Source organism: Mycolicibacter senuensis, assembly GCF_002101885.1.
Taxonomy (GTDB): domain Bacteria; phylum Actinomycetota; class Actinomycetes; order Mycobacteriales; family Mycobacteriaceae; genus Mycobacterium; species Mycobacterium senuense.
The window spans coordinates 115,343-171,526 of the sequence record NZ_LQPS01000039.1; the positions used below are offsets into that span (position 1 = coordinate 115,343).

52 protein-coding genes and 4 tRNA genes (2 of these 56 only partly in view) are annotated in these 56,184 nt (G+C 70.1%); 27 read left to right on the top strand and 29 right to left on the bottom strand.

Annotated features, from left to right (window positions below; all coding sequences use genetic code 11):
* Together AWC24_RS12715 and AWC24_RS22500 are read left to right on the top strand one after the other, a co-directional pair.
* Positions 1-949, top strand: partial view of a hypothetical protein gene (locus AWC24_RS12715; protein ID WP_085085400.1) — the 3' end only. It extends 1,460 nt beyond the left edge of the window; only the last 949 of its 2,409 coding nucleotides appear in the window; its start codon lies beyond the left edge, outside the window; its stop codon occupies positions 947-949.
* A 161-nt stretch (positions 950-1,110) separates the two neighbouring features.
* Positions 1,111-11,034, top strand: a complete 9,924-nt coding sequence (locus tag AWC24_RS22500; protein WP_207568321.1) for a PGRS repeat-containing protein — start codon at positions 1,111-1,113, stop codon at positions 11,032-11,034.
* 26 nt (positions 11,035-11,060) lie between these two features.
* Here AWC24_RS22500 and AWC24_RS12740 read toward each other — a convergent pair whose 3' ends face one another.
* Positions 11,061-11,840 carry a GNAT family N-acetyltransferase gene (locus AWC24_RS12740; protein ID WP_234807357.1) on the bottom strand — a complete coding sequence of 260 codons (780 nt, stop codon included), beginning with the start codon at positions 11,838-11,840 and terminating at the stop codon, positions 11,061-11,063.
* Positions 11,841-11,962: 122 nt separating this feature from the next.
* Here AWC24_RS12740 and AWC24_RS23365 point away from each other — a divergent pair, with 122 nt between their 5' ends.
* On the top strand, positions 11,963-21,001 hold the full coding sequence (locus AWC24_RS23365) for a PGRS repeat-containing protein (RefSeq protein ID WP_165757738.1): 9,039 nt from the start codon (positions 11,963-11,965) through the stop codon (positions 20,999-21,001).
* A 162-nt stretch (positions 21,002-21,163) separates the two neighbouring features.
* Here the strand turns inward: AWC24_RS23365 and AWC24_RS12765 are convergent, their stop codons facing one another.
* Positions 21,164-21,958: a GNAT family N-acetyltransferase gene (locus AWC24_RS12765; protein ID WP_234807358.1), complete on the bottom strand. Its 795-nt coding sequence runs from the start codon at positions 21,956-21,958 to the stop codon at positions 21,164-21,166.
* Positions 21,959-22,136: 178 nt separating this feature from the next.
* On the opposite strand from AWC24_RS12765, the gene AWC24_RS23510 reads away from it, so the two are divergent.
* On the top strand, positions 22,137-23,171 hold the full coding sequence (locus AWC24_RS23510) for an ATP-binding protein (protein ID WP_526022676.1): 1,035 nt from the start codon (positions 22,137-22,139) through the stop codon (positions 23,169-23,171).
* Positions 23,172-23,186: 15 nt separating this feature from the next.
* Here the strand turns inward: AWC24_RS23510 and AWC24_RS12775 are convergent, their stop codons facing one another.
* Positions 23,187-24,155: an NAD(P)H-quinone oxidoreductase gene (locus AWC24_RS12775; RefSeq protein WP_207568324.1), complete on the bottom strand. Its 969-nt coding sequence runs from the start codon at positions 24,153-24,155 to the stop codon at positions 23,187-23,189.
* Between the two features lie 72 nt (positions 24,156-24,227).
* Between AWC24_RS12775 and AWC24_RS12780 the strand changes: the two genes are divergently transcribed.
* From AWC24_RS12780 to AWC24_RS12790, 3 genes are all read left to right on the top strand, one after another.
* Positions 24,228-24,467: a type II toxin-antitoxin system Phd/YefM family antitoxin gene (locus tag AWC24_RS12780; protein ID WP_085085406.1), complete on the top strand. Its 240-nt coding sequence runs from the start codon at positions 24,228-24,230 to the stop codon at positions 24,465-24,467.
* Complete coding sequence (locus AWC24_RS12785) at positions 24,464-24,835, top strand: type II toxin-antitoxin system VapC family toxin (RefSeq protein WP_085085408.1); 372 nt, start codon at positions 24,464-24,466, stop codon at positions 24,833-24,835. The genes AWC24_RS12780 and AWC24_RS12785 overlap by 4 nt, the downstream gene beginning before the upstream one ends.
* A 35-nt stretch (positions 24,836-24,870) precedes the next feature.
* Positions 24,871-24,957: transfer RNA gene (locus AWC24_RS12790), tRNA-Ser, on the top strand.
* A 76-nt stretch (positions 24,958-25,033) separates the two neighbouring features.
* On the opposite strand, the gene AWC24_RS23370 is transcribed toward AWC24_RS12790, so the two are convergent.
* From AWC24_RS23370 to cynR, 5 genes are all read right to left on the bottom strand, one after another.
* Positions 25,034-25,156: a hypothetical protein gene (locus AWC24_RS23370; RefSeq protein WP_272937715.1), complete on the bottom strand. Its 123-nt coding sequence runs from the start codon at positions 25,154-25,156 to the stop codon at positions 25,034-25,036.
* Positions 25,153-25,458 (bottom strand): helix-turn-helix domain-containing protein, encoded by a 306-nt coding sequence (locus tag AWC24_RS12795; RefSeq protein WP_085085410.1) that lies wholly within the window; start codon positions 25,456-25,458, stop codon positions 25,153-25,155. Before AWC24_RS12795 ends, AWC24_RS23370 begins: the two co-directional genes overlap by 4 nt.
* Entirely contained in the window at positions 25,455-25,802 is a 348-nt protein-coding gene (locus AWC24_RS12800) for a type II toxin-antitoxin system RelE/ParE family toxin (RefSeq protein WP_207568325.1), read from the bottom strand. The genes AWC24_RS12795 and AWC24_RS12800 overlap by 4 nt, the downstream gene beginning before the upstream one ends.
* Before the next feature lie 183 nt (positions 25,803-25,985).
* Entirely contained in the window at positions 25,986-26,414 is a 429-nt protein-coding gene (locus AWC24_RS12805) for a hypothetical protein (protein WP_085085414.1), read from the bottom strand.
* Positions 26,415-26,548: 134 nt separating this feature from the next.
* A complete protein-coding gene (cynR, locus tag AWC24_RS12810; protein WP_085085416.1) occupies positions 26,549-27,454 on the bottom strand; it encodes a transcriptional regulator CynR in 906 nt (301 codons plus the stop codon).
* Between the two features lie 74 nt (positions 27,455-27,528).
* On the opposite strand from cynR, the gene AWC24_RS12815 reads away from it, so the two are divergent.
* Positions 27,529-28,392, top strand: a complete 864-nt coding sequence (locus AWC24_RS12815) for an alpha/beta fold hydrolase (protein ID WP_085085418.1) — start codon at positions 27,529-27,531, stop codon at positions 28,390-28,392.
* Between the two features lie 81 nt (positions 28,393-28,473).
* Here the strand turns inward: AWC24_RS12815 and lipE are convergent, their stop codons facing one another.
* From lipE to AWC24_RS12835, 4 genes are read right to left on the bottom strand one after another with little or no spacing between them, the layout of a single operon-like run.
* The gene (gene lipE, locus AWC24_RS12820; RefSeq protein WP_085085739.1) at positions 28,474-29,712 is read right to left on the bottom strand and encodes a lipase LipE; all 1,239 of its coding nucleotides are present in this window, start codon (positions 29,710-29,712) and stop codon (positions 28,474-28,476) included.
* A 53-nt stretch (positions 29,713-29,765) separates the two neighbouring features.
* Positions 29,766-30,644, bottom strand: coding sequence for an acyl-CoA thioesterase (locus AWC24_RS12825; protein ID WP_085085420.1), 879 nt, complete (start codon positions 30,642-30,644; stop codon positions 29,766-29,768).
* The gene (locus tag AWC24_RS12830; protein WP_085085741.1) at positions 30,641-30,964 is read right to left on the bottom strand and encodes a DMT family transporter; all 324 of its coding nucleotides are present in this window, start codon (positions 30,962-30,964) and stop codon (positions 30,641-30,643) included. Before AWC24_RS12830 ends, AWC24_RS12825 begins: the two co-directional genes overlap by 4 nt.
* A complete protein-coding gene (locus AWC24_RS12835) occupies positions 30,964-31,788 on the bottom strand; it encodes a crotonase/enoyl-CoA hydratase family protein (protein WP_085085422.1) in 825 nt (274 codons plus the stop codon). Before AWC24_RS12835 ends, AWC24_RS12830 begins: the two co-directional genes overlap by 1 nt.
* 116 nt (positions 31,789-31,904) lie before the next feature.
* Here AWC24_RS12835 and AWC24_RS12840 point away from each other — a divergent pair, with 116 nt between their 5' ends.
* Entirely contained in the window at positions 31,905-32,888 is a 984-nt protein-coding gene (locus tag AWC24_RS12840; RefSeq protein WP_085085424.1) for a TerC family protein, read from the top strand.
* A 24-nt stretch (positions 32,889-32,912) separates the two neighbouring features.
* Here the strand turns inward: AWC24_RS12840 and AWC24_RS12845 are convergent, their stop codons facing one another.
* From AWC24_RS12845 to hisC, 4 genes are read right to left on the bottom strand one after another with little or no spacing between them, the layout of a single operon-like run.
* Entirely contained in the window at positions 32,913-33,101 is a 189-nt protein-coding gene (locus tag AWC24_RS12845; RefSeq protein WP_085085426.1) for a hypothetical protein, read from the bottom strand.
* A gap of 41 nt (positions 33,102-33,142) precedes the next feature.
* On the bottom strand, positions 33,143-33,610 hold the full coding sequence (locus AWC24_RS12850) for a DUF4334 domain-containing protein (RefSeq protein ID WP_085085428.1): 468 nt from the start codon (positions 33,608-33,610) through the stop codon (positions 33,143-33,145).
* 11 nt (positions 33,611-33,621) lie between these two features.
* Positions 33,622-34,035 carry an SRPBCC family protein gene (locus AWC24_RS12855; protein WP_085085430.1) on the bottom strand — a complete coding sequence of 138 codons (414 nt, stop codon included), beginning with the start codon at positions 34,033-34,035 and terminating at the stop codon, positions 33,622-33,624.
* An 11-nt stretch (positions 34,036-34,046) separates the two neighbouring features.
* Entirely contained in the window at positions 34,047-35,093 is a 1,047-nt protein-coding gene (gene hisC / locus AWC24_RS12860) for a histidinol-phosphate transaminase (protein WP_085085743.1), read from the bottom strand.
* Between the two features lie 120 nt (positions 35,094-35,213).
* Between hisC and AWC24_RS12865 the strand changes: the two genes are divergently transcribed.
* The 7 genes from AWC24_RS12865 (at position 35,214) to AWC24_RS23430 (ending at position 37,596) form a co-directional block, all read left to right on the top strand.
* Positions 35,214-35,305, top strand: a tRNA-Ser gene (locus AWC24_RS12865).
* A 34-nt stretch (positions 35,306-35,339) separates the two neighbouring features.
* Positions 35,340-35,415 (top strand) — tRNA-Arg (locus AWC24_RS12870).
* Positions 35,416-35,628: 213 nt separating this feature from the next.
* A complete protein-coding gene (locus tag AWC24_RS12875) occupies positions 35,629-35,790 on the top strand; it encodes a DUF4236 domain-containing protein (protein ID WP_085085432.1) in 162 nt (53 codons plus the stop codon).
* A complete protein-coding gene (locus AWC24_RS22215) occupies positions 35,778-36,263 on the top strand; it encodes a hypothetical protein (protein ID WP_133055723.1) in 486 nt (161 codons plus the stop codon). The genes AWC24_RS12875 and AWC24_RS22215 overlap by 13 nt, the downstream gene beginning before the upstream one ends.
* A gap of 143 nt (positions 36,264-36,406) precedes the next feature.
* Positions 36,407-36,679, top strand: a complete 273-nt coding sequence (locus AWC24_RS12885; RefSeq protein ID WP_085085436.1) for a transposase — start codon at positions 36,407-36,409, stop codon at positions 36,677-36,679.
* 3 nt (positions 36,680-36,682) lie between these two features.
* Positions 36,683-37,078: a hypothetical protein gene (locus AWC24_RS23100; RefSeq protein ID WP_234807359.1), complete on the top strand. Its 396-nt coding sequence runs from the start codon at positions 36,683-36,685 to the stop codon at positions 37,076-37,078.
* A gap of 191 nt (positions 37,079-37,269) precedes the next feature.
* Positions 37,270-37,596, top strand: a complete 327-nt coding sequence (locus tag AWC24_RS23430) for a hypothetical protein (protein WP_085085438.1) — start codon at positions 37,270-37,272, stop codon at positions 37,594-37,596.
* On the opposite strand, the gene AWC24_RS12900 is transcribed toward AWC24_RS23430, so the two are convergent.
* The 7 genes from AWC24_RS12900 to AWC24_RS12930 form a co-directional block, all read right to left on the bottom strand.
* Positions 37,521-38,255 carry a hypothetical protein gene (locus AWC24_RS12900; protein WP_085085440.1) on the bottom strand — a complete coding sequence of 245 codons (735 nt, stop codon included), beginning with the start codon at positions 38,253-38,255 and terminating at the stop codon, positions 37,521-37,523. The two genes, AWC24_RS23430 and AWC24_RS12900, sit on opposite strands and share 76 nt — an antisense overlap.
* Positions 38,252-38,989, bottom strand: a complete 738-nt coding sequence (locus AWC24_RS12905) for a hypothetical protein (RefSeq protein WP_085085442.1) — start codon at positions 38,987-38,989, stop codon at positions 38,252-38,254. Before AWC24_RS12905 ends, AWC24_RS12900 begins: the two co-directional genes overlap by 4 nt.
* A 9-nt stretch (positions 38,990-38,998) precedes the next feature.
* Entirely contained in the window at positions 38,999-39,754 is a 756-nt protein-coding gene (locus AWC24_RS12910; protein ID WP_085085444.1) for a hypothetical protein, read from the bottom strand.
* Positions 39,755-39,782: 28 nt separating this feature from the next.
* Positions 39,783-40,091 carry a hypothetical protein gene (locus tag AWC24_RS12915; RefSeq protein WP_013830967.1) on the bottom strand — a complete coding sequence of 103 codons (309 nt, stop codon included), beginning with the start codon at positions 40,089-40,091 and terminating at the stop codon, positions 39,783-39,785.
* A 77-nt stretch (positions 40,092-40,168) separates the two neighbouring features.
* Entirely contained in the window at positions 40,169-41,407 is a 1,239-nt protein-coding gene (locus AWC24_RS12920; protein ID WP_085085446.1) for an amidohydrolase, read from the bottom strand.
* Positions 41,404-42,429, bottom strand: a complete 1,026-nt coding sequence (locus AWC24_RS12925; RefSeq protein WP_085085448.1) for a phosphotransferase family protein — start codon at positions 42,427-42,429, stop codon at positions 41,404-41,406. Before AWC24_RS12925 ends, AWC24_RS12920 begins: the two co-directional genes overlap by 4 nt.
* Before the next feature lie 7 nt (positions 42,430-42,436).
* Complete coding sequence (locus tag AWC24_RS12930) at positions 42,437-42,781, bottom strand: nuclear transport factor 2 family protein (protein ID WP_085085450.1); 345 nt, start codon at positions 42,779-42,781, stop codon at positions 42,437-42,439.
* A 115-nt stretch (positions 42,782-42,896) separates the two neighbouring features.
* On the opposite strand from AWC24_RS12930, the gene AWC24_RS12935 reads away from it, so the two are divergent.
* The 4 genes from AWC24_RS12935 (at position 42,897) to AWC24_RS12945 (ending at position 46,185) form a co-directional block, all read left to right on the top strand.
* Positions 42,897-43,601 (top strand): response regulator transcription factor, encoded by a 705-nt coding sequence (locus AWC24_RS12935; RefSeq protein WP_041319080.1) that lies wholly within the window; start codon positions 42,897-42,899, stop codon positions 43,599-43,601.
* Positions 43,579-45,111, top strand: a complete 1,533-nt coding sequence (locus tag AWC24_RS12940; RefSeq protein WP_085085452.1) for a sensor histidine kinase — start codon at positions 43,579-43,581, stop codon at positions 45,109-45,111. Before AWC24_RS12935 ends, AWC24_RS12940 begins: the two co-directional genes overlap by 23 nt.
* Before the next feature lie 67 nt (positions 45,112-45,178).
* Positions 45,179-45,343, top strand: coding sequence for a hypothetical protein (locus tag AWC24_RS22510; protein WP_013830961.1), 165 nt, complete (start codon positions 45,179-45,181; stop codon positions 45,341-45,343).
* Positions 45,344-45,546: 203 nt separating this feature from the next.
* Positions 45,547-46,185: a histidine phosphatase family protein gene (locus tag AWC24_RS12945; protein ID WP_085085454.1), complete on the top strand. Its 639-nt coding sequence runs from the start codon at positions 45,547-45,549 to the stop codon at positions 46,183-46,185.
* Between the two features lie 7 nt (positions 46,186-46,192).
* Here the strand turns inward: AWC24_RS12945 and AWC24_RS12950 are convergent, their stop codons facing one another.
* Positions 46,193-46,522, bottom strand: coding sequence for a LapA family protein (locus AWC24_RS12950; protein ID WP_085085456.1), 330 nt, complete (start codon positions 46,520-46,522; stop codon positions 46,193-46,195).
* 101 nt (positions 46,523-46,623) lie between these two features.
* Here AWC24_RS12950 and AWC24_RS12955 point away from each other — a divergent pair, with 101 nt between their 5' ends.
* Positions 46,624-47,214 carry a putative glycolipid-binding domain-containing protein gene (locus tag AWC24_RS12955; protein ID WP_085085458.1) on the top strand — a complete coding sequence of 197 codons (591 nt, stop codon included), beginning with the start codon at positions 46,624-46,626 and terminating at the stop codon, positions 47,212-47,214.
* Here AWC24_RS12955 and AWC24_RS12960 read toward each other — a convergent pair.
* Positions 47,180-48,121 (bottom strand): prephenate dehydrogenase, encoded by a 942-nt coding sequence (locus AWC24_RS12960; protein WP_234807371.1) that lies wholly within the window; start codon positions 48,119-48,121, stop codon positions 47,180-47,182. The genes AWC24_RS12955 and AWC24_RS12960 overlap by 35 nt on opposite strands.
* 84 nt (positions 48,122-48,205) lie before the next feature.
* On the opposite strand from AWC24_RS12960, the gene AWC24_RS12965 reads away from it, so the two are divergent.
* The 3 genes from AWC24_RS12965 (at position 48,206) to AWC24_RS12975 (ending at position 49,311) form a co-directional block, all read left to right on the top strand.
* On the top strand, positions 48,206-48,727 hold the full coding sequence (locus AWC24_RS12965) for a tRNA adenosine deaminase-associated protein (protein ID WP_085085462.1): 522 nt from the start codon (positions 48,206-48,208) through the stop codon (positions 48,725-48,727).
* The gene (locus tag AWC24_RS12970; protein ID WP_085085464.1) at positions 48,724-49,191 is read left to right on the top strand and encodes a nucleoside deaminase; all 468 of its coding nucleotides are present in this window, start codon (positions 48,724-48,726) and stop codon (positions 49,189-49,191) included. Before AWC24_RS12965 ends, AWC24_RS12970 begins: the two co-directional genes overlap by 4 nt.
* Before the next feature lie 29 nt (positions 49,192-49,220).
* Positions 49,221-49,311 (top strand) — tRNA-Ser (locus AWC24_RS12975).
* An 80-nt stretch (positions 49,312-49,391) separates the two neighbouring features.
* Here AWC24_RS12975 and AWC24_RS12980 read toward each other — a convergent pair.
* The 3 genes from AWC24_RS12980 to AWC24_RS12990 form a co-directional block, all read right to left on the bottom strand.
* Positions 49,392-49,715 carry a DUF4333 domain-containing protein gene (locus AWC24_RS12980; RefSeq protein WP_085085466.1) on the bottom strand — a complete coding sequence of 108 codons (324 nt, stop codon included), beginning with the start codon at positions 49,713-49,715 and terminating at the stop codon, positions 49,392-49,394.
* A 305-nt stretch (positions 49,716-50,020) separates the two neighbouring features.
* Positions 50,021-51,421: a neutral zinc metallopeptidase gene (locus tag AWC24_RS12985; RefSeq protein WP_165757745.1), complete on the bottom strand. Its 1,401-nt coding sequence runs from the start codon at positions 51,419-51,421 to the stop codon at positions 50,021-50,023.
* Between the two features lie 105 nt (positions 51,422-51,526).
* A complete protein-coding gene (locus AWC24_RS12990; protein ID WP_085085471.1) occupies positions 51,527-52,096 on the bottom strand; it encodes a TetR/AcrR family transcriptional regulator in 570 nt (189 codons plus the stop codon).
* A gap of 125 nt (positions 52,097-52,221) precedes the next feature.
* On the opposite strand from AWC24_RS12990, the gene AWC24_RS12995 reads away from it, so the two are divergent.
* On the top strand, positions 52,222-53,961 hold the full coding sequence (locus AWC24_RS12995; RefSeq protein ID WP_234807361.1) for a phytoene desaturase family protein: 1,740 nt from the start codon (positions 52,222-52,224) through the stop codon (positions 53,959-53,961).
* Between the two features lie 26 nt (positions 53,962-53,987).
* Here AWC24_RS12995 and AWC24_RS13000 read toward each other — a convergent pair whose 3' ends face one another.
* Positions 53,988-54,719, bottom strand: coding sequence for an Rv3717 family N-acetylmuramoyl-L-alanine amidase (locus AWC24_RS13000; RefSeq protein ID WP_085085475.1), 732 nt, complete (start codon positions 54,717-54,719; stop codon positions 53,988-53,990).
* A 53-nt stretch (positions 54,720-54,772) separates the two neighbouring features.
* Here AWC24_RS13000 and AWC24_RS13005 point away from each other — a divergent pair, with 53 nt between their 5' ends.
* A complete protein-coding gene (locus AWC24_RS13005) occupies positions 54,773-56,131 on the top strand; it encodes a WS/DGAT/MGAT family O-acyltransferase (protein WP_085085477.1) in 1,359 nt (452 codons plus the stop codon).
* A gap of 3 nt (positions 56,132-56,134) precedes the next feature.
* Positions 56,135-56,184, top strand: the beginning of a protein-coding gene (locus AWC24_RS13010; protein ID WP_085085479.1) for an NUDIX hydrolase. It continues 421 nt past the right edge of the window; only the first 50 of its 471 coding nucleotides appear in the window; its start codon is at positions 56,135-56,137; its stop codon lies beyond the right edge, outside the window.

The following is a 56,184-nucleotide window of genomic DNA, read 5'->3' on the forward strand; positions in this document are numbered from 1 at the left end:
AGAACCGGGCTACCCGAACCTGGCCGAAACGCCGCTGGGTGTTCTCGCCCCCGATCAGGCCAGCCTTCTCGAGAAGGCCGGCAACCCGACGCTGGGCGCGGTGATGGGTCCCAACACCGTCGGCGAAGTCGTGCAGAACATGGGCCTCTACGACGTCAACGTGTTCACCCTGCTCGGCGCCATGAACCTCGACGACTACGAGCTGGCGACGCTGTTCGAGGGCCTGGGCGACCTGACCGGCAATGTCACCGTGGAGGAGTTCTTAACCGCCTGGGACTTCAACCCGACGTTGACCGACCTCATGACGAACGTCTTCGACGGGCTCGGCTTGACCGACACCACCCTGTTGTCGCTGTTCTCGGACTGGGGGATGGACAGCGTCAGTCTGGGCGGCCTTATCGACAGCCTCGGCTTGAACGATCTCTACATCCAGGCGATGCTCAACAACCTCGGCCTGAACAACATCGACCTCGATATGTTCATCGACCGAATCGGGTTGAGCGACATCTATATTGCCAGCCTGCTCAACGGCTTGGGTATGGGCGACCAGCACCTCGACGACTTCATCAATGAACTGCTCGGCAGTACGTCGATCGGCAGCATGCTGGGCGGCCTCGGTCTCGACGAGGTCTATCTCGACAGCTTCATCACCGACGTGATGACCAGTGTGCTCGGCGACCCGACACTGAGCACATTCCTGGGCTGGATAGGCCTGGACAACTACGACCTGGACACCATCGTCGGCAACCTCGGCCTCGACGGTGTGACGATCAACTCGCTGCTCACCGACCTCGGGCTGGGCAGCCTCGACATCAACGGTCTGATCGATGGCATGGGTCTTTCCGACCTCGGCATCCTCAACTTCGACAGCGACTTCTTCGGAATGCTTCCGCTGTGGATGAACGACATTCCGCAACAGATAGCCGAAGCGTTGGGCTTCTACGGCTGACCCGAGACAACCAATCCCGATATCCCAGAACCGAATAGACAACCCGAGCCAGGACAACTGTGGGCCGCACAGACACAGATAGGAAATCCCCAATGACTGACAAGCAGCACCGCGCAGGGCGTCGTGGTTTGACTGGCGTGGTTCGCCGCGGGGGTGGCCGGGTGGCGGCTGCCGGTAGTGCGGTGGGGGCGTTTTTGGCGTTTGGGATGGCGCCGTTGGCGGCTGCGCCGGTGGCCAAGGCTGATGATCTGGATTGGGTTGTTGACCTGGTTGGTGCGGATTTGGTTGGGGCGTTTGGGGATTTGGGTCAGGGGGCGTCGTGGGAGACGTTGTTTGATCTGGATGCTTGGGGGCCGTTGCTGTCCAATGTGGGGTTGAGTTTTGATGCCTCGGTGGCGGATGTGCCGGGTTCGGCTGCGGCTGATGACTGGTTTGGGTCGTTGTTCTATGAGCCGTTCCATGAGTTGGGGCAGGCCTGGATTCTGAGTCCGTTCGGGTCGGCGGTCAATGACTTCATCAATATTTTCGGTTTCGGTCAGATTCTGATCGGTAATGGTGCTGATGGTGTTGATGGCGGCACGCTGGCTGAGGCTGCTGGTGGTGCTGGTGGGTTGTGGTTCGGTGATGGTGGTGCCGGCGGGACGTCGCTTGATGGCATCGGTGGTGCCGGTGGCGCCGCGGGGATGTTCGGTGATGGTGGCGCCGGCGGTGCGGGCCTGTCCGGTGGTTCTGGTGGCGCCGGTGGTGCTGGTGGCTGGTGGATGGGTGTTGGTGGTGACGGCGGCGCCGGTGGTGAGTTGGGTGGCCATGGTGGTGCCGGCGGTAACGCCCTCGGGTTTATGTACGGCGTTGGTGGTGCCGGTGGTGATGGCGGTGATGGCCTGGCGGGTCTGGCCGGGGCGGCCGGGGCGGCCGGTATGGCCGGAATTGCTGGTGACAATGGTGGTGCCGGCGGTAATGGTGGTGCCGGTGGTAAGGGTTCGTGGTTCATCGGTTCTGGTGGCGCTGGCGGCAATGGTGGTGTCGGCGGTAATGGTGGTGCCGGTGGTGACGGTGGCGACGGTGTGGATGCCACGACCGCTGGTGGTGCTGGTGGCGATGCTGGTGATGGTGGCAATGGTGGTGCCGGCGGTGCGGCCGGTAAAGCGGGTGTCGGGGGCTCGGGTGGCTTGATCGGTAGCTCCGGTGCCACGGGCACTGGTGGTGCTGCTGGTGTTGGTGGTGACGCCGGTGCCGGTGGCAATGGTGGTGCCGGCGCTGATGGTGATGCCACGACTATCGATGGTGGCGCTGGTGGTGCTGGTGGTAACGCGGGTGTGGCCGGTGCCGGTGGTGCGGCGGCGACCAGTGGCGGTAATGGTGGTGCTGGTGGTGACGGGTTCAGCGCGATCATCGCTGGTGAGTCCGGTGGTGCTGGTGGTGCCGGTGGTGATGCCGGCAACCTGGGCAATGGTGGCGCTGGTGGCGCGGGTGGTGACGGTGCGGCTGGCCTGGCTGGTTCCACGGATGTCGATGGTGAGGGCATCACGGGTCAGGCCGGTGGCAATGGTGGTGCTGGTGGTGCTGGTGGTGCTGCCGGTTCGGATGCCGGTGATGGTGGCGCCGGTGGTGCCGGCGGTAATGCCGGTTCTGGTGGTGCCGGTGGTGTTGGCGCGAATGGCGCCACGGGTGCCGATGCTGCCGCTGGTAGTGGTGAAGACGGTGCTGCCGGTGGTGACGCGAGCAGTAATGGTGGTGCCGGTGGTGCCGGTGGTGTCGGCGGCGATGGTGGTGTCGGTGGTGCGTCGACGCACGGCAACGCCGGTGCGCATGGTGTCGGTGGTCTCGGTGGTGACGGCGGCGCTGGTGGTGCGGCGGGCAATGGTGGCGATGGTGGTGCCGGTGCCGGTGGTGGCACCGAAGCCGCGGCCGGTGCCGGTGGTAAGGGCGGTGCCTCTGATGGTGCCGGTGGTGCCGGTGGTGCTGCTGGTGCCGGTGGCTCCAGTGGCGGATCGCAGGCCGCGTCGGGTCAGGCGGGTGCCGATGGTGCCGCGGGCAATGGCGGTAATGGTGGTACCGGTGGGCATGGCGAGGTGCTCGGTGATGGCACGGTGCAGGCCGGTGGTGTCGGTGGCGACGGTGGTGATGCCGGCGAGGTCGGTAACGGTGGTAACGGTGGTACCGGCGGCCAGGGCGCGACCGGTGAGCATGGCGTTACCGACGGCAATGGCGATGGCACCGCTGGTGGTACCGGTGGCGTCGGTGGCGCCGGTGGTACCGGTGGTGCCGGTGGCACCATCTCGGGCACCGGCGGCGCCGGCGGCGCTGGCGGCGTAGGCGGCACCGGCGGAAACGGTGGCGCGGCGGATGACGCGGTGGTGGCCGGAGGCACCGGTGGTACCGGTGGCGACGCCGGGGCCGGCGGCCTCGGCGGTGACGGCGGGGCCGGCGGCGCCTCGGCTATCGGTGCCGGTGGGGCCGGCGGTGCGGCAGGTAACGGTGGCGCGGCCGGACAGGCGGCAGCCGGCGGGATGGGCCTCGGCGGTGGTGACTTCGACGCAGCCGGCGCGGGTGGCCAGGGCGGTAACGGTGCGGTCGGCGGTGTGGCTGGTAACGCGGGCGTCGGCACCGACGGTGGTGCTGCCGGCGCGGCGGGCGAGGTCGGCGCCGGAAGCAACGGTGGCGCCGGCGGTGCCGGCGGTGACGGTGTCGGGTTGGCCAGCGATGGCGTGACCGGTCAGGCCGGTGGCGTGGGCGGCCAGGGCGGCAACGCCGCCACCGACGGCAACGGCGGCGCCGGCGGCGCGGGCGGTAACGGCGCTGACGGCACCGATGGCGTGACGGACGGCAACGGTGACGGCACCGCTGGTGGCGCCGCGGGTGCCGGTGGTGCCGGTGGCACCGGTGGCGCCGCAGGTAGCAACTCCGGTGACGGTGGTGTCGGTGGCGCCGGCGGTCAAGGCGGTGTCGGCGGCGACGGTGGTGCGGCCGAAGACGCGACGGTAGACGGCGCGGACGGTGGTGACGGTGGCAACGCCGGTGCCGGTGGCGCCGGTGGTGCCGGTGGTACCGGCGGCACCTCGGCCAACGGCAACGGTGGCGCCGGTGGTGACGCCGGTGACGGTGGCGCGGCCGGGCTTGCGGCTGTAGGTGGCCAGGGGCTGGGCGGTGGTGGAACCGACGCGGCCGGCAGCGGTGGACGCGGCGGTAACGGCGCCGACGGTGGTGCGGCAGGTGCCGGCGGCATCGGCGGGGCCGGGGTCGATGCGGACGCCGACGGTGCCGAAGGCGCTGCCGGTGAGGACGGTCTGAGCAGCGACGGCGCGGCCGGCGGTAACGGTGGCGCGGGTGTCGGGCTGGCCAGTGATGGCTTGACCGGTCAGGCCGGTGGCGTCGGTGGTGCCGGCGGCGACGCCGCCGCGAACGGCACCGGTGGCGCCGGCGGAAATGGTGGTGCGGGTTCGGCTGGCGCGGATGGTGTTACCGACGGCAACGGCGACGGCACGACCGGTGGCGTCGGTGGTGCCGGTGGTGCCGGTGGTGTCGGCGGCAGCGGCGGCAGCGACTCCGGTAACGGTGGTGCGGGTGGCGCTGGCGGTGTCGGCGGTACCGGCGGTGCCGGTGGCGAGGCAGCCGATGCGACGGTGGCCGGCGAGGCCGGTGGCAACGGCGGTAGTGCCGGTGCCGGTGGTGTCGGTGGCGCCGGTGGTACCGGCGGTACTTCAACGACCGGCAATGGTGGTGCCGGCGGCGATGCCGGCAATGGCGGTGCGGCCGGTGAGGCAGCCGCCGGTGGCCAGGGCCTCGGCGGTGGCGGTCTCGACGCGGCCGGTAACGGTGGTGTCGGCGGTAACGGCGCAGACGGTGGCGCGGCAGGGGTTGCCGGTGCCGGTGGTACCGGCGTCGAGGCGAATGCCAACGGCGCCGACGGCGGCGCGGGCGAGGCCGGGCTGAGCAGTGACGGTGCAGTCGGCGGTAACGGTGGCGCGGGTGTCGGGCTGGCCAGTGATGGGGTGACCGGTCAGGCCGGTGGCGTCGGTGGAGCCGGCGGTAACGCGGCGGCGGTCGGAACCGGTGGCAACGGCGGTGCCGGTGGTGTCGGTGCGACGGTCGACGGCATCACGGACATCGACGGCAACGGGACTGCCGGGTTCCTCGGCGGCACGGGCGGCAACGGCGGCACCGGTGGTGCCGGCGGTACCACCTCCGGTAACGGCGGCGCGGGCGGTAACGCCGGTAACGGCGGTAACGGTGGTAACGGCGGAGCGGGCGCCGATGCGACCGTCGCCGACACCGATGGCGGTAATGGCGGCAACGCCGGTAATGGCGGTCAGGGTGGCACCGGTGGCACCGGTGGTGTGGCCACCAACGGCGCCGGCGGTGTCGGTGGTAACGCCGGTCAAGGTGGTGACGCCGGTCTGGCGGGTACCGGCGGTATCGGCCTCGGCGGCGGTGGCGGCGCCAACGCCGGCGCGGGTGGTGCCGGCGGCGACGGTGCTGACGGCGGTGCCGCGGGTACTGCGGGCGTCGGCGGTGTCGGTACCGATGCCGGTGCCGACGGCGAATCGGGCAACGATGGTGCGGGTAGCGACGGCGGTGCCGGCGGTCAGGGTGGTGCGGGCGCGAGCCTCATCTCCGGCACCAACACCGGTCAAGGTGGTGGCGCAGGTGGCGCCGGTGGTAGTGCGGCGTCGGTGGGCACCGGCGGTGCCGGTGGTAACGGTGGCGCCGGCGCGACGGTCGACGGCATCACCGACACCGACGGCAACGGCACCGACGGCGCCGACGGCGGCACCGGTGGCGTGGGCGGCACCGGTGGTGCCGGCGGTACCACTTCCGGTAACGGTGGCGCCGGCGGTCAAGGCGGCGCGGCTGGCCACGGCGGTAACGGTGGCGACGGTGCGGATGGCACTGCCGGGATCGACGCCGGCGCGGGCAGCGGCAACGACGGAACCGCCGGTGGCGACGCCGGCGACGGTGGCGTCGGCGGTAACGGTGGCCAGGGCGGTGACGGCGGCCTGGGTGGCGCCGCGACCAACGGTCTGGCCGGTGTCGACGGGCTCGGTGGTGCCGGCGGCAACGCCGGTGACGCGGGCAACGCCGGCAACGGCGGCAACGGTGGACACGGTGCCGGTGGAGGCGCCGGGGTCAAGGCCGGTGCCGGTGGTGCCGGTGGTCAGGGCGGCGTTCGGGGCGAGACCGGTGGGACTGCTGGTGAGGGCGGCTGGAATGCCGACCACACCGAGCAGGCCGCCAGCGGCGCGGCGGGAGCCGCGGCTACCGGCGGCAACGGCGGTGCGGGCGGTAACGGTGGCGCGGGCCTGGTGCTGGGCGACGGATCGCCCCAGGCCGGTGGCGACGGCGGTCACGGTGGCGCAGCCGGTCCGGTCGGTACCGGTGGTGCGGGTGGTAACGGTGGAATCGGCTCGACCGGCGTGGGCGGTGTCGACGGTGCCGGTGTCGACGGTGCCGGCAACGGCGGCAGCGGCACCGACGGCGGCGACGGCGGCGAGGGCGGCAAGGGCGGTAACGGCGGCGCCGGCGGTAGCGAGTCCGGTGACGCCGGTGCCGGTGGCGCCGGTGGCGCCGGCGGCGCGGGCGGCCGCGGCGGCCACGGTGTCAACGGGGCCAATGGGGTTACGGCGGCCTTCGGTAGCGGTCTCGCCGGCGGTGCCGGCGGCGATGGCGGCGATGGCGGTTCGGGTGGCCTCGGCGGTAACGGTGGCCAGGGCGGCGTCGGCGGCGTGGCGACCCTGGGCAACGACGGCGCTGTCGGTGTCGGCGGCGTCGGTGGCCAAGGCGGCGCGGCCGGCAACGCGGGTAACGGTGGTACCGGTGCCAACGGCGCCGGCGGCGGATCGAACGCGGTGGCCGGCAACGGCGGTGCCGGCGGTGACGGTGGCGACCGGGGCGACTTCGGCCTCGGTGGCAAGGGTGGCCTGAGCGGCGACGGCCAGCAAGCCGTCAACGGCGGCAACGGCGGTGCCGCTACCGGCGGCAACGGTGGCGCCGGTGGCCGCGGCGGCAACGGTGTGGTGCTGGCTGGCGGTAACCCGCAGAGTGGCGGCATCGGTGGTGCCGGCGGCGACGCGGGAACCTACGGCAATGGTGGTGCCGGTGGTGCGGGCGGTGCCGGCAGCATCGGCGGCAACGGAGCCAACGGCACGACGCTCGGGCAGGTCCACGGTCAGGACGGTCAGTCCGGTGGATCGGGCGGCGACGGCGGCGCGGGCGGCGCGGGCGGCTCGATCGCCGGTAACGGTGGCGCGGGCGGCGGCGCCGGCGCGGCGGGCACCGGCGGTAACGGCGGCAACGGCGCCCTGGGCAAGGCCGGCCTCGACGCAATGGCCGGCACCGGAGGCGTCGGCAGCAACGGTGGCGCCGGCGGTAACGGTGGTCATGGCGGTAACGGTGGCAACGGCGGCAACGGCGGTGTCGGTGGAACCGCGACCAACGGCAACGCCGGCAGCAACGGTCTGGGCACGTCCGGTGGCCGCGGCGGAAACGCCGGAACCGGTGCCGATGGTGGCCGCGGTGGCCACGGCGCCGGCGGTGGCGTCAACCCCATCGCCGGCTCCGGTGGCAACGGTGGCGCCGGCGGCAATATCGGCCATGCCGGAACCGGTGGCACCGGCGGCTTCAACGGTGACGGAACCCAGCGGGCCGACGGCATCGACGGCACGGACGCCGCCCACGGCGGCAACGGCGGTAACGGCGGCAACGGCGGCAATGCGACAGGCGCACAGGCCGGCGGCAATGCCGGCCACGGTGGTGCCGGCGGCGACGTCGGAAACGGTGGTCACGGCGGCAACGGCGGCCACGGTGCCGTCGGCGCCAACGGTGTGACCGGTGGCGACGGCCACGGGACCGACGGCGGTGCGGGCACGGCCGCAGGCAAGGGCGGCAACGGCGGGGCCGGGGGCGCCGTCTCCGGTGACGCCGGTAACGGTGGTCACGGCGGCAACGGCGGTAATGCTGGTAACGGCGGCAATGGCATCGCGGGCGTCAACGGAGCGGCCGGCGGTAACGGCGGCGACGGTGGCGATGCCGGGGCCGGCGCGGCCGGCGGCCAGGGCGGCAGCGCTGCCAACGGCGCGGCGGGTGCCGGCGGCAATGGCGGCAACGCGGGCAATGCGGGCAACGGCGGTACCGGTGCCAACGGTTCGGGTGGTGGCGTGAACGCCATCGCCGGTGCGGGAGGCAACGGCGGAAACGGCGGCGACCAGGCCGCCGCGGGCGGCGGCGCCGCCGGCGGCACCGGGCTGGACGGCCCGGGTGCATCCGGCACCGGCGGTGACATCGGCACCGGCGGTAACGGCGGTAACGCCGGCCACGGCGGCACCGGCCAACTCCTCGCCGACGGTTCCTCGCAGGCCGGTGGTAACGGCGGCGCGGGTGGTTCAGCCGGAACGATCGGCAACGGCGGCGTCGGTGGCAACGGTGGCACCGGCTCGGTGGGCGCCAACGGCATCATCGACGGCGCCGGTGACGGCACCGACGGGGCCACGGGCGGCTCGGGCGGAAACGGTGGGGTCGGCGGCGCCGGCGGCAGCATCTCCGGTAACGGCGGTGCCGGCGGCCGCGGCGGTGTGGGCGGTACCGGTGGTATCGGTGGTGTCGCCCAGGGCGCCGACGGACAGAACGCGACGGCCGGCAGCGGCGACGACGGCGGCACCGGTGGTGACGCGGGCGTCAGCGGCAATGGCGGCACCGGTGGTCACGGTGGCGCCGGTGCGCTCGGCGGCGCGGCGACCAACGGAACCCAGGGCGCCGCAGGCGTTGGCGGTGTCGGCGGCGTCGGTGGTGCCGGTGGTGACGCCGGGCGCGGCGGTAACGGCGGCGACGGTGCCGGCGGCGGCAGCGACCTCGTCGCCGGTGTCGGTGGTGACGGTGGCAGCGGCGGTTACGCCGGCATCGGCGGTGCGGGCGGCAACGGCGGCGTCGGCGGTAACAACACCATCGCGGCCGACGGCAAGGCCGGCGCGGCCGGCGACATGGCCACCGGTCACGGCGGTCACGGCGGTAAGGGCGGCAGTGGTGTCCTGATCGGCGGTGTCGCGCAGGCCGGCGGCGCCGGTGGTAGCGGCGGCGACGCCGGCACGATCGGTAACGGCGGCGCCGGCGGCGCCGGCGGTGCGGGTGCCACCGGCACTAGCGGAACCGCTGATGGTTCCGGTAACGGCACCGACGGCATCAGCGGCGCCTACGGCGGCCAGGGCGGCGACGGTGGAGACGGCGGTACGCAATCGGGTAACGCCGGTGTCGGTGGTGCCGGTGGCAGCGGTGGCAGCGGTGGCAACGGTGGCAACGGTGTCACCGGTACCGGAGGTGCTGGCGGTGGTCACGGCGGCTCGGGCGGCGACGCCGGTGCCGGTGGTGCCGGTGGTGCCGGTGGCAGCGCCACCGGTGGTGCCGCCGGTCAAGGCGGTGCCGGCGGCAATGCCGGCAATGCGGGCAACGGTGGTACCGGTGCGGCTGGTTCCGGCGGCGGGGTCGACCACACGGCCGGGGCCGGCGGAAACGGCGGTGACGGTGGTGACCGCGCCGAAGCCGGGACCGGTGGTGAAGGCGGTACGGGCCAGGGTGGGCCGGCGGCCGACGGCAACGACGGAGCTCTCGGGATCGGCGGTAACGGCGGTGCCGCGGGTAAGGGCGGTACCGGCCAGATGCTCGCCGACGGGTTCGCCCAGACCGGTGGCAACGGTGGCCAGGGTGGCGCGGCCGGAACGATCGGCCAGGGCGGTGCAGGTGGCGACGGCGGCGCCGGCGCGGCGGGCACCCACGGGATCACCGAGGGATCCGGTGACGGCACCAATGGCGTGGGTGGCGGCGACGGTGGCGCCGGCGGAAACGGCGGTGCCGGCGGCACCCAGTCCGGCAATGGTGGCAACGCCGGTATCGGCGGTGCCGGCGGTGCCGGCGGTAACGGCGGCGACGCGGCCGACGGCACGGCGGGTATCGACGCGGCTGTGGGCAGCGGCGGCGACGGCACCGACGGTGGCGACGCCGCAGGCACGGCCGGTGACGGTGCGGACGGCGGTACCGGCGGCAACGGTGGCGTCGGCGGTGCGGCGACCAACGGCATAGCGGGTGTCGACGGGGTCGGCGGCACGGGCGGTAACGGTGGCTCCGCGGGTAACGCCGGTGACGGCGGCCGCGGCGGCCACGGTGCCGCCGGTGGCGGCGGTGCCGTGGCCGGGTCCGGCGGTGACGGCGGCGACAGCTCCAGCGTCGCCGGTAACGCCGGTACCGGCGGGGCCGGCGGCTGGAACGCCGACAACACCGTGCAGGCCGACGGCGGAAACGCGGGCGCAGCCGGTAGCACCGGCAACGGTGGCGCCGGCGGTAACGGCGCCACGGGCAGCAACGCCACCAGTGGGGCGGCCGCCCAGGCCGGTGGCGACGGTGGCGCCGGCGGCGACGCGGCACTCAACGGCAACGGCGGTGCGGGAGGCAAGGGCGGCGCCGGCGGCAACGGTTTGATCGGTACCGCAGGCAACACCGGTTCCACCGGTGGCTCGAAAGCTACCGGCGGCGTGGGCGGCAATGGCGGTGCCGGGACGGCCGGCGCGGCCGGCGGCCAGGGCGGCGCCGGCGGTGCCAGTGGCACCGAGTCCGGCAACTCCGGCGCCGGCGGTACCGGCGGCGCCGGCGGCACCGGCGGCAACGGCGGCAACGGCGGCACCGGCGGTACGGGCGGTAGCGGCTCGAAGGGCAACACCGCCGGGAACGGCGGGCTCGGCGGCAACGGCGGCACCGGTGGTACCGGTGGGGTCTCCGGCAGCGGCGGGGCCGGCGGTGATCTCCGTAACGGCACCGGTGTCGCGGGCGGCAACGGGGCCGATGGGGCCGACGGTGCCGGCGGCAAGGGTGGCACCGGCGGTAAGGGTGGCATCGGCGGCAACGGCAGCACCGGTAAGAACGGCTGGTCGGCAGGTGCCGGCGGCCAGGGCGGCACCGGTGGTGCCGGCGGGGCCAGTGGTTCGGGCGAGTCCGGTCTGTCCGGTTCTGGCGGTGCGGCGGGCGGCAAGGCCAGCGGTACCGACAGTGCTACCCCCGGCCAGGGCGGCGCAGGCGGTGCAGGCGGCAAGGGCGGCGGATCATGATGATCCGCCGCCCCCGGCGACCGGCGTCAGGCCTCTGCGCTGTAGATCGGAACGTCCTCGGGTGTTCTCGGCCAGGCGAACAGCGCGATCCGCTGGTTCCACTTCGGTACGAAGTGTTCGCCGAGGAACGCCCCGTTCCGCCGCTCCCAGGCGCGGCGTCCGAGGGAATTCACGTCGGCGTGGGTGTCTCCGATGATCCGTCGGCACTGCGGTTCGACATCGAATACGCCGTCGACAAGCGCGCGGAAGAGGATGATCCCGTGCCCGCGCTTGAGCATGTCGAACTCACCGAAGGCGATATGCAACCCCACGTCGTAGGGATCGGCGTCATAAAGGGTGGAGACGTCATCCTGGGCGGCCCGGAACAGCTCCATGTAGGCCATCGGCTGGCCGTCGATGCTGATGACGTACGGCCGGGAGTAGTTGCCCTGGAACTGAATTCCCAGGTGTTGGCGCCACTGATCGGCCGGGTAGTCGTAGTGCCACGTCTCGGCCAGATGCGGGCGGTTCATCCAGTCGGAGATCAGCTCCGCGTCGGCGTTCGGGTCTGCGAAACGCACGCTGTACGGGTCCGGGAATACCGGCAGCGGCGGCGCCGGAACCGCGCGAACCTCGGCGGACACGTTAGCCAGTTGCCGCGCCATCAGCGCACTCATGGCGCACCCGAACCCGTTATCGCTGAAGCGGTTTCGGTAATCATTAGAGGTTCCTCCTGGGGTTCCGTTGACGGCAACGCCGTCGTCAATGGGCTTGCCAATGATGCCACGTGCACTTGCGGGTGTCAGCGTCGAAATGCCGAACGACACGGCCCGAGCACCCGTCCGAATTTCCCCAGCGGTGCTGAGACGTCAGCACCGTTAAACAACTCAAAAACTTGATCCGAGAAGACATCACCGACATGGGTTCGTCGCAGAATAGGGAGTCCCGCATGACTGACAAGCAGCACCGCGCAGGGCGTCGTGGTTTGACTGGCGTGGTTCGCCGCGGGGGTGGCCGGGTGGCGGCTGCCGGTAGTGCGGTGGGGGCGTTTTTGGCGTTTGGGATGGCGCCGTTGGCGGCTGCGCCGGTGGCCAAGGCTGATGATCTGGATTGGGTTGTTGACCTGGTTGGTGCGGATTTGGTTGGGGCGTTTGGGGATTTGGGTCAGGGGGCGTCGTGGGAGACGTTGTTTGATCTGGATGCTTGGGGGCCGTTGCTGTCCAATGTGGGGTTGAGTTTTGATGCCTCGGTGGCGGATGTGCCGGGTTCGGCTGCGGCTGATGACTGGTTTGGGTCGTTGTTCTATGAGCCGTTCCATGAGTTGGGGCAGGCCTGGATTCTGAGTCCGTTCGGGTCGGCGGTCAATGACTTCATCAATATTTTCGGTTTCGGTCAGATTCTGATCGGTAATGGTGCTGATGGTGTTGATGGCGGCACGCTGGCTGAGGCTGCTGGTGGTGCTGGTGGGTTGTGGTTCGGTGATGGTGGTGCCGGCGGGACGTCGCTTGATGGCATCGGTGGTGCCGGTGGCGCCGCGGGGATGTTCGGTGATGGTGGCGCCGGCGGTGCGGGCCTGTCCGGTGGTTCTGGTGGCGCCGGTGGTGCTGGTGGCTGGTGGATGGGTGTTGGTGGTGACGGCGGCGCCGGTGGTGAGTTGGGTGGCCATGGTGGTGCCGGCGGTAACGCCCTCGGGTTTATGTACGGCGTTGGTGGTGCCGGTGGTGATGGCGGTGATGGCCTGGCGGGTCTGGCCGGGGCGGCCGGGGCGGCCGGTATGGCCGGAATTGCTGGTGACAATGGTGGTGCCGGCGGTAATGGTGGTGCCGGTGGTAAGGGTTCGTGGTTCATCGGTTCTGGTGGCGCTGGCGGCAATGGTGGTGTCGGCGGTAATGGTGGTGCCGGTGGTGACGGTGGCGACGGTGTGGATGCCACGACCGCTGGTGGTGCTGGTGGCGATGCTGGTGATGGTGGCAATGGTGGTGCCGGCGGTGCGGCCGGTAAAGCGGGTGTCGGGGGCTCGGGTGGCTTGATCGGTAGCTCCGGTGCCACGGGCACTGGTGGTGCTGCTGGTGTTGGTGGTGACGCCGGTGCCGGTGGCAATGGTGGTGCCGGCGCTGATGGTGATGCCACGACTATCGATGGTGGCGCTGGTGGTGCTGGTGGTAACGCGGGTGTGGCCGGTGCCGGTGGTGCGGCGGCGACCAGTGGCGGTAATGGTGGTGCTGGTGGTGACGGGTTCAGCGCGATCATCGCTGGTGAGTCCGGTGGTGCTGGTGGTGCCGGTGGTGATGCCGGCAACCTGGGCAATGGTGGCGCTGGTGGCGCGGGTGGTGACGGTGCGGCTGGCCTGGCTGGTTCCACGGATGTCGATGGTGAGGGCATCACGGGTCAGGCCGGTGGCAATGGTGGTGCTGGTGGTGCTGGTGGTGCTGCCGGTTCGGATGCCGGTGATGGTGGCGCCGGTGGTGCCGGCGGTAATGCCGGTTCTGGTGGTGCCGGTGGTGTTGGCGCGAATGGCGCCACGGGTGCCGATGCTGCCGCTGGTAGTGGTGAAGACGGTGCTGCCGGTGGTGACGCGAGCAGTAATGGTGGTGCCGGTGGTGCCGGTGGTGTCGGCGGCGATGGTGGTGTCGGTGGTGCGTCGACGCACGGCAACGCCGGTGCGCATGGTGTCGGTGGTCTCGGTGGTGACGGCGGCGCTGGTGGTGCGGCGGGCAATGGTGGCGATGGTGGTGCCGGTGCCGGTGGTGGCACCGAAGCCGCGGCCGGTGCCGGTGGTAAGGGCGGTGCCTCTGATGGTGCCGGTGGTGCCGGGGGTGCTGCTGGTGCCGGTGGCTCCAGTGGCGGATCGCAGGCCGCGTCGGGTCAGGCGGGTGCCGATGGTGCCGCGGGCAATGGCGGTAATGGTGGTACCGGTGGGCATGGCGAGGTGCTCGGTGATGGCACGGTGCAGGCCGGTGGTGTCGGTGGCGACGGTGGTGATGCCGGCGAGGTCGGTAACGGTGGTAACGGTGGTACCGGCGGCCAGGGCGCGACCGGTGCCGCCGGCACGACAAACATCAGTGGTGACGGCACGACGGGCGACACGGGTGGCGCCGGTGGTGCCGGTGGTACCGGTGGTGCCGGTGGCACCATCTCGGGCAACGGCGGCGCCGGCGGCGCTGGCGGCGTAGGCGGCACCGGCGGTGCCGGTGGAACCGGCTTCGACGGCCAGGCCGGACTCGACGCCACCGAGGGCAGCGGCGACAGCGGCACCGCCGGTATCGATGGTGGACACGGTGGCGACGGTGGCGCTGGCGGCGTCGGCGGCCAGGGTGGTGCCGGAGGTACTGCGACCGCGGGTGACGCCGGTGTGCAGGGCGAGGGCGGCCAGGGCGGCGTCGGCGGTGCGGCCGGCAGCGCCGGCAACGGCGGCCGCGGCGGTGACGGCGCGGGCGGCGGCAATAACGCCACCGCCGGATCCGGCGGCGAGGGCGGCAGCGGTGGTAACCGCGGCACGGCCGGCGCCGGTGGCGCCGGTGGCTGGAACGCAGACAGCACCACGCAGGCTGGCCAGGGCGAGTCCGGAGCCGAGGGTGGCGGCGGCAACGGCGGTGCGGGCGGCCGCGGCGGCGACGGTGAGCTGCTCGCCGGCGACATCGCTCAGGCCGGTGGCGCCGGCGGCAACGGTGGCGCGGCGGGCAGCGACGGCGACGGTGGCGTCGGTGGTGACGGCGGTAGCGGCGCTTCGGCTGTCGACGGGACCACCGTCGGTATCGACGGCACCACCGGTGGGTCCGGTGCGGCCGGCGGTAACGGCGGCGTGGGCGGTGCCGGTGGTACGAACTCCGGTAACGGTGGCGATGGTGGCGCCGGCGGCCAGGGCGGTGCCGGTGGTGACGGTGGCGCGGCAGACGATGCCCCCTTCCTTGACAGCGCGGGCGGCAACGGTGGCGGTGCGGGCGCCGGCGGCGCGGGCGGCAACGGCGGGTCCGGCGGTGCGGCCGCTGCTGGGACCGGTGGCAACGGTGGTGCCGCCGGCAACGGCGGCGATGCCGGCATCGCGGCAGTAGGCGGCCAGGGCGGTGGTGGTGGTGGCGGCACCAACGCCGGTAACGGCGGTAATGGTGGCGACGGCGCCGTCGGTGGCGCGGCAGGTGACTTCGGGATCGGTGGACTCGGCGTCGATGCGGATGCCGATGGTGCCGATGGTGCCGATGGCACAGCGGGCACCCACGCCGACGGCGCCGACGGTGGTCGTGCCGGTGACGGATACGGCTTGATCGCCGGGACCAACACCGGCCAGGGCGGCGGCACCGGTGGTAACGGCGGCAATGCGGGCGCGGTCGGCAACGGCGGCTTCGGCGGCACCGGTGGCCAGGGTGCGACAGTGGATGGCATCACCGACACCGACGGCAACGGCACCCATGGTGCCGAAGGCGGCCTAGGCGGCGATGGCGGCCAGGGTGGTGCCGGCGGCACCATCTCCGGCCACGGCGGCCACGGCGGCTTCGGCGGTGTCGGCGGTCACGGTGGCGCCGGCGGAGCGGGTGCGGACGCCACGATCGCAGACACCGACGGCGGTCACGGCGGCAACGCCGGTGCCGGTGGTAACGGCGGTAACGGCGGCCAGGGCGGCACGGCCACCAATGGCACCGGCGGTGTCGGCGGCACTGCCGGGTGGGGCGGCAACGGCGGGGTCGCCGGCAACGGCGGCCAGGGCCTCGGCGGCGGCACCGGTGCCACCGCCGGCAACGGCGGAAATGGTGGTAACGGCGCCGATGGTGGCCTGATGGGCAACGTCGGCACCGGTGGAACCGGCACCACCGACGGCGCCGACGGCAGCCTCGGCCTCGACGGAATCGCCAGCGACGGTGGCACCGGAGGCAACGGTGGTGCGGGCGAGGGCCTGATCACCGGAACCGAAATCGGTCAGGGTGGCGGTAACGGCGGCACCGGTGGCAACGCGGCAACGTTCGGCAACGGTGGTGCCGGTGGCACCGGTGGTCTCGGCGCGACGGTAAACGGCATCACCGGCGGTGATGGCAACGGCACCGACGGTGCGCTCGGTGGTGCCGGCGGTAACGGTGGAACCGGTGGTCTCGGTGGCACCACGTCCGGTAACGGTGGCGTTGGCGGCAACGCCGGGCGCGGCGGCAACGGCGGTGACGGCGGAGCGGGCGCCGACGCAACGGCCGCCGACACCGATGGCGGCAACGGCGGTAACGCCGGGGCCGGCGGCGTCGGCGGTAACGGCGGTAAGGGCGGTGCGGCCACCGACGGCACCGGTGGCAACGGCGGTAACGCCGGCGACGGCGGCGATGCCGGCACGGCAGGCGCCGGCGGTACCGGTCTCGGCGGCGGCGGCGGTGCCAATGCGGGCGCGGGCGGTACCGGTGGCAATGGTGCCGACGGAGGCCTGGCGGGCCTCGTCGGGCTCCCCGGATACGGCAGTGCCGAAGGCGCGGCCGGCGCCGCCGGTATTGACGGTGCCGGCAGCGACGGTGGTGCCGGCGGCAATGGTGGTGTCGGCGCAGGGCTGATCGCCGGCACCGACACCGCCCAGGCCGGCGGTAGCGGCGGCCTGGGCGGTAACGCCGCATCGGTCGGCACCGGCGGCGCCGGCGGTAACGGCGGCGCGGGCGCGGCCGGCGATGACGGGATCACCGACCTCGACGGCCATGGCACCAATGGCACCAACGGCGGCGCGGGCGGCGTCGGCGGCGTGGGCGGCGAGGGCGGCTCGATCTCCGGCGACGGCGGCGCGGGCGGTCTGGGCGGCGCGGGCGGCGCCGGCGGTAACGCCGGCCACGGCGCCAACGGCATCAACGGCACCCCGGTCACTTCGGGCAGCGGTGCATCCGGTGCCCACGGAACGGACGGCGGTAACGGCGGCGTCGGCGGTAACGGCGGCGTCGGCGGTACCGGCGGCGTCGGCGGCGGTGCCACCAACGGAAACACCGGCGCCGAAGGATCCGGTGGCCTCGGTGGCAACGCCGGTAACGCCGGTAATGCCGGCAACGGCGGGCGCGGCGCCGATGGCAGCGGCGGCGGCAGCAACGCCGTGGCGGGCTCCGGTGGTAACGGTGGCCACGGCGGTGAGCGCGGCACTGCGGGCACGGCCGGCGAAGGCGGCTGGAATGCCGGCAACACCACCCAGGCAGCTAGCGGGGCCGCCGGAACCGCGGCCATCGGCGGCAACGGCGGCGCGGGCGGCAAGGGCGGCACCGGTGCGCTGCTCGCCGATGGCACAGCGCAGGTCGGCGGCGCCGGCGGTGACGGCGGTGACGCCGGGTCGGTCGGCCACGGCGGCGCCGGGGGTAACGGTGGTGCCGGTGCGGCCGGCGCTACCGGATCGACGGCGCTGGCCAACGGCGGAGCCGGTGGAGACGGTGCGGCCGGTGGCAACGCGGGCAGCGGCGGCAAGGGCGGCTCGATCTCCGGCAACGGCGGCCTCGGCGGCGTCGGCGGCGCAGGCGGTAACGGCGGCACCGGCGGTGCGGGCGTGGAAGGTCTCGCGGGCGCCGACGCGGCAGCCGGCAGTGGCGGCAATGGTGGCGACGGCACCGATGGTGGTAACGGAGGCGCCGGTGGTTCCGGTGGTGACGGTGGTAACGGTGGCCAGGGCGGCAGCGCGACCAACGGCACCGCGGGCCTCGACGGCGCCGGCGGCATCGGTGGAAACGGTGGTGCGGCCGGCGCCGCGGGCGACGGCGGCCGCGGTGGTCACGGCGCCGGTGGCGGTGCCGACGACACCGCCGGGCACGGCGGCAATGGTGGCGCCGGTGGCGATCGCTCCACCGGGGGCGCCGCAGGCCAGGGCGGCCTGAACGGTGACGGTGTCACCTACCGGGCCGACGGTGTGGCCGGCGGAGACGGCGGCGGCGGCGATGGTGGCGCCGGCGGCAACGGTGGTAGCGGCGGGCTGCTGGCTGACGGTGTGACCGGTCAGGCCGGCGGCTATGGCGGCAACGGCGGTGCGGCCGGCGCGATCGGTACCGGTGGCGCTGGTGGTGCCGGCGGCGACGGTGGCAGCGGCGTGGCCGGTATGACCGACATCGACGGCAACGGAACCGCCGGCGGCAGTGGTGGTCTCGGCGGCCATGGCGGCAACGGTGGTACCGGCGGTACCACCTCGGGCGTTGGTGGCGTCGGCGGTGCCGGCGGCACCGGCGGTAGCGGCGGCAACGGCGGCGACGGTGTCTTGGGCACCGCGGGAAGCACCGGTGGTAACGGCGGCCTGGGCGGCAACGCGGCCGCCGGTGGCGCCGGCGGGCTCGGTGGCGATTCCGCCAACGATGCCGGCGGCGTCGGTGGCGCGGGCGGTAACGCCGGCGTTGCCGGTAACGGTGGTGCCGGCGGCCACGGCGGCGACGGCGGCCTTGACGCCGCTGCCGGTAACGGCGGTGTCGGCGGTGGCGGCGGTAACCGCGACCTCGGCGGTGCCGGCGGTGCCGGTGGCGTCGGTGCGGGCGGCCAGGCCGCTACCGGTCAGGACGGCACCGACGGATCCGGTGGCGACGGTGGCGCCGGCGGTAACGGTGGTGCCGGACAGACCTTGTTGGATGGCTCCACGCAAGACGGTGGTACCGGCGGTAAGGGCGGTGCTGCCGGGTCGATCGGCACCGGCGGTGTCGGCGGTAACGGTGGGGCCGGCTCGCTGGGTGTCGACGGAACCACCGACGGCACCGGCGACGGCACCCACGGCACCAGCGGCGGCAACGGCGGCAACGCCGGTCAGGGCGGCGCCGGCGGCTACCTGTCGGGTAACGGCGGTAACGGCGGCATCGGCGGGGTCGGCGGCGCCGGCGGCGACGGCGGCGCCGGCGTCAACGGCACCGACGGTTCCGACGCAGCGGCCAACAGCGGCGGCGACGGCGGCAACGGTGGTGACGCCACCAGCATCAACGGCAACGGTGGGGCCGGCGGCAGTGGCGGTCAAGGCGGCATCGGCGGTGACGCCATCAACGGCGACGTCGGTGCTACCGGGGCCGGTGGACAAGGCGGTGCCGGTGGTAACACCGGCGACGGCGCCAACGGCGGCAACGGCGGCGCCGGGGCCGGGGGCGGCGGCAACGCCAGCGCCGGGGCCGGCGGCAACGGCGGTCAAGGCGGCATAGCCGGTACGGCGGGCGCCGGCGGTGCCGGCGGTCTCGGCGGCGACGGGGTTGCGGCTGCCGACGGCCAGGAGGGCGTGATCCTCGGCGGTAACGGCGGTGACGGTGGCACCGGCGGTAACGCCGAGCTCGGCCAGATCGGCGGCAACGGCGGCGCCGGTGGCGCGGCCGGAACAGTCGGAACCGGCGGCGACGGCGGTGACGGCGGTGCCGGCGCGAACGGTTTGGCCGGAACCACCAGCGGTGTCGATGGCACCGACGGCGAAGCAGGCACGGCCGGCGGTAACGGCGGCCAGGGCGGCGCCGGTGGCAGCATCTCCGGCGACGGCGGCGCCGGCGGCCACGGTGGCATCGGTGGCGACGGTGGTGCCGGCGGCAACGCCGCCAACGGCACCGCGGGAGCCCACGCCGCGGCCGGCAGCGGCGCCAACGGCGGTACCGGTGGCGACGCCACCGGCGCGGCCGGGGCCGGCGGGGCCGGTGGCGCTGGTGGCAGCGGCGGTGCCGGCGGTGTCGCGAACGACGGAACCAATGGTGCCGACGGTGACGGCGCTGTGGGTGGCGACGGCGGCGCGGGCGGCAACGCCGGCGCGGGCGGCACCGGTGGTAACGGCGCGGGCGGCGGAACCAACGCCGTTGCCGGCACCGGCGGCGCGGGCGGCAACAGCAGCAGCACCGCCGGCGCGGGCGGCGCGGCAGGCGCCGGTGGTATCGGCGGCGACGGCGAGACCCAGGCCGACAGTGGCGCCGACGGCGAAGGCGGCGCGATCGCCGTTGGCGGTACCGGCGGCAACGGCGGCAACGGCGCGACGTTGGGCAGCGGCCTGGCGCAGGCCGGCGGCCACGGCGGCACCGGCGGTAACGCCACCGGCGAGTTCGGCAACGGCGGTACCGGCGGTCACGGCGGTACCGGCGCCAACGGCACCAACGGAACCAGCGCTGCCAACGGCGCCGGCGCAGCCGGCGGCAACGGCGGCAACGGTGGTTCGGCCGGACAGCACGGCACCGGCGGCACCGGCGGCACCGCCGGTGACGGTGGCAAGGCCGGCAACAACACCTCGGTTGCCGCGAACGGCAGCACCGGCAACCAGCCCAAGGACCCGAACGGCAACGCCATGGCCGGTGGGACCGGCGGCGACGGCGCCAAGGGCGCCACCGGGTTTACCGGTGGAGCGGGCGGTGTCGGCGGCGTCGGCGGTGCCGGTGGCACCATCTCCGGTGACGGCGGTGAGGGCGGCCTCGGCGGCAACGGCGGTATCGGCGGCGGTGGCGGCACCGGCGGTAACGGCGGTACCGGCGGCGCCGGTGGTGCCGGCGGTCTCGGCTTGCCCGGGCGTACCGGCGGTACCGGCGGCGAAGGCGGCCAGGGCGGCGACGGCGGTACGGGCGGGGCGGCCGGTCTGGGCGGCGCCGGTGGCGTCGCGTTGGGCGACGGCAACGCCGGTGCACACGGTGACGCCGGTGAAGGCGGCCAGGGCGGTGCGGGCGGTAAGGCAGGTGCCGGCGGCCTGGGTGGTGCCGGCGGCGCCGGCTACAACGGTCTTCTCGGTCAGGGCACCGGCGGTGGCGGTACCGGCGGCAGCGGCGGCGCGGGCGGAACTGGTGGCACCGGTGGTCAGGGCGGTGCCAACGCCGACGGCACCACCGCGCAGGGCGGTGCCGGCGGCGATGGCGGCAAGGGCGGCAACGGCGTCAACGGTGCCTCCAAGCCCAGCAAGTCCAACTTCGCCGGCGGCGGTGGTAGCGGTGGTAAGGGCGGCGCTGGTGGTACGAATGGCGACGGTGTCGCCGGTTCGGCGGGCACGCCCGGTGCCGCCGGCAAAGCCCCCAGTAGCAGCGTTGGCACGGGCGGCGCTGGTGGCGCCGGCGGTAAGGGCGCACCGGCCCCGTAGGGACCCGCGCACGCTTCGCTCGCGCGAGCAACCCCTTGGCTCGCGCGGGCGTGCGTGTCCCCGGTCGAAACACCGGGCAGAATCCCGGGTTTGCGCACGCTCGATGGTGGCACCAACGGCAAGGGCGGTGACGGATAGTGCTCCGTCACCGCCCTTTCCGCGTTATAGCGACTGGCTGTAGATAGGGATATCGTCGGGCGTTCGGGGCCAGGCGAACAGTGCGATCCGCTGATCCCACTTGGCCATGTAGTGCTCGCCGAGGAACACCCCGCCGCGGCGCTCCCAGAACCGGCGCCCGTGCGACCCGGCGGCATGGGCGTCCCCGATGATCCGTCGGCACTGCGGTTCGGCCTCGAAGATGCTGGAGACCAAGGGGCCGAAAATGTTCTTCCCGTGCCCCTTTTCGACCATGTCGGGGTCGGCCATGGCCCCGTGCAAGCCGACATCGTATGGAAGAGCGTTGTAAATAGTGGCGAGGTCATCTTGTGCTACCCGGAACAACTCCATGTATCCGAGGGGCTCGCCATGGACGTTGTAGACGTAGGGCCGCGAGTAGCCGCCCGAGAACTGGACATCCAGGTGGCGCTGCCACTGATCGGCCGGGTATGCGTAGTCCCAGGTTGCCGCGAGGTGCGGCCGGTTCATCCACTCGGAGATCATTGCGGCGTCGCCGGGCTGGTCTGCGAATCGAATGCTGTACGGTTCGGCGAGTATCGGCAGCGGCGGCGGCGGAACCATCAGAATCTCGTCCGGCAAGTCAACCCGCTGGCGCGGCATGCGGGTACTCATGGCGCAGCCGAATCCGTTGTAGCCGACGTGGTTTCGGTCGCCATTACACATGCCTCCTGGGGGTCCGTTGACGGCAGCGCCGCCGCTAATGGGTTCACGAATGATGCTACGTTGGCCCGCGAGCGTGCGGGTCTGTACGCCGACACGCCGCAACAACTGGCATTCCACGCACGCTCGCTGCACCCCTGCGTCCCGAGCACGACCAGTCGCTCGTCGTTGTCCAGCGCGTCGATACCGCGATCGCGAGGCGCTGAAGCGGCTACGGGCGCAGCCGCTTGATGCGGTCCCATAGGACGGCCTTGGGAGTGTCGTACATCTGCAGCGCGAGCATGCAGTCATCGAGGCGATGCGGGTTGTCCCGCAGGTAGTCGATAGCCCTTCTCAGGTCGTCGACAATGGCCGACCTGTACGCGGTCTCGGCTTTGGCAATGGCCCGGTTCAGCAGGCCTGGGCCGGGTTCCATCATGGCAAGGTCGATGACATCGCGGCTGGACACCGACCGGTCGGCCCACCGGTCGGAGTTGGCCAACAGCTTGCCGGTGGCCATGTCGAGGGCGGTCAACTTCGCGAGCCCGCAGATCCTGTCGTCAGGACCCGGCGGCACAGCTCCACGGTTTCCCGAGCGGAGTACGCCGAACGGCTTGTCCGGGGAGGTTTTCCGGAAGCAGTAGCGCGGTCCAACGACCGGCGTCGGCGCAGCTTCTTCAATTCCTACCTCGGCGATCTCATCGCCCGCGATGTGCAGCAATTGTCAGAGATCGAGCGAACAACCGAGATGCGCGCCTTGGTGCAGATGCTGGCCGCTCGCTCGGGGCAACTGCTGTCGATCGCTACGTTGAGCAACGAGCTCGGACTCGGCGCCACGACCGTGAAGAAGTATGTCGCACTGCTTGAAGAGGTCTTTCTCGTCAAGCGGATACCGGCGTGGTCGCGAAACATCAGTAGCCGAGCAACGACAATCCCCAAGATTGCGTTCGTCGACTCCGGTGTCGCCGCACACCAGATCGGCGCGGACGCCCGCAGCATCCTCCGGCCTACCGGTCAGTTCGGGCCACTCCTGGAGGGGTTTGCGCTGATGGAACTGGCACGCCAGCTGACCTGGTGCGGGGAAGCCATTGCTCTCTTTCACTATCGGACCAGGGATCAGGTTGAGGTCGATGCCGTGCTCGAAGATCGGCGAGGTGGCGTCGTGGGCATCGAGGTCAAAGCGGCATCGACGTTCGGGCCCAACGATTTCCGCGGGTTACGGCACCTCGCCGAGCGCGTCGGCGCCGATTTCCGAGTAGGTATCGTCATGCATACCGGCCCGCAAACCCTCCCCTTTGGGCCGAAGATGCTTGCGATGCCGGTGAGTGCGTTGTGGCAGACATCCATGTCCTGACCCCGGTGTGCGCACCTACACCGTCAGCACGATCTTGCCGGTCACCTCACCCGAGGCCAGCAGCCGATGCGCTTCGGCGGCCTGTTCGATCGGCAGCCGTGCGCCGATCACCGGCTTGATCCGGCCGTCGGCAAGCATCGGCCACACCTTCTCGGTCACCGCTGCGACGACGGCGCCCTTGCCGTGCGGACCCTCCACCGGCCGGCCGCGCAGCGCGGTTGCGATCACTCCGGCGCGTTTGGCGAGCAGCTTACCCAGGTTCAGCTCTGCCTTGACGCCGCCCTGCATCCCAATGACCACGAGACGCCCGTCGGTGGCCAGCGCGTCGATATTGCGGTCCAAATAGGCCGCGCCCATGATGTCCAGGATCACGTCGGCGCCACCGGCCTCACGGATCCGCGCGACGAAGTCCTCGTCGTGATAGTTGATGGTGACCTCGGCGCCCAGCTCACGGCAGAGCGCCAGCTTGGCCTCCGAGCCGGCGGTGACGGCCACCCACGCCCCGAGCTGGCGGGCCACCTGAATGGCATGGCTGCCGACCCCGCTCGCGCCGCCGTGGATCAGCAGCTGCTGGCCTTCGTCCAGCCGCGCCGTCTGCACCAGGTTCGACCACACCGTGCAGGCCACCTCCGGCAGGCCGGCGGCGTCCACCAGGGTCACGCCGCTGGGAATCGGCAGCACCTGCGGTGCGGGTACCGCCACGTACTCGGCGTAGCCGCCGCCGGCCAACAATGCGCAGACCTGTTGTCCGACAGTCCAATCGGAGGCGTCGTCACCCACCGCGGCCACCACCCCGGACACTTCGAGCCCGATGGTGTCGCTGGCTCCCGGGGGCGGCGGATACTTGCCCGCCGCCTGCAGCAGGTCGGCCCGGTTCACCCCGGCCGCAGCGACGCGGATCAGCACCTCACCGGCGGCGGGTTGGACATCGGGGACCTCTTGCCAGGACAACGCATCAGCGGACTCGGCGACGATGGCACGCATGGTGGCCACGCTACTACCGGTGCGGCGTCGGATATTCTGGTCAGGTCTGACCAGACTAGATAACCTGTTGACATGAGTGCCGAAACCGTCAACATCTATGACGCCAAGACGCGCCTGTCCCGGCTGCTGGCCCAGGTGGAGGGCGGCGCAGAGATCGTGATCAGCAGGCACGGTCGGCCTATCGCGCGGCTGGTCCCCTACCGGCCGGATCGGCCGGTGCGCCGGCCCGGTCTGTGGAAGGACCGGGTCGCCATATCGGCTGATTTCGATCAGTTCTCGGACGCGGACGACCGTGACTGGTACGGCGCGTGAGGGGCCTGCTCGATACCCATGTTCTGCTCTGGTGGCTGGCCGACGACAAGAACCTCTCGCCTGCCCATCGTGCGGTGATCGCGGACCCCGACAATGAACTTTTCGTCTCCGCGATCGTCGTCGCGGAAGTGGCGATCAAGGCATCGCTCGGCAAGCTGCAGGCGCCCGCCGGACTCGACGAGGCGGTACGTCAGTCGGGGTTTGGTGAGTTGCCGTTCACCGCGGCACATGCCGAAGTGCTACGCGAGCTGCCCTGGCACCACCGTGACCCGTTCGACCGGATGCTGGTGGCGCAAGCGATCGCTGAGCGTCTGGATCTGCTCACCGCCGACGGGCGGCTGCACGCCTATGCCGTCACGTGCGTATGAGCGAGCGCGCCGGGGCACCGGGGTACGATTCCCGCGGTGGCGTGGCAGAGCGGCCTAATGCACTCGCCTTGAAAGCGAGAGACGGCTAACACCGTCCGGGGGTTCAAATCCCTCCGCCACCGCTCTGTGATGAGTCGCGTCATAGGTGACACCTGAGTCGCGTCAGCGGTTACAGATTACCCCGGTTTTTGCCGGACACTACCGCGCGCCTGCGCGGATCAGCTGTGGATCCTGCTCGTCGCCCGGCCGCAGCTCGTAGGCCTCGAAGGCCGCGGCGACCTCGGCCTGATGCGCGACGATCCAGGCGGTGGTGCGGGTCATGCCGGGAGTGGGTGCTCGGTATCCGCGGTGATGACCAACTGGGTGTGCAGCCCGATACGCGCGGCGATGTTGATCAAGGAATCCAGGGAAAACTTGCTGATCTTTCCGCGGAGCAGGTCTGACACTCGCGGCTGGGTAATCCCGAGATTGTGCGCTGCGATGGTCTGAGACCACCCGAACTCGTTGAGTCGGCGCTCGATGGCGAGGATCAGATCAGAGCGGGCACGCAGGTTCGCCGCCTCTTCGGGAGTGTCTGCGATGGCATCCCACACATTGTTGAAACTCTGCACTTCGTCGCTCATGGCTGCTCTCCTTTCCGTTGCTCCGCGTCTTCGCGAGCGTCTTTCAATCGCTTCTTGCCCAGATCGATGGCCGACTTCGGAGTCTTCTGGGTTTTCTTGGCGAAGCAGTGCAGGACGTAGACGCTCTCACCGATCACCGTCGTGTACATGGTGCGGAAGATGCCGTCGGCAGTTTTGACCCGGATCTCCCGGACCCCGGGACCGACTGAAGGCATCGGCTTCCAGTCGATCGGATCGAGTCCGCGCTGCACCCGCTGCAACTCGGAGCCCGAGTCGTGTTTCGCATCGGACGGGAACTCCCGCAGCTCGTCGAGCGCTCGCCCTACGAACCTGACCTCCTTCACAACCGCAACTATACAAAATTCTGTATAGGACAGCTATAGCACAGCTACAGCGGCTCTATGTTCGGGCCCGGCACCCCGGTCGCGGAGATCAACGAGGCCGAGGCCCACTACAAGTCGGCGTTGATGACCCGGTTCGGGTTGAACCGAAACTGACGGACAGCGAGCTGGTCGGCGGTGCTCCGCTCAGCCCACCAGGCCGGGCTCCGCTTCACCGCTGCGCCGCCGCTGCAGCAGGACCGCCGACCAGCCCGGGTCTATCCGGACATGTCGCACCGCCTGGACGCCGTACTGGCGCAACGCCGCCAGAAGCCACTCCCAGCGCAGATCGGTGCCCGGTTGTCCGGGTTCGCAGTAGACCAGCCACGCGGTTCGGCCGGAGCCTGCCGCGTTGTAGGCCGCGCGCAGAAACGCCAGGTCCACCCGCCGGGTCGCGAACGCGATCACCACGTCGGCGTGGCCGGGATTCGTTCGGCTGTTCGGCAGCAGCCGCAGCGCGGAGTCGGCCGGTGGGTTGATCACCGCCACCCGGTGGTGGCGGTCGATCTCCAATGTCGGCTCGAGTTGCGACAACCCCGGCGCGCTGGTCGGGTCGTCGTACAGGGTGCTCGTCATCAAGTGGTGACCCTGCCTTTCTCGCATTCGACGTTTTCCAGCTGTTTGAAAACCGTTCACTCAGCCGGCATTCAGCATGGAGGGCGGCGACCGTACTGTCCAATACTCAAACCCACGCCGAGCTATTGGTTAAATCAATACCTGCTGGTCGAGTCCTGTCGCGCGGCCACCACGGTGTCGAGTGTCTTGGTGAACGCCCGCGCGGCCGCGGACCGGTAGACGCCGGCCCGCTGCAGTAGCTGCACGGTGCGCGTCGGCAGCGGTGGGGTCAGCGGCACCGGGTGCAGATCAGCGCGTTCGCGGGCGATCGCATCGGGCAACACGGTGGCCACCACATTGCGGCGCACCAACTCCAGCAACGCGCTGATCGAGTTCGATTCGATCGCGATGTGCTGCTGCACTTCGCATTCGGCAAAATACTCGTCGACGTGCTTGCGGGTGGCGAAGTCCGAACTGAGCAGGCCGAGCGGCTCATCGGCCAGCGCCGAGACCGGCACCGCCGCCGTCGCCGTCCCCAACGGGTGATCCGTGCCGACCACCAGGCACAGCGTCTCGGTGAACAGGGTGCGGGTCTCGATCCCAGCAGCGTGCTGGCCGTCGAAGCCGATCCCGAGGTCGAGTCGATCCGCCAACAGGTCGGCCTCGATCCGATCCTGGTTGGTCTCCAGGACCGTCACCCTGATGCCGGGATGGGCCACCCTGAAACTATGGGTGAGCACGCCGACCAGGTACGCGGTGAAGGTCGGCGTGACCGCGATCCGCAGGTGGCCGCGGGACAGATCCCGGACGTCGTGCACGGCCCGCTGGCCGGCCTGCAGGTCCCGCATGGCCAGCCGGGCATGGTGCACGTAGGCCGCTCCGGCGTCGGTGAGGCGGACGGTGCGCCCGGACCGGTCGAACAACTCCACCCCCAGCGAGTGCTCGAGTTGCTTGATCTGCTGAGACAGCGTCGGCTGGGAAATATGCAGCGCCTCGGCGGCCCGGGTGAAATTCTGATGGTCGGCCACCGCCAGCAGATATTTGAGGTGCCGCAGCTCCATCGATCAACTATAGGAAGCACGGCAAACGCCACGCCGTAGTTAGGATGGCGAGCCAAGACCGGGAGGATGGCGACATGCCCAGGCTGAGCACCTTTGAACGGCACGGACTGGTCTTCGACGTCACTGATGCCGGTCCGCGGGATGGGGTTCCGGTCGTGTTGCTGCACGGCTTCCCCCAGACCTCGACGTCGTGGGTGGCGGTGGCCGAGTTGCTGAACAGTCAAGGGTTTCGCACGCTGGCCCCGGATCAGCGCGGCTATTCACCCGGAGCCACACCAACGCGTCGCCGCGACTACCGGCTCTCGGAGTTGGTCGCCGACGCCGTCGCCCTGATCGAAGCCGCCGGCGCGGGTCCGGTGCACCTCGTCGGTCACGACTGGGGGGCTGCAGTCGCCTGGGGTGTGGCGGCTGCGCGCCCCGATCTCGTGCGGACGCTGACCGCGGTATCGGTGCCGCATCCGCTGGCGTTCGTGTTGTCGATGGCGACCACCACCCAGGCGTTCAAGTCCTGGTACATGCTGGCCTTCCAGCTCCCCGGAATCCCAGAACTGTTGGTGCGCGACAAGACCGGCCTGGGCTATCGCGGCCTGCTGAGCTCGGGTCAGACCCCGGCGAACGCCACCAGGGATCTGGACCAGCTTCATCGGCTCGGCGGCGCCAGGACCGCGCTGAACTGGTACCGCGGCATGCCGTTTATCCGCCCGGCCGTGCTGCGGCGAAAGATTCCGGTTCCCACCCTGCAGGTGTGGAGTGACGGCGATACCGCCGTCGGCAGGAGGGGCCATGAACTGTCCCGACGATTCGTCACGGGCCCGTGGGAATTGCGGACGCTCGAAGGGGTCAGCCACTGGATTCCAGACGAGGCGCCGACCGAGCTGACCGAACTCCTGACCGAACATTTCGCAAAGCATGCAACGGACGCGCCTCGCTCCAGTTGACATAACACGAATTGTCGCTCGTAGGCGGGCACCACACCACATGGTGGAGCGCGGAGACGCATGTGACTCCGCGGGCTGCCGTTACCCCTGGGGGATCTCCGCAGCGATCCGGTCCATCAGTACCCCGTAGCGCTTGGCCTCCGGATCGCGGCCGGGCTTGCCGCTGGAGATCAGCCCGGCGGCCAGGCCGCGGGCCGGATCCGCCCAGATCGCCACATTGACCAGACCCAGATGCCCGAACGCCGACGGCGCACCCCGGCCGAACGGGCCGAACCGCTCCGAGCCGAGCATGTAGCCGGTTCCCCAGCGCAACGGCACCAGCCCGGTCGCCACATCGGGCCGGAGCCGGCGGCACTGGGCCGTCGCGGCGGCCATGGTCTCCGGCGAGACCACCCGCACCCCGTCGAGTTCCCCACCCCGGCGCCAGATCTCGGCGAAGCGGGACAGCTCGAAGGCCGTCGAGATGGTGTTGGACGACGGGATGACGCTGGTCAGATACAGCGGGGTGTTGGTGAACGGGATGATCTCGTGCATGGTGCCGCCGATGGCCCGGCGAAACACCGCGGCCACCGGCCCGGGAAGCGGGCGCCCGGTGGCGTGACTCGGCGCCACCAGCGGGACATCCTCTTGCGTCACACCGAAATTCGTCCACCGGAATCCCAGCGGGTCCAGGATCTCGGAGGCCAGGACGTCGCGGATGTGCCGCCCGGTGGCCGCCGAGACGATCTCGCGCATCAGCGGACCCCAGGTCAGCGCGTGATACATGTGCGCCCATCCCGGCGGGTAGATCGCCCGCAGGTTCGCCAGCTGCTCGCGGGTGTAGTCGCTGTCGTCGACGCGATGCACATCCGGTCGCGGTCCGGTCGCGAACGGCACCCCGGCGCTGTGCGTTAGCACTTGGCGGATCGTGGTGCGGCCCTTGCCATGCCGGCCGTAGCCGGGCAGGTAGTCGGCTACCCGATCGTCGAGCGAGAAGGCACCCCGCTCCACGAGCATGTGCACCACGGTCGAGGTGATCGCCTTGGCCGCCGAATACGCGCAGAACGGGGTGTCGACGGCCACCGGGACCTTGTCGGCGTCCGCGGCGTCGGTGGGGGCGTTGCCCCATGCGTGTCCGATCGCCCGATTGAGCACCACCCGGCCGTTGTGGCGCAGGCACAGCTGGATAGCCGGATGCATACCGGCCGCGTACCAGTGCCGCGCCGCCTGCCAGATCCGTTCCACCGCCGCGGGGTCGATACCGGAGTGGTCCTCCTCGCCGATCACGGTGACCGCGTCGAGGTCGGCCGGCATCCGGATCCGCCCGTCGGGCGTGGTCATCGCCGGAATCCGGGGCATCTCGGGATTCCCGGACGTTTCAGTAGTCTCAGATGTCATCGCCGCCGCTCCTTGCCCCTGCCGAAATAGAGTTCCTGGGTGGCAACGCAGACCAGTTGCCCGGCCCGGTTGTACATCGTGGAGGTCGCCAGCCCGCGTCCGGCGACCCCGCTGGGCGAGAACTGATCCGACAGCACCCAATCGGACAGATCCACCGGCCGCTGAAACCACAGCGCATGATCGATCAGCGCGTTGAACGTGCTGGCTACCGTGGCCCGCCGCATGGTCACCGCGGTCTCGACCATCTTGGTCCCCGACAAGTAGGTCAGCAGCGCGCTGTGCAGCGCGGGGTCGGCCGGAACCGGCTCGGAAGGCTTCCACCACAACCGGATTCGCGGCGACGGCTCGGCAAGTTCCAGGGCCAGCCGCGGCGGCGGGTCGATGTAGCGCTGGTCGAACGGGTGCGGCTGGACCCAGTAGCCGCCCAACTCGCCGGCGTAGTCCGCCAGCTGCTGCTGCGACGGCGCCAGCGACTCCGGATCGGGGACATCCGGCATCGACTGCTGATACGACGGCGCATCCACGGCGGCGCTGAACGACGACAGCACCTCCAGCAGGATCTGGCCGTCCTGGCGGGCGGTGACCTGCCGGGTCGACAGCGTGCCCCCGTCGCGCGCCACCTCCACGTGCAGGTCGACCGGGCGGCGGGCGTCGCCGGCTCGCACGTAATAGGCGTGCATGCTGTGCGGCACGCGCCCCGGGGCGGTGCGGGCGGCCGCCATCAGCGCCTGGCCGGCGATGTGCCCGCCGACGATGTGATGCTGCGGGTTGTCGAGTTGGGTGGCCACGAAGTGCTCGTCGTCGAGGCGGTCGACGTCGAGCGTGGCGACGATGTCGGCCAGCGCGGGCTGGCGGTGGGTCAGCTCGGAGGTCATGCGTGCGCTCCGTACTCCAGCAGGAACACCCCGGCCCCGATCAGCACCACCCCGCCGGCCATCACCGCCGTGAACGGGTCATCGAACAGAAATCTTGCCAGCACCGCTGTCACCGCCACCCCGACTCCCGACCAGACCCCGTAGGCCACCCCGACCGGGAGTCCCCGTTTCAACACCATGGCCAACAGCGCAAACGACAGCAGGTAGCCGACCACCACCGGAACCGCCCACCCGAGCCGGCTGAACCCCTCCGAGGCCCGCAACGACAGCGTCCCGGCGACCTCGAATCCGATCGCCCCGAACAGCAGCAGCCAGACCATCACTCGCCGGTGAACTCGGCCTTGCGTTTGCCCATAATGGCGCCGATGCCCTCCATCAGGTCCTTGGACGCCAAGAACGCCGAGTTCCACGCCGCCACGTAACGCAGGCTGGCCGCCACCCGGTCGGTGCGCTGCTCGTCGAGCACGTCTTTGACGCCGGCCACCGTCAGCGGCGGGTTGGCGGCGATCTCGGCTGCAGTGGCGTGCGCGGCGGCCAGGCACGCCTCGGCATCCGCATACACATCGTTGACCAGGCCGATCTTCTCCGCCCGGGCCGCGTCGATGTCCTTGCCGGTCAGCGCCAGCTCCCGCAGATGCCCGTCGGAGAGGATCAGCGGCAGCCGGGCCAGGCTGCCGACGTCGGCGACGATGGCCAGCTTGACCTCGCGCACGCTGAACTTGGCGTCGGCCGACGCGTAGCGGATGTCGACCGCGGAGATCAGGTCGACCCCACCGCCGATGCACCAGCCCTGCACCGCGGCGATCGTCGGGGTGCGGCAGTCGGCGACGGCGCTGATCGCGCCCTGCATGCTTTGCAGTTCGCGGTGGAAGTCCGCCCGCGGCCGGGCCAGCGCCCCCTCGGCCAGCATCGGGGTCATGGTGCCGCCCATCGCAGCCAGATCCAGCCCGTAGCTGAAGTTCTTGCCCGCCCCGGTCAGCACGATCGCCCGCACGTCGCGGTCCTCATCCAGCTGGCTGAACACCACCGGCAGCTCCGACCAGAACGCCGGACCCATCGCGTTGCCCTTGCCCGGCCCGATCAGCGTGACCTGGGCGACATGGTCGGAGATCTCGACGGTGAGGGATTCATAGGTCTGAGCCATACCCAGACGGTAGCGTGCGACCCCCGCAGCCGGTTGAGCGCATTCACCGGCCGGTCACGGACCGGCAACCTGCGCGCCAGCCCGGTGTCGTCCGATGTGGCTACCGTGGTCAGGACATGCACACTTCGGGGTGGTTATGGGGGCTGACGATCGTCGGCCTGGCCGGATTGCTCACGTTCGACTACGTGTTCCACGTCCGCAGGGCCCATATCCCGACGCTCCGCGAAGCCGCCCGCTGGTCCGCCGGCTACGTCGGCGTGGCGGTGCTGTTCGGGTTCGGCATGCTGATCTTCGGTGGGACGGATGCCGGCTCGGAGTACTTCGCGGGCTACGTGACCGAGAAAGCGCTGTCGGTCGACAACCTGTTCGTCTTCGTGATCATCATGACGAGCTTCCGGGTGCCTCGCGAGTATCAGCAGAAGGTGCTGCTGTTCGGGATCGCCTTCGCCCTGGCCGCTCGGACCGGCTTCATCTTCGTCGGCGCTGCGCTGATCGACAACTTCGCCTGGGTCTTCTACTTCTTCGGGTTCGCACTGTTGCTGACGGCCCGCAACCTGTTCCGGTCGGGCAGCGGTCAACGGCCCCGCCAGGGCCCCGACGGCGTCGCCGGCCTGGCGAAGAAACTGCTCCCCGCCACTGAGCACTACGACGGTGACAAGCTGCTCACGACGGTGGGCGGCCGGCGGGCGATGACCCCGATGCTGCTGGTGATGATCGCCATCGCGGGCACCGACGTGCTCTTCGCCGTCGACTCGATCCCGGCGATCTTCGGCCTCACCCAGAACACCTACATCGTGTTCACCGCGACGGCGTTCTCCTTGCTGGGCCTGCGGCAGCTCTATTTCCTCATCGACGGCCTGCTCGATCGGCTCGTCTACCTCAACTACGGACTCTCGGCCATCCTCGGATTCATCGGCGTGAAGCTGATACTGCACGCCATGCACCAAGATGGCGTCGGTGTCGGCGAGATCGGTACCGGGGTATCGCTGCTGGTGATCGTCGGCGTGCTGGCGCTCACCGTCGTGGCGTCGTTGCTCAGCCGCCGAAGCGAACCCCAGACCGCGGCGGAAGACGATCGCGAACTGGTGCCACACCGCTGATGGCCTGCTCGGCGCAGGTGGTGCTTAGGAGCGGTCGCCTTCGGTGCTTTCGAAGAACCGCCATTGGCCGTCGAGGTCGACCTCCATCCGCCACCCCAGTTCGGTGTTGTCGGCCTTGACGTCGACGAACCAGGCGTGCGCGTCGTCGGCGCTGGCGATGTCTTTGGTGCCCACGACGTCGCCGTGTGGGTTCAGTACTCGGTAGGTAGACATGCCCGGGGGGTTCCCACCCGCCGGGATCGCGAATCGCGGCGCTACACCCGTTCCAGGTAGAAGTAGAAGTAGCGGCCGTTATCGAGCACGCCCTTGCCGTTCATGATGCCGAACACGGTGTCGTCGTCGACGCGCTTGAAGTGGTCGTGGGTGGGCTGGCCGTCGTAGACCATGGTCGCCACCACCTCGCCGCGGAACTCCTCGGACCACAGGCTGGCCTCGCCCTTGCCCAGCTTTGTGTTGGAGAACTTGTTGCCGTCCTCATCGAGGCAGACCAGCGGTTGCACGTCGGTGATCGACTTGAACGTCTTGCCGAACCAGCGGGCCTTCTCCAGCAGGCCGTTCATCTTGTGGCCGGTCACGAATTCGCCGCCGCGCCACTCGCCGATCAGCTGATCGAGGGTGGCCGGTGGCAGTGCCGCCCAGAACTCGTCCAGTTCGGCGTCGGCGATGGTGTCCGTGCGCTCCTTGAACGCGGTGAACGTCTTGCGGGCCAGGTCGTCATTCATCGTCTAACTCCTCATCCGGCTTTCTTCACGGCCCGCTTGAGACCGAACAGCAAAACGTTGGCCAGCACCGTGGCCACCCCGGGCAGCCGGTTATCGGCGCTGACGGTGTAACTGATCTGGGTGCCCGACCCCGCCGGCGCCAGCACCACGTCGCCGACGTAGTTGCGGAACGGGATGCCCGAGACGCCCCGGTAGCTCAGCCGGTGGTCGGGATCGAACACGGTGATCTCCTCCACCAGGGGCGCCATCCCGGGCACCGCCTGGATACGCCGCTGGGCGCCGACGCCGTTGGGATCGGGGGCGCCGGGCCGGACCACGGTGATCTTCAGGCCGGGAGCCCACGAGGACATGCCCTCGTAGTCGGAGAGCACCTCCCACACCCGGGATGCCGGTGCGGCGACGGTGGCGGTTGCGGTGGCGTGCATAGAACTCCTCGTCAGATCCAGCCCTGAGCGAACCGTAACAGCGCGTCGTTCTCCGGCTGCGCCCCGATGGTCACCCGAACCCCGTCCTGCCCGTAGGGGCGGACCACGATGCGGGCGTCCGCGGCGGCGGCCACAAAGTCTGCGGTGCGCTCGGCCAGCGGCAGCCACACGAAGTTGGCCTGCGAATCCGGCACCTCGAACCCGGCGTCACGCAGCGCCGCGGTGACCCGGGTCCGCTCGGCGACCACCGCGTCGGTGCGGGCCAGCAGTTCGTCACCGGCGTCCATCGAGGCCATCCCGGCGACCTGCGCCACGCTGGACACCGTGAACGGCACATAGACCTTGCCCAGTGCGGTGATGATCTCCGGATCCCCGACCGCATAGCCCAGCCGCAGGCCTGCCAGCCCGTAGGCCTTGGAAAAGGTCCGCAGCACAACCACATTGGGGTGCTTGCGGGCCAGGCCCAGGCTGTCGGGGGTCATGGGCTCGCGGATGTACTCCACGTACGCCTCGTCGATGGCGACCAGGATGTGCGGCGGCACCGCGGCCACGAACCGCTCCAGCGCGTCGGGGCGCACGACGGTGGAGGTGGGGTTGTTCGGGTTGCAGACGAAGATCAGCTGGGTGCGCTCGGTGACGGCGGCCAGCATCGCGTCCAGGTCGTAGGTGTGATCGCGCAGCGGGACCTGCACCGGGACGGCGCCGGCGGTGCGCACCTGCAGCGGGTAGATCTCGAAGCTGCGCCAGCCGAACACCACCTCGTCGCCCGCGCCGCAGCTGATCTGGATGAGCTGCTGGCACAGGCTCACCGACCCGCAGCCGGCCGCCACCTGCTCGGGAGCGAACCCGACGTGGGCGGCCAGCCGGGCCCGCAGCGTCGCGTAGCCGTTGTCGGGGTAGCGGTTGATTCCGGCCAGAGCGGCCTCGACGGCCTTGACCACGCTGGGCAGCGGCGGCAGCACCGTCTCGTTGCTGGCCAGTTTGATCGATCCGGGCACCGTCTTGCCCTCGACGTAGGCCGGCAGTGCGGCGATCTCTGGGCGCAGGCGGACGGTCACGGACCACAGCATATGTGGGTCGGGGGTAGGCTCTGGACCCGGAGAGCCGAAGCTGGAACCGCCGTATGAACCCGCGGTTTCGAAGCTCCGGCATCGATCCGGTACCCTCGACAAGTTCGAGGAGGCGTGCCAGAGCGGCCGAATGGGACTCACTGCTAATGAGTTGTCCCCTTAACGGGGGACCGGAGGTTCAAATCCTCTCGCCTCCGCCACGGCCGGGCTTGCTCGACCGACAATTGAAGACAGGCGCCCGTAGCTCAACGGATAGAGCATCTGACTACGGATCAGAAGGTTGGGGGTTCGAATCCCTTCGGGCGCACCATTTATCACGTGAACTGGGTGCCGATCCCGGTGCGGCGAAGCAACCAACAAACCTGTCGATGTCGCCATGCAGATTTTTGACGTCCGTCAGGCGGGCGTCCCTCTAAACGGCATTGCTACGAGCGTGGAGATGCATCGTAAACCCCCGCCTGCACGCTTTGGTCTTTCAGACCGTCAAAGGGGGTGAGGGGAGTCGGTCGATTACAGTCCCACTATGGGACTTGTATTCAGGAGGCGCGTGAAAATTGGAAAGCGGACCGGCCTCAACCTGAGCAAGTCGGGGGCGAGCGTGTCGCGGCGCGGAAAGCGTGTCAGCGTCTCATCCAAAGGTCGCGGATCGGTGCGGATCGCCAAGGGCGTCTCTTGGCGGTTCTGACCGCAAGAGTGGCCGCCGCTGCCCACGTGGTGTTCACTGCTGTCGTGCTGGCCGGGTGCGGCGCAACCACAGCTACAGACAGCGGCGCACCGACGACGACCGGCAGCCCTGCGCCCGCTAGCAGTGCGGCCGAAAAAGCTTGGCACGAAGTCACGACGTTCGTCCACCACGCGGGCGAGGATAGGCGCGCATCACCGCGCTTCCGTCTCGATGGCCCGGCCCGACTCCGGTACACGGTGACGGCGCAACCAGCGAACGTCGATCAGCTTCTGCGCGTGGCCGACATCATGTTCATAGACGAGCGCTACGACGCCGAGAGCGCCACGGTCGAGGAGATCATCTACATCGATACCCCGGGAGAGGGGACCAAGGAGCTCGGCAAACGCAAGGGCAACTACACCATCGAGGTGACAGCGGCCGGTCGCGACTGGAAAAACACCGTGATCACAGTGGTGATCGAGCAAGAGAAGTAACCAACGTAGAGTACGGGGCGGGTGGCATCGCGGGACTGCACAATTCACCCGCGACATATGGCGTTGTCGCCGGGCTCGCTTTCATCGATCTTGACCTGACTTAGGTCACTTCCGCCGTCTTACGAATGTAATACACTCTTGGAATGGCGGTCGACTGGAGCAAGCGAGGCGAGTACATCGCCAAGCGCGGCATGACGCCCGCCATCGCGAACGAAGCGCTCGCCGATCCCGACGCGCTGGTCCAGGTCCCCGACCCCGCCAGCCAGTCCGGCGTCAGCGACCGCACCATCGGCTATTCGCCGACCTTCGGCGTGCTGATCACCGTCATCACCGTCGAGGACGACGGCGTGGTCTACGGGGTGAACGCGTGGCCGTCGAACCGGGCCGACACCCGCAAGTACGAGAGGCAGGAGTGAATCATGGGTAAGCGACTTGACGAGGCGCTCGCTGAGGCCGACGAGATCGAGCGCGCCGACGCCGAGGCCGACGCTGCCCCGGAGACGCTGGTACCTGGGCATGTGAAGGTGAGCCGGCCGAATCGGGCGCGCAGCCGCGTGCTGCAGGTTCGCCTCAACCCCGACGAGTTCGAGGCGTTGGAGGCGATCGCCGAGCGGCGAGGTCTGCCGGTGTCGACGGTTGCGCGGGAGCAGCTGCTGCGGCTGGTCGCGCAGGATGAGGCGGCGCAGCGGGGTGAGACGCCGATCAGGGCGTGGGGTGACCTGGTGTCGGCGATGGATCGGCTTCGCTTGCTTCAACCGGAGATCGTGATGCTGCAACTTGGTGCGGCGCTGGAGCACCGGGCCGACGTGGGGTGATCCGCACGGCTGGTTGACAGCCTCGACGGCATGAAAGCCGTCGCCCGGCCCCCGCGCCTCAGTCTTGCTTCCGGTGTGTACGGGCCTGGAACTTATTGGGGGATGGGGCCGATGGGCTGGCGGGGACAACGGTGGCAAGTGCCCCAGCAAACCGTATTCCGCGGGGATCTATTGTCGGCGCGAAGTCCAATATGGCCCTGACCTGCGATGTCCTCGGACGTGTGAAGCAACTTCGCATATTGTCCAGAAATGTAAAAATTTCGACGGAAGCTTTACATATAACGGCCGTCATGGACCGCTGCAGCGTTTCGCGTCCCACTGCTACTGCCTGGCTCGGAGCACTTGCGAACGCCGGCATGCTCCAAGACGTCAAAATCGGTCGGGACCGGCTCTTCATCAACAGGGAGTTCCTACGCTTGCTCGTCCGTCCGGAGCTGACACGTCAGCCAGATGGGGAAGTGAAAGGGCCCGGCGAGAACCAGGCGGTCTTGGCCTTCCAGGATCGCGCCAGCCCGTAGGCGAAGATCGTCACCGACAGGCAGATGCAGCCCCAGATCGCCGGCCCGGCATAGCCGCCGGCCCAGATCGAGGCGATCGCGATCAGGCATGCGACCACCGTGAACGACATCGATGCCAGGTACAGATTGACCGTCGTCCTAGCCCGGGGATCGTGCCGTAGCGCCAGCATCAGCCGGCCGACGTAGCCGCTCAGGTAGAGCACGATCCAGCACGCGGCCACCTCGTAGGCGGTCAGCCACCAGCCGTTGCCGGTCAGGTTGGCGAACATGTCGGGCTCGTGGCCCCGCTCGAGCCTGATGAAGGTGACCAGCAGCACCGCAACACCCACCCCCAGCGGCATCTGCAGGTGTTTGCGCATGAGCGGCCGCACCTGGTCGGGATCGGCGAGTCGCACCATCATGTGGTAGATGTTCGCGATCACCGCCATGATCAGGACGAGACTGCCGAGCAGGTGCTGGACGTTCCACAACCCCAGCCAGTGGTACAGCCGCGGCCCCAGCTCGGTGCCGGCCCACGGCGACAGCAACACCAGTGCGCATCCCTCCGTCGCGATGGCGAAGGTGGCGGCGGCCTCCCACCGCGACCACCAGGTGTCGCGACGAACCCACAGGCTGTACAGGATCACCGCCAGTGTGGCGGTGATGAACACCGAGGTCATTGCGCACCGATCGCCGTGCCGCCCCCCGAGGTGAACCAGGCGCTCTTGGCCTGCCAGGATCGCGCCGACCCGAACGCGAAGGTCCCCACCGACAAGCAGATGCAGGTCCAGATCGCCGGACCGGCATCGGCGCGGCCGCCCCATGCCGCACCGACCACGATCAAACAGGCCGCGGTGGCGAATGTCATCGACACCAGGTAGAGGTCGATGGTCGACTTGGCCCGCGGATCGTTCCGCAGCATCAGCATCAGCCGGCTGACGTAGCCGCTGAGGTAGATCACCAGGGCGCAGCCCACCAGTTTGTAGACGGTCAGCCAGGGATCACTGCTTGCGGTGGCGAACATGTCGGGGTGGTATTCCTGGTCGGCGAGCAGGTAAGAGGGCGCCATGATCGCCATGCCGAGCAGTATCGGCGGCATCAGCTGGCGGCGCATGATCGAGCGCACCTGATCGGGGTCGGCGAGTCGCACCAGCATGTGATGCACGTTCGCGGTGACGGCCACGATCAGGCAGAAGTGACCGAACATCTGCTGAACATTCCACACGCCCAGCCCGCGGTACAAAAGCGGCCCGAGTATGGGGGCGGCCGATGGCGACATCAACAGCAGCGCAGCACCTTCCACCACCAGCGCGAGCGAGGCGGCGACCTCCCATCGCGACCACCAGGTATCGCGGCGTATCCAAGAGCTGTAAGCGATGAGCGCCAACGTGGCGGCGATGAATCCCGACGTCATCCCACGCTCTCAAGAAAGCGCTGGCGGCGGGTTGGGCTCCTTGATGGGTCGAGCGCGGGCGACGAACCACGCCGCCTTTGCCTGCCACGAGCGGGCAGAGCCGTAGGCGAAGATAGCCACGGAGATGCACACGCACGGCCAGACCAGCTGGCTGGCATCGGCGTTGGTCCAGGTGGTGCTCAACTGGGCCAACAGGCCGGCCAGTGCAAACGCCGCCGAGGCGGCGTAGAGCTCCACGGTCTCCCTGGCCCGCGGATCGGATCGCACCATCAGCAGCAGCCGTGTCGCATAGCCGGACAGGTAGATCAGCATGCCGCAGAACAGCAGCCAGTAGATCTCGGCCCAGGCGCCGGTGTCGTCACCGGTCGACAGGCCGTCCGGGCGGTAATCGGCGTCGGCGGTGATGAAGACCGCCACCAGCGCCACCACACCGAGTCGCACGGGCCATTCCACGTGCCGGCGGAACAACGGCCGGATCCGGCCGAAGTCCGCCAGCCGGGGCAGCACGTGATAGATGTTGGCCGCGATCGCGATGATGAAGCAGATGTGACCGAGCAGCTGCTGGACGTTCCATATCCGGGTGACGCTGTGCACCGTCGGCCCGAGCACTGCGGACGCCCACGGTGACATCAGCACCAATGCGCAGACCTCCAGCGCGATCGCCAGGGTGATGCCGATCTCCCAGCGTGACCACCAGGTTTCGCGGCGCACCCACAGGCTGTAGAGCGCCACCAGCACGGTGGCAGCGATGAATGCCGACGTCATGCGTCGACGGTACTTCCCGCGGGTCCGCTTAGACCGGCGGTTTGTCCAGATCCGCTTTGAGATCGCCGAGACGCAGCGGCCGCGACGACGATTCCAGATATTCGGTGACGGCATCATGCTCGATCAAGCCGAATCGGACCTGCAGGTCAACGGGATTCAACCCGAAGTACCTGGCAACCCGAATCAGATTGTCAGCACTGATAAGCCGGCCCTCGTGTGCCGCCTTGTAGTAAGCCGACTTGCGGTAACCGAATGCCTCGTAGACCTCGGTCGCGCCGAGCGGCCTGCCGACGAGATAGGGCAGCACTACGGTTGGGTCTTTGTGACGATCGTCCACAGCAGTAAACCTTAGCTCAGATTGGTAGACTACACAACCATACGATCATAACGGAAGTACGGAAATAGTCCCAGAACCTAACCGGCCGCCAGTAGGTCGAGCATCGCTCGGCTCGCGATCCGGGCGCCCAGCGGGATCGCGGCGAGGTCGACGATGTAGTCGGGCGAGTGCGGGGAGTAGGGGAATAGCTGACCGCGCGCGGCCGCGTCGGCGTACACCTGCGGATCGGCCACACCGACCAACAAGTAGGCCAGCGGCACGTCACCGTGCGGCCCCTTGAGCAGGTGGCAGTCCTCCGATGCCGAGACCGCGGGCAGTTCGGTGATGACGTTGTGTTCACCGAGCGCCTCGCGCAGGGTGGCGGCCAGCCGGCCGGTCAGACCCGCGTCGTTGACCAGCGGGGTGGAACCACCGCCCATGGTGATGACGGGCATCAGCTCATCGGGCAGGCCGAAGCCGTGGGCGATGCCGTCGCTGATCGCCCGGATCCCGCTGAGCAGTTGTTCGCGTACCGCCGGGTTGTACCAGCGCAGGTTGGCCAACAGCCGGGCCTGATCCGGGATGACGTTGTAGGTGGTGCCGGCCTGCACCGAGCCGACGGTGAGCACAGCGCCCTCGTTCGGGGCGATGCTGCGGCTGATGATGCCCTGGAACTGCACGACGGCCTGGGCGGCCATCAGCACCGGGTCCTTGGCCAGTTGCGGCAGCGACCCGTGTCCCCCGACGCCGTGGAACACGATCTCGAGCTGGTCGGTGCCGGCCATCCGCTCACCGCCCGCGGCGGCCACCATGCCCACCGGGACCGGCGCGGTGTGCATGGCGATGAACGAGTCCGGTGCCGGCGCCACGTCGTAGAGACCGTCGTCGACCATGGCCCGGGCGCCGGCGATCAACTCCTCCGCCGGCTGACCGATCAGCACCGCGGTCCCCGACCAGGAGTCGGTCGTCTCGGCGAGCACCTTGGCCATCCCCAGCATCCAGGTCACGTGCGCGTCGTGGCCGCACATGTGCCCCAGCGCGGGGTCGCTGCTGGCGTAGTCCAGGCCGGTGGCCTCCGGCACCCGCAGCGCGTCCATGTCGGCGCGGTACATCACCACCGGGCCCGGGCCGTTGGCCAACACCGCCACCACCCCGGTCCGGCCGATGCCGGTGGTCACTGTGAATCCGAGGTTGCCCAGCGCCTGCGCGACGATCCGCGCGGTGCGCACCTCCTCGAAGCCCAGTTCGGGGTTGCGGTGCAGGTCCTTGAAGATGTCGACCAACCGGCGGGTGTCGGCCGAGACGATCCGGTCGATCTCGTCGAGGTGACCGGTCATGTCTTGCTCGCTATCAGGGTCTGCGCCCGCTCGAACAGCCACACCGCCGCCTCGTGCAACTGGTCGCCGACGTCCTTCTCCGCCTTGCCCGCCGACGCCCGCGCCAGCGTTCCCTCGATGACGATGGCCAGCTTGAAGCTGGCCATCACCTCATACCAGCCGATGTGGGACAGGTCGCGGGAGCTGCCCTTGGCGTACCGCTGCACCAGATCGTCGGTGGAGGCCAGCCCGTCCATGCCGGTCAAGGTGTGGCTGAACACGCTGGAGCCGTCGTCCTGGCGCCAGGTGGCCAGCAGCCAGCCCAGATCCAGCAGCGGATCCCCGATGGTCGACATCTCCCAGTCCACGATCGCCGCGACCTCCGGCCCGGTGGGGGAGAACAGCACGTTGGCCGCGTGGTAATCGCCGTGCAGGATGCCGGGCTGCCACGACGCCGGCACGTTGCGCTGGAGCCAGTCGGCGACCTCGTCCAAGCCGGGCAGCTCGGGACCCGGGTAGTTCTCGAACTGCCGGTAGGAGTCCAGCTCGGAAAGCCACCGCGGCACTTGGCGTTCCAGGAAGCCGTCCGGCTTGCCGTAGTCGGCCAGCCCTACCGCGAGGTGATCGACGGCGCCGAGCTTGGCCAGCGAGTCGGCCATCGACAGGCCCATTCCGTAGCGCACCGCGGGGTCGTTGGCGTGCAACTCGGGCAGCTCGCCGCCGGCGTTGAACCCGTCGATCGGCTCCATCAGGTAGAACACCGCGTCGCCGAGCACCGCCGGGTCGTCGCAGACCGCGATCAGCCCCGGGTGCGGTACGTCGGTATCGGCCAGCGCGGCCAGCACCCGGGTCTCGCGCAGCATCACGTCGTTGCTGCGCGGCCGCAGGTGCAGCGGGCCGCGCCGCAGCACGTAGCTGCGGCCCGAGCGGGTGAAACGCAGCATCACGTTCTGGGTGCCGCCGGACAGTTCCGTGACGTCGGACAGTGGGCCTTCGCCGAGCTGCCGGTCGGACATCCACTGCGCTACCGGTTCCAGATTCATTCGCGGTTCAGCCCTTGGGCCGTACCAGTTGGGAGATGGTCTGCACCCGGATCGAGTCGTCGCCGAACACGAAGGTGTCCACGCCGTCGACCTGGAACCCCGGCGAGTCGAGCGTCCACTCCAGCAGCAGGATCTCGCCGTGGTAGGTCTTCGACTTGATGTCGAACACCGCGGAGGCCAACGCATCCGACAGTTGGCTGAACGCCGCCCTGATGCCGTCGAGGCCTTGCGCGACGCCGGCGGGGGTGATCAGCACCGAGTCGTCGGTGTAGTCGACGAGCAACTCGTCGACGTCGCGGGTGACCAGTGCGTGGAGGTGGTGGTCGAAGATCTCCTGCGGGGTGCGGGCCATGCACCGACGATATCGGTTCACAGCGCCGCCATAGTGTCGATACAGGGAAGACCCATGGGCGCAGACATACTGGAACGCGATGACTGCGCCACGGGGATCGGTGGAACGTGTCGTGATGGCGCGCGCCGACGGCAAGCCCATCACCGTGTTGGTGGTGGACGACGAGACGGTGCTGGCCGAGATGGTGTCGATGGCACTGCGCTACGAGGGCTGGACCACCGCGACCGCGGGCGACGGCGCCTCGGCGATCGCCGCCGCCAAAGCCGAACGCCCCGACGTGGTGGTGCTCGACGTGATGCTGCCGGATATGAGCGGGCTGGACGTGCTGCGCAAGTTGCGGGAGATCAACCCGCGGCTGCCGGTGCTGTTCCTGACCGCCAAGGACGCGCTGGAGGACCGCATCGCCGGGCTGACCGCCGGCGGCGACGATTACGTCACCAAGCCGTTCAGCATCGAAGAGGTGGTGTTGCGGTTGCGGGCGCTGCTGCGGCGCACCGGGGTCAGCACCGCCGAGGCCGGCGCCCAGATCGTGGTGGGCGACCTGGTCCTCGATGAGGACTCCCACGAGGTGACGCGCGGCGGGGACCCGATCACGTTGACGTCCACCGAATTCGAGCTGCTGCGCTACCTGATGCACAACGCCCGGCGGGTGCTGTCCAAGGCGCAGATCCTCGACCGGGTGTGGGACTACGACTTCGGCGGCAGGGCCAACATCGTCGAGCTCTACATCTCCTACCTGCGCAAGAAGATCGACAACGGTCGGGAGCCGATGATTCACACATTGCGCGGCGCCGGGTATGTGCTCAAGCCGGCTGTCTGAATCGCTGCGAGCCGGCACTCGCCGCAGTTGGTCGCTGCGGGCGCGATTGCTCGCCGGCCAGGTCGCGCTGCTCACCGTGGCGTGCATCGGAATCGGCGCCGTGACGGAGTTGGCGCTCTATCAGTACCTGGTCAGCCAACTCGACCATCAACTGTCTGACGCCGCGCGCCGTTCGGCGCGGCTGCACGGCCAGCCGCCGGCGCCGCCCGGGCACCGCCCCCGCCATCGGCCCCGGCCGGGGCCGGGACCGGACTTCCTCGACGCGCCCGGCCAGCCGGTCGGCATAGTCGGTGCGGTAATGGACTCGGTGGACGGCTCAGGGGCTGGGCCGGACCGGATCGCCGAGGCCGGCCGCCTGAGCACCTCCGGTTTGCGCGAGGAGCTGAGTCCTTCGGCCACAACCCAATTGGCGGGCATCGTCACTGAGCCCGCCCCGGTCACCCGGCGGCTCGACGGTATCGGCCGTTACCGGCTGGTGTCGACGAACGCCCGGCATGGTGGAGAGCAGCTCATCATCGGGCTCCCGCTGGCGGCCGTGAACGCCACCATGGTGCGGGTGCTGCTGATCTTCGGGTTGGTCACCCTGGTCGCGGTGGCCGCTGCGGCCACGGTCGGCAGTGTCGTCACCCGACGGGCGCTGGCCCCGCTGCGCCGTGTCGCCCAGACCGCCGGCGAAGTCGCCGATCTGCCGCTGGACCGTGGGCCGGCGACGCTGCCGGTGCGCGTCGCCGAGCCCGACACCAACCCGCGCACCGAGGTCGGGCAGCTGGGCGCTGCGGTCAACCGGATGCTCGACCACATCGCCGCCGCGTTGGTGACCCGGCAGGCCAGTGAGACCCGGGTGCGCCAGTTCGTCGCGGACGCCAGCCACGAGCTGCGCACCCCGCTGACCGCGATCCGCGGTTACACCGAGTTGGCGCAACGCATTCCGGTGGCCGACGGCGTCGACTCCGAGTCGTTGGCGCACGCCTTGAGCCGGGTGCAATCCGAAACCCAGCGGATGACGCAACTGGTCGAGGACCTGCTGCTGCTGGCCCGGCTGGATTCCGGCCGGACGCTCGAGCACGAGCCGGTGGACCTGTCGCGGTTGGCGGTCGACGCGGTCAGCGACGCCCACGTCGGCGGCCCGGATCACCAGTGGGAGCTCGACCTGCCCGATGAGCCGGTGACGGTGCCCGGTGATCCGGCCCGGCTGCATCAGGTGCTCACCAACCTGCTCACCAACGCCCGGGTGCACACCGGCGCCGGAACCGTGGTGACCACCCGGCTCGGCGTCGACCGCACCGAGGCCGTGCTCAGCGTGACCGACGACGGCCCGGGCATTCCGGAGGAATTCCAGCCGGAGATCTTCGAACGGTTCGCCCGTGGGGACACCTCCCGGTCCCGCAAGGGCGGCAGCACCGGGCTCGGGCTGGCGATCGCCTCGGCGGTGGTCCGCGCCCATCGCGGGACCATCGGGGTGACCAGCAGGCCCGGCCACACCGAGTTCACCGTCCGCCTCCCGCTGTAGCCCCTCTTGCGCGAGCGTGCGCGTCCCCGGGGGTTTGCCCCCGGCGCGCGACGGGTAGGCGACGCAGATGAATCCCGAGCTGCCCCCCGAACCGGGAACACCGAAAGAGCCACCGCACCGGCGGGTGCCCGAGGACCCGCCAGAACGGCTGGTGCCCGCGGACCCGCCCGAACGGCTGGCCCCCGAGGAGACACCGGAGCGGCTGGTACCCGAAGACCCACCGGAGGAGTGAGACCCGTGCGTGCGGAAGAAGGCGACGAATCCATTCAGGATTACGCCGAAGAGGCCCAGCAGACCCAGCGCAATCTGGACCAGCCATCGTTGTGGGCACGCCTTCGCAACATGGTGGGGCGCCTAACCGGCTCCGCTCCCCAGCAATAGCGTTCACGCGGGACGTCGCGGGCCACCGACGCCACCAGGCTCTAGGGTGGCAGCGTGCAATTGCTGCTTATCCGTCACGCGCTCCCGCTGCGCAGCGAATACGGCCAGGGTTCGGACCCCGAGCTGTCCCAGACCGGGCTCGAACAGGCGCTGCGGCTGCCCGATGCGCTGGCGCGCTACCCGATCACCCGACTGGTCAGCAGCCCGCAGCGCCGGGCCGTGCAGACCGCCGAACCGCTGGCGAGCCGGCGCGCCATGGCCATCGACATCGATGAACGGTTCGCCGAGTACGACCGGGACATGGCCGGCTATCTGCCCATCGAGCAGCTGCGCACCGAGCGCCCGCAGGACTGGGCCCGGATGTCGCAGGGGCACCTGCCCGGCGACGTCGACGAGAGCGCGTTCTGTGCCCGGGTGGCCGCCGCTGTCACCGACGTCGTGGCCGCCGCCGACGCCGACGACACCGTGGCGGTGTTCAGCCACGGCGGCGTGATCAACGTGGTGCTGCACCAGATCCTGGGCACAGCCCGGCTGCTGTCATTCCCGATCGACTACGTGTCGGTGACCCGGCTGTTGTATTCGCGGTCCGGGCAGGCCGCGGTGGCGTCGACCAACGGCACCGAGCATGTTTGGGACCTGCTGCCGCGCAACCAATCCCGGCTGCCCGGCAACGACGCCGCCGAAGCGGGTTAGCCTCCGGCTACCGCCGGGCGGCGAGCGTCCTCTTGGCGGCGCGCCGCAGCTGGAAGATGCGTGCCGTGCCGGCCAGCGCGGTTACCAGTCCGCCGCAGACCGCCGCCAGCAGGATCGCCACCCCCAGCGGCAGGCTCCACTGCCACGCCAGGAATCGCAGGTCGACGGGATCGGTGTTCTGGGTGACGAACACCAACAGCACGATCAGCACCAGGAAACCGGCGATCAGGGCGCTCCACAGCGCACCGGCGCGGGTGAACGGCATCGCAGCCGGGGACTGAGGTGCGCCGGGTTCGCCATGCGGCGGGTCGACTGGCACGGAGTGATCGCTGCTCATAGTGCCATCTTGCCGGTTCTGAAGCGGTTATGCCGAGTTCTCGTCGGTTTTCGGCAGGACGTGAGGCTGCGGTTCGCCGACCCGTCGCTTACGGTGGTCCGGTGAGCGCAGCCCCGTCCGGCTCGTGGCCGGCGATCCTGACCTGGCGAGCGCCCGACGCCCCGCGGATGGAGTCGGTGCGGGTGCAGTTGTCCGGGAACCGCATCAGGGCCAACGGCCGGATCGTGGCCGCGGCCACCGACGCCCACCCGGCGTTCAGCGCCTACTACGACCTCAAGACCGACGAGTCCGGGGCCACCAAACGGCTGGGGGTGACCGTCACGGTGGCCGAACGGGACCGCCAGCTGGTGATCGCCCGCGACGAAGAGAACATGTGGCTGATCACCGACTCCCGTGGGCAATCACGCGCGTCCTACGACGGAGCGTTGGACATCGACGTGGTGTTCAGCCCGTTCTTCAACACTTTGCCGATCCGGCGGGCGCGGCTGCACGAGCGGGCGGCCGCGGTAGCCCTCCCGACGGTCTATCTGTGGCTTCCAGAGATGTCGGTGGTCGCGGCCGAGGCCAGCTACCGCAGCACCGAGGCCGGCATCACGATCCTGACCCCGGGCACCGATCGCGACGGCACCACCATCACCGTCGACGAGGACGGGTTCGTCATCGACTATCCAGGGTTGGCAGCGCGGATCTGATCACCCCGCCGGCCCGGCCGGCCGCGGCCAGCTCCCGGCGCCAGTCGTTCGCCCCGACGACAACGGTGACGATCTCGGGGCGCGGGAAGTTGTCGTAGCGGGTCCGGGCGGCATGGCCATGGTTGACCAGCTCGGCCACCGAGTCCGCGGCGGACAGCGAATCGCGCGCGTCACCCAGCAGTTCGATGATCCGGTCCAGCGCCGGCAGCAGGTACAGCCAGTTGGCCTCACACATCGCGCGCACCAGCTCCGGGGCCGTCCCGGCGACCCGGGTGCCGTCCCGGAACGATCCGGCGGCCAGCGCGAACGCCAGCGGCACGTCGGCGGCGGTGACAGCCAGCGCCTCGGCCAGCAGGTGCGGCAGATGTGAGATCGCCGCCGCCGCCGCGTCGTGCTCCTCGGAGCGGGCCGGCACCGCGATCGAGCCGCAGTCCAGGATCAGGTCCAGCACCGTCGAGAACACCGTCGGGTCCACGTCGTCGTCGACGCTGATCACCCACGGTGCGCCCTCGAACAACCCGGCGTGTCCGGCGGGCCAGCCCGAGTGGGCGGTGCCGGCCATCGGGTGTCCGCCGACGAAGCGGCCCTGCAGCCCGGCGGCGGTGACGGCGTCGAGCACCGCCGCCTTGACGCTGGTGACGTCGGTCAGCGGGCACTCGGGCGCGAGCCGGCGGACGTGGTCGAGCAGCGCCGGCAGCGCCGGCACCGGGACGGCGAGCACGATCAGCGCGCCGGATTCCGCCGCCCGGGTCAGCGCCGTCTCCAGCTCGGTGGTGGCGTCGAAGCCGTCGGCGATCGCGGCGTTCATCCCGTCGGCCGAACGGTTGTAACCGAACGCCTGGCGGCCGGCGGCCGCGGCGGCGCGCAGCACCGAGCCGCCGATCAGGCCCAGCCCCAATACACACACCGGTGTTTTCACTGCACTTGCCACCACCCCTCCAGGTTGGCACACGCTGGTCAAGGGCGTGAACGGCGACTACCGTTGGCGGCCATGGGAGCACAGGGCGCGTCCACACAGGGCCGGCCGGCGGACACGCTGGACGGCTTCGGTGTCGCTGTTGTGCGCGAAGACGGCAAGTGGCGTTGCACGTCGATGCGTGCGGCGGCGTTGACCAGTCTCACCAAGGCGGAGACCGAGCTGCGGGAACTGCGCAGTGCGGGCGCGGTTTTCGGACTCCTCAACGTCGACGACGAATTCTTCGTGATCATCCGGCCCGGCCCGGCCGGCACCCGGCTGCTGCTGTCGGATGCGACGGCCGCGCTGGACTATGACATCGCCGACGAGGTGCTCGAGGAACTCGACGCCGACATCGACGCCGACGACCTCGAGGATGCCGACCCGTTCGAAGAGGGCGATCTGGGCCTGCTGTCCGACATCGGGCTTCCGGCCGCGGTGCTCGGGGTGATCCTGGACGAATCCGATCTGGCCGTCGACGAGCAACTGCACCGGATCGCCAGCGAGATGGGCTTCGACGAGCAGCTCACCGCGGCGCTGCCGCGACGCGGTCGGTGACCGGCCCGGCGGCAGACGAGGACCTGATCCGCGCGGCATTGGCGGCCGCCGGGCAGGCCGGTCCCCGCGACGTCCCGGTGGGCGCGGTGGTGGTCGGTCCCGACGGCATCGTGCTGGCCCGGGCGGCCAACGCCCGCGAAGCCCTCGGGGATCCGACCGCCCACGCCGAACTGCTGGCGATGCGGGAGGCCGCCGCGGTGCTCGGCGACGGCTGGCGGCTGACCGGCGCCACGCTGGCGGTCACCCTGGAGCCGTGCACCATGTGCGCCGGCGCGCTGGTGGCCGCCCGGGTGGCACGGTTGGTGTTCGGGGCTTTCGAACCCAAGACCGGGGCGGTGGGCTCACTGTGGGACGTGGTGCGCGACCGCCGCCTCAACCACCGCCCGGAGGTGCGCGGCGGCGTGCTCGCGCAGGAGTGTGCTGCACCACTGGAGGCGTTCTTCGCCCGGCAGCGATTGGGATGACGGCGCGGTCGTTCGGTACGCTGTCCCGCGGTGGCGTGTCCGAGCGGCCGAAGGAGCACGCCTCGAAAGCGTGTGACGGGTAACCCCCGTCCGTGGGTTCAAATCCCACCGCCACCGCCATGTGAAACGCGCGCCGAGTGTGCGGTTTCGCGCCAGATCCTCGGGGTCAGCGTGCGAAACCGCACACTGGACGCCGAACGTCACCGCGGCCGGTCCACCTCGTAGGTCCCCGCGTCGTCGGCGAACTCTGCCAGCACCTGGCGCGGGGTGCCGTCGACGATGACCGTGCAGCTGAAACTGTTGCCCTTGCGCACCCTGGGATTGACGCCGTTGTTGCAGCGGACGTCGGTAACGTCCTCGCGCCCGTAGCCGTTGATCGGATCGGTGAGCACCCGGCGGACACCGTCTTGGGCGTGGCCGACATCGAGTTCGACCGGCCCGGAGTCGATGACAGCGCGCAGCACCAACGTCAACACCACGGCCAACCCAAGCGTCCCGGTGACGGCCGCCGCGGTCAACAGCATGCGATTCGACGGCTGTTGTGGCTCAGCCTTTTTCGGCGAGGACGGCGGCGAAGGCGGCGGCGAAGTCGCGGGCGAAGGCGGCGGTATCGGCGGTCGCGGGCCGGAAGCGGGCTGTCGTGGTGGCCGGGCCGGCGGCGGACGCCGCGGCGGCGGCGCCGAGGGACGGCGGAACTCCAGATACCAGGGCTGCTGGCCGGGAGGCTGCGCCGGCCGGCGCGGTGGTGGCGGCGGGGGCGGGCGCTGCGGCCGACGGGGTATCGGCGTGGTCCGCCGCTCTGGGGGTTCGGGCGGGTCAGGTCGGCGGTTCACGGGAATCGCTCGAAACAGCCGTCGACGTCGCCGTGCAGCCCGGAGCGGAACGCCAGGATCCGGGTGAACCCGGCCGGCACGGTGTTGTCGTCGGCATCGCTGGCTACCACGCCGTTCATCAGCAGGCCGGTGATCGCCTCGTCGAGATCGCCGCCGGCCAGCGTCAGACCCGGTCCCGACGGCAACCTCATCGGCTCGGCCATCCGTCGCTGGGCCACCCCGGTCAGGCACGCCGTCCGCAGCGCCGCGGCCGCCGACTCCAAGCCGACTTCGCGTTCGCGTTGCACCGCAAGCGCATACCGCGACGTGACGGCCGACAACCCGGTGTTGTCGCCCTGCGGCAGACTCAGTGTGGACTGGTCGGTGGGTTCGCTCATCTCCTGCAATCCGGCCAGATCCACCACGACGGTATTGGACTCCGGGCAGTAGGCCACCGGGTCGGGCTCATGGCCGCTCGGGCACTTGCCGCTCGTGGCCAGATCCGGCGGGCGGGACAAGGCGAAGATCTGGCCGAGTTGCTCCATCAGGGTCGACAACACGTGTTCGTCGATGGTCAGGTCGCTCTGCGGGTTCTCCGACTCGAACAGCGCGTGGGGCAGATTCCCGCGCCGCTTGCGGATCTCGCCCATGTCGATCTCGGCGCACATCTCCGCGCCACCGTCGAAACCGGTCTGGAAGGCGCCGACGCGGTCCAGCGCGGTGCCGTGCTCGTCGGAGATCGACACCGGATTGTCCAGCGTCGAGACCGGGTCGCGAATCACGATCAGTCCGGCCAGCACGTGATTGAGGCCGTCGCCGGTGCTCAGCGTCGCGCGCGACGAATTCCCGGCGGCCACCCACTGGAGGTACACCCCGGCGAAGCAGTCGGCCTGCTGTTCGCGCACCAGGGTTCGGGTCAGCGGGTTGACGGTGTCGGCCATGGCCTGCACGGCGTGACCGTACTCGTGGGCCAGTGTCCCGTTGATCGCCATGTCGCCGAAGTACTTTCGGGCGGTCGGCATGAACTTGGCGCGATCCCAGGCCATGGTGTCAGCTCGCCTGCAGTACATCGCGTTCGGCAGATGGTAGACGTCGCCACCGCACACCCTCGGGCTGTTCGGGTCGGTGGAGTCATAGGACACCAGCGTCGACACCGGCTGGAAGCGTCCGTCAAGGGAGTCGGCGTAGTGCTGCGTCCAGAACTCCTCGATGTCATCGATCGCGAACATTGACAGCCGGTCGATCTCCCCGCCGTCGCTGTTGCCCACCCTGGCGGTGACGGGTGGGACATCGCCGCGCGGGCCACTGGGGCCCTCGGCGGTCGGCAATCCGCCGACCCGCCCGGGGTTGTACAGCATCGACACCGCGCGCCCGGCCACCACCGTGGGCGCAGCCTGCGAGCAGCCGGCTGCCAGCATCAAGATCAGACAGGCGCTGAGGACTCTGGCGGTAATGGCGACTCCCACGATCTCCGGTCCGTCCGGCTGCGTCCGCCGGCCGTTTAGTGAACGTACCTCGTCGGTTCAGCGATTCGGCCGGGTGTGCTGTGCGACGAGTTCGGCGAGCACCTGCCCGGTGCGTCGCAGTGGGGCATCGGATTTGGTGGCCAGTGACATGATCAACGCACCCTCGATCGAGGCGACGGTCGTGGTGGCCAGCAGCGCAGCGGTCTCGGCGGGAACGTCGGCCGCTTCGAGCCGGCCGGCCAGCAGCTGCTCCCATTCGGTGAACACATCGCCGGCGATATCGGCGGCCTCGGGGCTCTCGGCCCTGCCCAGCGCCGCAGCCGCGATCGGACAGCCGGCCTGAAAGTCGCTGCCGCTCAGGGTCTCCGTCCACAGCGTGACGAATGCCTCGACCGCCGCCACCGGGTCGGACTCGGTGGCGAAGCGTCCGATCACCCCGGAGAGGGCGTTGCCGGCAGCGGTGGTGGCGCCGGCGATCAGTTCCGCCTTCCCGCTGGGGAAGTTGAGATAGACCGACCGGCGGGCGACTCCGCTGTGTTTGAGCAGTTCGGCGATGCCGGTGCCGTGAACACCGTTGCGCTGCATTAACGCGATGGTGCTGGCGATGAGCCGATCCCGTACAGCCACGGCTGCCCTTTCGTCGCTTGCTGGTTGCGGTATACCGGTCAGTCTACTATCTTCGCGGTGGGTAGACCATTCGGTATACCACGATTTCGGCCTTCGCGATGAGGGTCTCGGGCGGAAGGGTTGCTATGTCGATTTCGGGATGGGACGCCATCGTGATCGGCTCGGGCTTGGGCGGGATGTCGGCGGCTGCGCACCTGGCCGTCACCGGGCATCGGACCCTGCTGCTGGAGCGCTACGACGTGATCGGCGGCAGCTCACACGTATACCGGCGCCGCGGCCATTGGGAGGCCGACTGCGGAGTGCACTACATCGGCGACTGCGGCCCGAGCGGGCAGCTGCCGACGCTGTTTCGCGGGCTCGGACTCGATGATCGAATCCAGTGGCTTCCGCTGGACGAGGACGGGTTCGACACGGTCGTGGGACCGGATCTGCGGTTACGAGTGCCGTTCGGTTGGGACGCCTATCTGGAGAATCTGCTGGCCGCCTTTCCCGGTGAAGAGCGTGGCTTGCGTCGGGCCGTGGCGATCATGCGCCGTATCGGAGGAGCATCGGATCGCTCCATCACACCGTCGTCGCGGGCGGCGATGCTGCGCTTCGCACGGGACTGCGGTGCGGAGGCGCCCTGGCTGGCGACGCCCTACATAGCCGTGCTGGCCGGCTGCGGGCTCAAGCCCCGCACCATTCTGGCGCTGTCGGTGCAGTGCGGCGCGCTGGCCAGCACGCCGCAGGCAGTGAGCACGGCGGCGATGGCGGGATTCCTGCAGAACTACGTCGGTGGCGGCGCCTACTATCCCCGGGGCGGCGGGCAGATGCTGGCGGCGGGTTTCGCCGATGTAGTGCAGAGCCACGGTGGCGCCATCCGCAGCCGCGCCGAGGTGGATCGCATCCTCATCGAGGCCGGCCGGGTGACCGGGGTGCGGCTGACCGACGGTGAGGAGATTCGCAGCCCGGTCGTGGTCAGTGATGCCGACATCATCCGCACTCTCCGAGATCTGGTCGGCTATCACCACCTGCCCTGGTCGTTGGCCGAGCGGGTGAAGCGCTGGAAGATGTCGTGGCCGTTGATCAATGCCGTCTACGGCGTCGAATTCGACGTGACCGACACGCCGAACTCCAACTTCTATGCGATCCCGAGCTGGGACGACGCCGGATCGTTGCTGCAGTTGCACCGTACGGTCTCCCAGCTGCTGTTCCGTGCGGATCGGCGTGACCCCGTCGAATGGGCCACCGACTTCGCCCGCCGCCAGCCCGCCTTCGTGCAATGCTCCACTCGCCGCGATCCCGGCCATGCCCGCAGCGCCCCGCCGGGCCACGCGACCATCCAGGCGCAGACGATCGCGCCGTCCGATCTTCGGCTGTGGGGTGCCGCCGGCGCCGATATCGCCGGTGGCGACTATCGCCGCCGCGGCAGCTATCGCGAGGTCAAGGAGATCATCACCAGCGGGCTGCTGCAGCGCATCGAACAGGTGTATCCGGGAGCGGCCGCGAAGGTGGTATGGAGCGAGCTGGGGACCCCGGCCACGCAGGAGCGGTTCACCCACGCCAGCGGCGGTAACGCTTTCGGATTGGAAACCAGGCTGTCCCAAGTCGGCCCCTTCCGTCCGGGCGCCAGCACCCCCGTTCGGGGGTTGTTCCTAGCCGGTACCAGCACCGCGTGGGGTCCTGGCACGGAAGGCGCCATGTTGTCGGGATTGCACGCCGCCAGCGCGATCAGCGGCCGTGATCTGCAAGCAGAAATCCGGGCCGGGGCGGTGCTGGCAGACCGGGCGCGGCTGACCGCGTGGCCGGCCGGCTTCGATCCGCTGGCCGCTTCCCAAGGCCTCGGCCGCCAGCAGCCGAGACCAACGCCTGCGACCCAGCGATGACTGTGCGGGGGAGATGGCCCGCGCCGCTACCCGCCGAGGAACGTGACGATCCCATTGGTGACGGCAGCGGCGTACTGCGCCCGCCCGTCGGGGCTGCCCAGCAGGGCCGCGTCGTCGGCGTTGCGCATGTTGCCCAGCTCGACCAGCACCGCCGGATACTCGGCCAGGTTCAGCCCGGCCAGATCCGCCCGGCCGTAGAGGCCGTCGGCGCCCAGGTAGCTGGAGACGGGGATGCCCGCGGCCGCCAGCGAGTCCCGGATGTCACCGGCCAACCGCAGTGCCGGGCCGGCCTGGGTGTCGTTGAGCGGCGGGCTGGAGTAGTTGACATGAAACCCGCGGCCCGAGGCCGGCCCGCCGTCGGCGTGGATGGACACGATGGCGTCGGGGCGCGCGGCGTTGGCCGCGGCGGCCCGCGCGTCGATGCACGGGGCGGACGAGGTGTCGTCGGCACGGGAGAGTTCGGTGTGCACGCCCAGTTGGTCGAGGGCGGCGCGGATCCGGTTGGTCACATCCCAGTTCAGGCTGTGCTCGGGATAGCCGTCGTCGGCGGCGGTCCCGCTGGTCTGGCACGGCTTGGTGCCGCCGCGTCCGTTGGGGACCTGCCGGGCGATCGAGGCGTCGTTGGCGCCGGCGTGCCCGGGATCCAGAAACACCGTCTTACCGGTGACATCGGCGTCCGCCGGAGCAGCGGGCGCACCGACGCCGGCCGCCACCAAGCACGCGGTGAAGCCGACGCAGACAATGGTCCGGCGGCGCACCCGGAAAGACTAGCAAGCAAGCGCGCGTCGGCCGGTCGCGGTGTAATGGATCGATGCAGCTGATGACACCGACCGATTCGGTCTTCCTGCTGGCCGAAAGCCGCGAGCATCCCATGCATGTCGGTGGCTTGATGCTGTTCGAGCCGCCGGAGGGGGCCGGCCCGGAATTCGTCGGCGAGATCTATCAGGGGCTGGTGAGTGCCCGCGATCTCCAGCCGGCCTTCCGCAAACGACCGGCGACCCTGCTCGGCGGGATCGCCAACGTCGGGTGGGCCTTCGATGACGAGGTCGATATCGAGTACCACATGCGGCGATCGGCGCTGCCGGTTCCCGGCCGGGTGCGCGACCTGCTGGAGTTGACGTCGCTGCTGCACGGCAGTCTGCTCGACCGGCACCGGCCGCTGTGGGAGGCGCACCTGGTCGAGGGCCTCAACGACGGCCGATTCGCGGTATACGTCAAGATCCACCACAGCTTGATCGACGGGGTGTCACTGCTGCGGCTGCTGCGTCGCACCCTGTCGGTCGATCCACGGGAGGCCGAACTGCGCACCCCGTGGTCGATGCCGCCGCCGTCGCGGCCGCGGCCCGACGCCCCCTCCCGGCTTCGGGAGCTGACCGGGATGGTCAAAGGTGTTGCGGCGCTGGGCCCCTCGACGGTGAAGCTGGCGCGTGCCGCGCTGCTGGAGCAGCAGCTGACCCTGCCGTTTGAAGCCCCGCGCACCATGTTCAACGTCAAGATCGGCGGTGCCCGCCGGTGTGCGGCGCAGTCCTGGCCGGTGGAGCGCGTCGTTGCGATCAAACGGGCCGCCGGGGTGACCGTCAACGATGTGGTGCTGGCGATGTGCGCCGGAGCGCTGCGGGCCTACCTCGACGAACACCAGGCGCTGCCGGAGCAGCCGCTGGTGGCGATGGTTCCGGTGAGCCTTCGCACCGAAGCCGACGCCGATTCCGGCGGCAACATGGTCGGCACCATTTTGTGCAATCTCGCCACCGATCTGGCCGACCCCGCGCAGCGGCTGGCCACCATCAGCGATTCGATGTGCCGCAACAAGAAGGTGTTCAGCGAGCTGCCGCGCACCCAGGCGCTGGCGTTGTCGGCGGCCAACATGGCGCCGTTGGCATTGGCGGCCATCCCCGGCTTCGTCTCGACGGCGCCGCCGCCGTTCAACATCGTCATCTCCAACGTGCCCGGTCCGGCCGAACCGATGTACTGGCGCGGCGCCCGCCTGGACGGCAACTATCCGCTGTCGATCGCCCTGGACGGCCAGGCGCTGAACATGACAGTGGTCAGCAACGCCGGCAACCTCGACTTCGGCCTGGTCGGCTGCCGCCGCTCGGTTCCGCACCTGCAGCGGCTGCTCGGTCACCTCGACACCTCGCTGGAAGACCTGGAACGCGCCGTGGGTGTGTGAGGCATGGCCAAGCGCAGCGCCGGACTGTTGCTCTACCGGTGGGGCGCCGACGG

Bases quoted from the DNA above. Each gene is read 5' to 3' on its own strand.
- AWC24_RS23365 (WP_165757738.1), top strand. From the start codon at position 11,963: ATGACTGACAAGCAGCACCGCGCAGGGCGTCGTGGTTTGACTGGCGTG.
- AWC24_RS23510 (WP_526022676.1), top strand. From the start codon at position 22,137: ATGCGGGTTGTCCCGCAGGTAGTCGATAGCCCTTCTCAGGTCGTCGAC.
- AWC24_RS12775 (WP_207568324.1), bottom strand. From the start codon at position 24,155: ATGCGTGCCATCGTCGCCGAGTCCGCTGATGCGTTGTCCTGGCAAGAG.
- AWC24_RS12780 (WP_085085406.1), top strand. From the start codon at position 24,228: ATGAGTGCCGAAACCGTCAACATCTATGACGCCAAGACGCGCCTGTCC.
- AWC24_RS23370 (WP_272937715.1), bottom strand. From the start codon at position 25,156: ATGACCCGCACCACCGCCTGGATCGTCGCGCATCAGGCCGAGGTCGCC.
- AWC24_RS12795 (WP_085085410.1), bottom strand. From the start codon at position 25,458: ATGAGCGACGAAGTGCAGAGTTTCAACAATGTGTGGGATGCCATCGCA.
- AWC24_RS12805 (WP_085085414.1), bottom strand. From the start codon at position 26,414: ATGACGAGCACCCTGTACGACGACCCGACCAGCGCGCCGGGGTTGTCG.
- cynR (WP_085085416.1), bottom strand. From the start codon at position 27,454: ATGGAGCTGCGGCACCTCAAATATCTGCTGGCGGTGGCCGACCATCAG.
- AWC24_RS12815 (WP_085085418.1), top strand. From the start codon at position 27,529: ATGCCCAGGCTGAGCACCTTTGAACGGCACGGACTGGTCTTCGACGTC.
- lipE (WP_085085739.1), bottom strand. From the start codon at position 29,712: ATGACCACGCCCGACGGGCGGATCCGGATGCCGGCCGACCTCGACGCG.
- AWC24_RS12825 (WP_085085420.1), bottom strand. From the start codon at position 30,644: ATGACCTCCGAGCTGACCCACCGCCAGCCCGCGCTGGCCGACATCGTC.
- AWC24_RS12830 (WP_085085741.1), bottom strand. From the start codon at position 30,964: ATGGTCTGGCTGCTGCTGTTCGGGGCGATCGGATTCGAGGTCGCCGGG.
- AWC24_RS12835 (WP_085085422.1), bottom strand. From the start codon at position 31,788: ATGGCTCAGACCTATGAATCCCTCACCGTCGAGATCTCCGACCATGTC.
- AWC24_RS12840 (WP_085085424.1), top strand. From the start codon at position 31,905: ATGCACACTTCGGGGTGGTTATGGGGGCTGACGATCGTCGGCCTGGCC.
- AWC24_RS12845 (WP_085085426.1), bottom strand. From the start codon at position 33,101: ATGTCTACCTACCGAGTACTGAACCCACACGGCGACGTCGTGGGCACC.
- AWC24_RS12850 (WP_085085428.1), bottom strand. From the start codon at position 33,610: ATGAATGACGACCTGGCCCGCAAGACGTTCACCGCGTTCAAGGAGCGC.
- AWC24_RS12855 (WP_085085430.1), bottom strand. From the start codon at position 34,035: ATGCACGCCACCGCAACCGCCACCGTCGCCGCACCGGCATCCCGGGTG.
- AWC24_RS12875 (WP_085085432.1), top strand. From the start codon at position 35,629: ATGGGACTTGTATTCAGGAGGCGCGTGAAAATTGGAAAGCGGACCGGC.
- AWC24_RS12885 (WP_085085436.1), top strand. From the start codon at position 36,407: ATGGCGGTCGACTGGAGCAAGCGAGGCGAGTACATCGCCAAGCGCGGC.
- AWC24_RS23100 (WP_234807359.1), top strand. From the start codon at position 36,683: ATGGGTAAGCGACTTGACGAGGCGCTCGCTGAGGCCGACGAGATCGAG.
- AWC24_RS23430 (WP_085085438.1), top strand. From the start codon at position 37,270: ATGGCCCTGACCTGCGATGTCCTCGGACGTGTGAAGCAACTTCGCATA.
- AWC24_RS12900 (WP_085085440.1), bottom strand. From the start codon at position 38,255: ATGACCTCGGTGTTCATCACCGCCACACTGGCGGTGATCCTGTACAGC.
- AWC24_RS12905 (WP_085085442.1), bottom strand. From the start codon at position 38,989: ATGACGTCGGGATTCATCGCCGCCACGTTGGCGCTCATCGCTTACAGC.
- AWC24_RS12910 (WP_085085444.1), bottom strand. From the start codon at position 39,754: ATGACGTCGGCATTCATCGCTGCCACCGTGCTGGTGGCGCTCTACAGC.
- AWC24_RS12920 (WP_085085446.1), bottom strand. From the start codon at position 41,407: ATGACCGGTCACCTCGACGAGATCGACCGGATCGTCTCGGCCGACACC.
- AWC24_RS12925 (WP_085085448.1), bottom strand. From the start codon at position 42,429: ATGAATCTGGAACCGGTAGCGCAGTGGATGTCCGACCGGCAGCTCGGC.
- AWC24_RS12930 (WP_085085450.1), bottom strand. From the start codon at position 42,781: ATGGCCCGCACCCCGCAGGAGATCTTCGACCACCACCTCCACGCACTG.
- AWC24_RS12935 (WP_041319080.1), top strand. From the start codon at position 42,897: ATGGCGCGCGCCGACGGCAAGCCCATCACCGTGTTGGTGGTGGACGAC.
- AWC24_RS12940 (WP_085085452.1), top strand. From the start codon at position 43,579: ATGTGCTCAAGCCGGCTGTCTGAATCGCTGCGAGCCGGCACTCGCCGC.
- AWC24_RS22510 (WP_013830961.1), top strand. From the start codon at position 45,179: ATGAATCCCGAGCTGCCCCCCGAACCGGGAACACCGAAAGAGCCACCG.
- AWC24_RS12950 (WP_085085456.1), bottom strand. From the start codon at position 46,522: ATGAGCAGCGATCACTCCGTGCCAGTCGACCCGCCGCATGGCGAACCC.
- AWC24_RS12965 (WP_085085462.1), top strand. From the start codon at position 48,206: ATGGGAGCACAGGGCGCGTCCACACAGGGCCGGCCGGCGGACACGCTG.
- AWC24_RS12980 (WP_085085466.1), bottom strand. From the start codon at position 49,715: ATGCTGTTGACCGCGGCGGCCGTCACCGGGACGCTTGGGTTGGCCGTG.
- AWC24_RS12985 (WP_165757745.1), bottom strand. From the start codon at position 51,421: ATGCTGGCAGCCGGCTGCTCGCAGGCTGCGCCCACGGTGGTGGCCGGG.
- AWC24_RS12995 (WP_234807361.1), top strand. From the start codon at position 52,222: ATGTCGATTTCGGGATGGGACGCCATCGTGATCGGCTCGGGCTTGGGC.
- AWC24_RS13005 (WP_085085477.1), top strand. From the start codon at position 54,773: ATGCAGCTGATGACACCGACCGATTCGGTCTTCCTGCTGGCCGAAAGC.